Origin of the sequence: Zoogloea sp. (assembly GCF_023150065.1) — a bacterium.
GTDB lineage: Bacteria > Pseudomonadota > Gammaproteobacteria > Burkholderiales > Rhodocyclaceae > Zoogloea.
Window position 1 is genome coordinate 316,545 of record NZ_JAKLLN010000001.1, and the last position, 56,834, is coordinate 373,378.

The 56,834-nt window shown below is 65.7% G+C and carries 48 protein-coding genes and 1 tRNA gene; 24 read left to right on the forward strand and 25 right to left on the reverse strand.

Features of this window, described 5'->3' with window-relative positions; genetic code table 11:
- From L6Q67_RS01590 to queA, 12 genes are all read right to left on the reverse strand, one after another.
- On the reverse strand, positions 1-4,595 hold a 4,595-nt coding region (locus tag L6Q67_RS01590), incomplete at its 3' end, for a retention module-containing protein (RefSeq protein WP_296564185.1).
- Between the two features lie 114 nt (positions 4,596-4,709).
- Positions 4,710-5,339 carry a response regulator transcription factor gene (locus tag L6Q67_RS01595; protein ID WP_296564187.1) on the reverse strand — a complete coding sequence of 210 codons (630 nt, stop codon included), beginning with the start codon at positions 5,337-5,339 and terminating at the stop codon, positions 4,710-4,712.
- Between the two features lie 20 nt (positions 5,340-5,359).
- On the reverse strand, positions 5,360-6,778 hold the full coding sequence (locus L6Q67_RS01600) for an HlyD family type I secretion periplasmic adaptor subunit (protein WP_296564191.1): 1,419 nt from the start codon (positions 6,776-6,778) through the stop codon (positions 5,360-5,362).
- A 4-nt stretch (positions 6,779-6,782) separates the two neighbouring features.
- Entirely contained in the window at positions 6,783-8,981 is a 2,199-nt protein-coding gene (locus L6Q67_RS01605) for a type I secretion system permease/ATPase (protein WP_296564194.1), read from the reverse strand.
- Between the two features lie 169 nt (positions 8,982-9,150).
- Positions 9,151-9,462, reverse strand: a complete 312-nt coding sequence (locus L6Q67_RS01610; protein ID WP_296564197.1) for a hypothetical protein — start codon at positions 9,460-9,462, stop codon at positions 9,151-9,153.
- 51 nt (positions 9,463-9,513) lie between these two features.
- The gene (gene ispH / locus L6Q67_RS01615; protein WP_296564200.1) at positions 9,514-10,446 is read right to left on the reverse strand and encodes a 4-hydroxy-3-methylbut-2-enyl diphosphate reductase; all 933 of its coding nucleotides are present in this window, start codon (positions 10,444-10,446) and stop codon (positions 9,514-9,516) included.
- A gap of 14 nt (positions 10,447-10,460) precedes the next feature.
- On the reverse strand, positions 10,461-10,892 hold the full coding sequence (locus tag L6Q67_RS01620; protein WP_296564203.1) for an FKBP-type peptidyl-prolyl cis-trans isomerase: 432 nt from the start codon (positions 10,890-10,892) through the stop codon (positions 10,461-10,463).
- Positions 10,889-11,383, reverse strand: coding sequence for a signal peptidase II (gene lspA, locus L6Q67_RS01625; RefSeq protein WP_296564206.1), 495 nt, complete (start codon positions 11,381-11,383; stop codon positions 10,889-10,891). Before lspA ends, L6Q67_RS01620 begins: the two co-directional genes overlap by 4 nt.
- Before the next feature lie 26 nt (positions 11,384-11,409).
- A complete protein-coding gene (gene ileS, locus L6Q67_RS01630) occupies positions 11,410-14,214 on the reverse strand; it encodes an isoleucine--tRNA ligase (protein WP_296564209.1) in 2,805 nt (934 codons plus the stop codon).
- Positions 14,215-14,234: 20 nt separating this feature from the next.
- A complete protein-coding gene (locus L6Q67_RS01635; protein WP_296564212.1) occupies positions 14,235-15,167 on the reverse strand; it encodes a bifunctional riboflavin kinase/FAD synthetase in 933 nt (310 codons plus the stop codon).
- An 85-nt stretch (positions 15,168-15,252) separates the two neighbouring features.
- On the reverse strand, positions 15,253-16,365 hold the full coding sequence (tgt, locus tag L6Q67_RS01640) for a tRNA guanosine(34) transglycosylase Tgt (RefSeq protein WP_296564215.1): 1,113 nt from the start codon (positions 16,363-16,365) through the stop codon (positions 15,253-15,255).
- Positions 16,362-17,390, reverse strand: coding sequence for a tRNA preQ1(34) S-adenosylmethionine ribosyltransferase-isomerase QueA (gene queA / locus L6Q67_RS01645; RefSeq protein WP_296564219.1), 1,029 nt, complete (start codon positions 17,388-17,390; stop codon positions 16,362-16,364). The genes tgt and queA overlap by 4 nt, the downstream gene beginning before the upstream one ends.
- A gap of 46 nt (positions 17,391-17,436) precedes the next feature.
- On the opposite strand from queA, the gene L6Q67_RS01650 reads away from it, so the two are divergent.
- Both L6Q67_RS01650 and L6Q67_RS01655 read left to right on the forward strand, forming a co-directional pair.
- A tRNA-Leu gene (locus L6Q67_RS01650) sits at positions 17,437-17,521 on the forward strand.
- 157 nt (positions 17,522-17,678) lie between these two features.
- Positions 17,679-18,632, forward strand: coding sequence for an alpha/beta hydrolase (locus tag L6Q67_RS01655; RefSeq protein ID WP_296564222.1), 954 nt, complete (start codon positions 17,679-17,681; stop codon positions 18,630-18,632).
- Between the two features lie 27 nt (positions 18,633-18,659).
- On the opposite strand, the gene L6Q67_RS01660 is transcribed toward L6Q67_RS01655, so the two are convergent.
- Positions 18,660-19,553 carry an adenylate/guanylate cyclase domain-containing protein gene (locus L6Q67_RS01660; protein WP_296564224.1) on the reverse strand — a complete coding sequence of 298 codons (894 nt, stop codon included), beginning with the start codon at positions 19,551-19,553 and terminating at the stop codon, positions 18,660-18,662.
- A gap of 267 nt (positions 19,554-19,820) precedes the next feature.
- On the opposite strand from L6Q67_RS01660, the gene L6Q67_RS01665 reads away from it, so the two are divergent.
- Positions 19,821-21,065, forward strand: a complete 1,245-nt coding sequence (locus tag L6Q67_RS01665) for a nitronate monooxygenase (protein WP_296564227.1) — start codon at positions 19,821-19,823, stop codon at positions 21,063-21,065.
- A gap of 78 nt (positions 21,066-21,143) precedes the next feature.
- On the opposite strand, the gene L6Q67_RS01670 is transcribed toward L6Q67_RS01665, so the two are convergent.
- Complete coding sequence (locus tag L6Q67_RS01670) at positions 21,144-22,133, reverse strand: aldolase/citrate lyase family protein (RefSeq protein ID WP_296564229.1); 990 nt, start codon at positions 22,131-22,133, stop codon at positions 21,144-21,146.
- Between the two features lie 116 nt (positions 22,134-22,249).
- A complete protein-coding gene (locus L6Q67_RS01675; RefSeq protein WP_296564232.1) occupies positions 22,250-23,242 on the reverse strand; it encodes a malate dehydrogenase in 993 nt (330 codons plus the stop codon).
- A gap of 223 nt (positions 23,243-23,465) precedes the next feature.
- Between L6Q67_RS01675 and L6Q67_RS01680 the strand changes: the two genes are divergently transcribed.
- From L6Q67_RS01680 to L6Q67_RS01750, 15 genes are all read left to right on the forward strand, one after another.
- Positions 23,466-24,194, forward strand: coding sequence for a GntR family transcriptional regulator (locus L6Q67_RS01680; protein ID WP_296564234.1), 729 nt, complete (start codon positions 23,466-23,468; stop codon positions 24,192-24,194).
- A 118-nt stretch (positions 24,195-24,312) separates the two neighbouring features.
- A complete protein-coding gene (gene sdhC / locus L6Q67_RS01685; RefSeq protein ID WP_296564237.1) occupies positions 24,313-24,702 on the forward strand; it encodes a succinate dehydrogenase, cytochrome b556 subunit in 390 nt (129 codons plus the stop codon).
- On the forward strand, positions 24,696-25,043 hold the full coding sequence (sdhD, locus tag L6Q67_RS01690; protein ID WP_296564239.1) for a succinate dehydrogenase, hydrophobic membrane anchor protein: 348 nt from the start codon (positions 24,696-24,698) through the stop codon (positions 25,041-25,043). Before sdhC ends, sdhD begins: the two co-directional genes overlap by 7 nt.
- Positions 25,044-26,837 carry a succinate dehydrogenase flavoprotein subunit gene (gene sdhA / locus L6Q67_RS01695; RefSeq protein WP_296564242.1) on the forward strand — a complete coding sequence of 598 codons (1,794 nt, stop codon included), beginning with the start codon at positions 25,044-25,046 and terminating at the stop codon, positions 26,835-26,837.
- Positions 26,838-26,856: 19 nt separating this feature from the next.
- Positions 26,857-27,570 (forward strand): succinate dehydrogenase iron-sulfur subunit, encoded by a 714-nt coding sequence (locus tag L6Q67_RS01700; protein WP_296564246.1) that lies wholly within the window; start codon positions 26,857-26,859, stop codon positions 27,568-27,570.
- The gene (locus L6Q67_RS01705) at positions 27,567-27,803 is read left to right on the forward strand and encodes a succinate dehydrogenase assembly factor 2 (protein WP_296564249.1); all 237 of its coding nucleotides are present in this window, start codon (positions 27,567-27,569) and stop codon (positions 27,801-27,803) included. Before L6Q67_RS01700 ends, L6Q67_RS01705 begins: the two co-directional genes overlap by 4 nt.
- 56 nt (positions 27,804-27,859) lie before the next feature.
- A complete protein-coding gene (gltA, locus tag L6Q67_RS01710; protein ID WP_296564251.1) occupies positions 27,860-29,155 on the forward strand; it encodes a citrate synthase in 1,296 nt (431 codons plus the stop codon).
- 159 nt (positions 29,156-29,314) lie between these two features.
- Entirely contained in the window at positions 29,315-32,140 is a 2,826-nt protein-coding gene (locus L6Q67_RS01715; protein ID WP_296564253.1) for a 2-oxoglutarate dehydrogenase E1 component, read from the forward strand.
- Between the two features lie 39 nt (positions 32,141-32,179).
- On the forward strand, positions 32,180-33,364 hold the full coding sequence (gene odhB / locus L6Q67_RS01720) for a 2-oxoglutarate dehydrogenase complex dihydrolipoyllysine-residue succinyltransferase (protein ID WP_296564255.1): 1,185 nt from the start codon (positions 32,180-32,182) through the stop codon (positions 33,362-33,364).
- Positions 33,365-33,445: 81 nt separating this feature from the next.
- On the forward strand, positions 33,446-34,867 hold the full coding sequence (lpdA, locus tag L6Q67_RS01725) for a dihydrolipoyl dehydrogenase (RefSeq protein WP_296564259.1): 1,422 nt from the start codon (positions 33,446-33,448) through the stop codon (positions 34,865-34,867).
- Positions 34,868-34,977: 110 nt separating this feature from the next.
- A complete protein-coding gene (gene zapE / locus L6Q67_RS01730; RefSeq protein ID WP_296564265.1) occupies positions 34,978-36,090 on the forward strand; it encodes a cell division protein ZapE in 1,113 nt (370 codons plus the stop codon).
- Between the two features lie 7 nt (positions 36,091-36,097).
- The gene (locus tag L6Q67_RS01735) at positions 36,098-36,886 is read left to right on the forward strand and encodes a hypothetical protein (RefSeq protein ID WP_296564268.1); all 789 of its coding nucleotides are present in this window, start codon (positions 36,098-36,100) and stop codon (positions 36,884-36,886) included.
- Positions 36,887-36,908: 22 nt separating this feature from the next.
- A complete protein-coding gene (locus L6Q67_RS01740) occupies positions 36,909-38,867 on the forward strand; it encodes an ATP-dependent DNA helicase (protein WP_296564271.1) in 1,959 nt (652 codons plus the stop codon).
- Positions 38,868-39,019: 152 nt separating this feature from the next.
- Positions 39,020-40,378, forward strand: coding sequence for a hypothetical protein (locus L6Q67_RS01745; protein WP_296564275.1), 1,359 nt, complete (start codon positions 39,020-39,022; stop codon positions 40,376-40,378).
- Between the two features lie 39 nt (positions 40,379-40,417).
- Positions 40,418-40,705, forward strand: coding sequence for a putative quinol monooxygenase (locus tag L6Q67_RS01750; RefSeq protein ID WP_296564278.1), 288 nt, complete (start codon positions 40,418-40,420; stop codon positions 40,703-40,705).
- Positions 40,706-40,766: 61 nt separating this feature from the next.
- On the opposite strand, the gene sugE is transcribed toward L6Q67_RS01750, so the two are convergent.
- Positions 40,767-41,081: a quaternary ammonium compound efflux SMR transporter SugE gene (gene sugE, locus L6Q67_RS01755; protein WP_296564281.1), complete on the reverse strand. Its 315-nt coding sequence runs from the start codon at positions 41,079-41,081 to the stop codon at positions 40,767-40,769.
- A 238-nt stretch (positions 41,082-41,319) separates the two neighbouring features.
- Here sugE and mobB point away from each other — a divergent pair, with 238 nt between their 5' ends.
- The 4 genes from mobB to moaE are packed head-to-tail and all read left to right on the forward strand — an operon-like array spanning position 41,320 to position 43,749.
- Complete coding sequence (gene mobB, locus L6Q67_RS01760; protein WP_296564283.1) at positions 41,320-41,814, forward strand: molybdopterin-guanine dinucleotide biosynthesis protein B; 495 nt, start codon at positions 41,320-41,322, stop codon at positions 41,812-41,814.
- Entirely contained in the window at positions 41,811-43,034 is a 1,224-nt protein-coding gene (gene glp / locus L6Q67_RS01765) for a gephyrin-like molybdotransferase Glp (protein ID WP_296564286.1), read from the forward strand. Before mobB ends, glp begins: the two co-directional genes overlap by 4 nt.
- Positions 43,031-43,285 (forward strand): molybdopterin converting factor subunit 1, encoded by a 255-nt coding sequence (moaD, locus tag L6Q67_RS01770; protein ID WP_296564289.1) that lies wholly within the window; start codon positions 43,031-43,033, stop codon positions 43,283-43,285. The genes glp and moaD overlap by 4 nt, the downstream gene beginning before the upstream one ends.
- A 2-nt stretch (positions 43,286-43,287) precedes the next feature.
- The gene (moaE, locus tag L6Q67_RS01775) at positions 43,288-43,749 is read left to right on the forward strand and encodes a molybdopterin synthase catalytic subunit MoaE (RefSeq protein WP_296564293.1); all 462 of its coding nucleotides are present in this window, start codon (positions 43,288-43,290) and stop codon (positions 43,747-43,749) included.
- A 64-nt stretch (positions 43,750-43,813) separates the two neighbouring features.
- Here moaE and arsA read toward each other — a convergent pair whose 3' ends face one another.
- The 5 genes from arsA to L6Q67_RS01800 are packed head-to-tail and all read right to left on the reverse strand — an operon-like array spanning position 43,814 to position 47,820.
- The gene (gene arsA / locus L6Q67_RS01780) at positions 43,814-45,565 is read right to left on the reverse strand and encodes an arsenical pump-driving ATPase (RefSeq protein ID WP_296564295.1); all 1,752 of its coding nucleotides are present in this window, start codon (positions 45,563-45,565) and stop codon (positions 43,814-43,816) included.
- A gap of 11 nt (positions 45,566-45,576) precedes the next feature.
- A complete protein-coding gene (gene arsD / locus L6Q67_RS01785; protein ID WP_296564298.1) occupies positions 45,577-45,942 on the reverse strand; it encodes an arsenite efflux transporter metallochaperone ArsD in 366 nt (121 codons plus the stop codon).
- Positions 45,943-45,952: 10 nt separating this feature from the next.
- Positions 45,953-47,029: an ACR3 family arsenite efflux transporter gene (arsB, locus tag L6Q67_RS01790; protein WP_296564301.1), complete on the reverse strand. Its 1,077-nt coding sequence runs from the start codon at positions 47,027-47,029 to the stop codon at positions 45,953-45,955.
- Between the two features lie 9 nt (positions 47,030-47,038).
- Positions 47,039-47,455, reverse strand: a complete 417-nt coding sequence (locus L6Q67_RS01795; protein WP_296564311.1) for an arsenate reductase ArsC — start codon at positions 47,453-47,455, stop codon at positions 47,039-47,041.
- Positions 47,452-47,820, reverse strand: coding sequence for a helix-turn-helix transcriptional regulator (locus tag L6Q67_RS01800; RefSeq protein ID WP_296564314.1), 369 nt, complete (start codon positions 47,818-47,820; stop codon positions 47,452-47,454). Before L6Q67_RS01800 ends, L6Q67_RS01795 begins: the two co-directional genes overlap by 4 nt.
- A 261-nt stretch (positions 47,821-48,081) precedes the next feature.
- On the opposite strand from L6Q67_RS01800, the gene L6Q67_RS01805 reads away from it, so the two are divergent.
- Positions 48,082-50,436, forward strand: a complete 2,355-nt coding sequence (locus tag L6Q67_RS01805; RefSeq protein ID WP_296564317.1) for a PAS domain-containing hybrid sensor histidine kinase/response regulator — start codon at positions 48,082-48,084, stop codon at positions 50,434-50,436.
- A gap of 48 nt (positions 50,437-50,484) precedes the next feature.
- Here the strand turns inward: L6Q67_RS01805 and L6Q67_RS01810 are convergent, their stop codons facing one another.
- Genes L6Q67_RS01810 through L6Q67_RS01820 form a run of 3 tightly spaced genes read right to left on the reverse strand, consistent with a single transcriptional unit; the run spans position 50,485 to position 54,268 of the window.
- The gene (locus L6Q67_RS01810) at positions 50,485-52,293 is read right to left on the reverse strand and encodes a TRAP transporter large permease subunit (protein ID WP_296564320.1); all 1,809 of its coding nucleotides are present in this window, start codon (positions 52,291-52,293) and stop codon (positions 50,485-50,487) included.
- 8 nt (positions 52,294-52,301) lie between these two features.
- The gene (gene dctP / locus L6Q67_RS01815; protein ID WP_296564323.1) at positions 52,302-53,315 is read right to left on the reverse strand and encodes a TRAP transporter substrate-binding protein DctP; all 1,014 of its coding nucleotides are present in this window, start codon (positions 53,313-53,315) and stop codon (positions 52,302-52,304) included.
- A 29-nt stretch (positions 53,316-53,344) separates the two neighbouring features.
- Positions 53,345-54,268: a TRAP transporter TatT component family protein gene (locus L6Q67_RS01820; protein WP_296564325.1), complete on the reverse strand. Its 924-nt coding sequence runs from the start codon at positions 54,266-54,268 to the stop codon at positions 53,345-53,347.
- Positions 54,269-54,456: 188 nt separating this feature from the next.
- Here L6Q67_RS01820 and L6Q67_RS01825 point away from each other — a divergent pair, with 188 nt between their 5' ends.
- The gene (locus tag L6Q67_RS01825) at positions 54,457-55,146 is read left to right on the forward strand and encodes a DUF3334 family protein (protein ID WP_296564328.1); all 690 of its coding nucleotides are present in this window, start codon (positions 54,457-54,459) and stop codon (positions 55,144-55,146) included.
- 18 nt (positions 55,147-55,164) lie between these two features.
- Here the strand turns inward: L6Q67_RS01825 and L6Q67_RS01830 are convergent, their stop codons facing one another.
- Entirely contained in the window at positions 55,165-56,544 is a 1,380-nt protein-coding gene (locus tag L6Q67_RS01830) for a malonyl-CoA decarboxylase (protein ID WP_296564331.1), read from the reverse strand.
- Between the last annotated feature and the right edge of the window lie 290 nt (positions 56,545-56,834).

Below are 56,834 nucleotides of genomic sequence, written 5' to 3' on the forward strand. Positions count from 1 at the left end.
GTGCTGGATGCAGTGCCGCCGTGGCCATCGGCGATGGTGTAGGTGACGACCACCGGGCCGTTGGTGTTGGCGGCCGGGTTGAAGGTCAGGGTGCCGTCGGGATTGACCGTGACGGTGCCCTTGGCCGGATCGACGGTGGCACCGGTGACGCTGAGGGTGTCGCCGTCCGGGTCGGTGTCGTTGCCGAGCACGTTCACGGTGACCGGCTGATCCTCCGGTGTGGTGGCCGTGTTGGGGTTGGCGACCGGGGCGTCGTTCACCGGATTGACCGTGATGTTGACGGTGCTGGTGGCGGTGCCGCCCTTGCCATCGGAGATGCTGTAGGTGACGACTACCGGGCCGTTGAAGTTGGGGGCCGGATTGAAGGTGAGGGTGCCGTCGGCGTTGATGACGACGCTGCCCTTGGTGGGGTCGACCGTGGCGTTGGTGATGGTCAGGGCGTCGCCTTCGGGGTCGCTGTCATTGCCCAGCACCGCAATGCGGATCGGCTCGTCTTCGTTGGTGGTTGCGGCGTCGGGGGCGGCGATCGGGGGCGTGTTGAGGCCGGCGATCGTGATCCGGAGCTCTGCTGTCGCGGTGCCACCCTTTCCGTCGGACACGGTGTAGCTGAAGCTGTCGGTCAGGGTGGCGCCCGGCGCCAGGCCGGTCACCGTGCTGTTGGAGGTGTCCTGGATGTAGCTGTAGCTGCCGTCCGGGTGGATGGTCAGGGTGCCGAAGGCGCCGCCGACCACGGTCGCGCCGCTTACCGGGGCGCTGCCGATGAGGCTGACGCTGAGGGTGTCGCCGTCCAGGTCGGAGTCGAGGCCGGCCGGGTTGGTGATGACGTTGCCGGTGGCCGGGTTGGTGGCTGTCTTGCTCAGGCTGTTCGTGTCGTCCTGGGCGACCGGTGCGTCATTGACCGGGGTGACGTCGATGGTGACGGTGCTGCTGGCAGTTCCGCCGTGGCCGTCGGCGATGGTGTAGGTGACGACCACCGGGCCATTGATGTTGGCGGCGGGGTTGAAGGTCAGGGTGCCATCGGCGTTGACCACCACGGTGCCCTTGGCCGGGTCGACGCTGGCGCCGGTGACGGTGAGGGTATCGCCATCCGGATCGGTGTCGTTGCCCAGCACGTTGACGGTGACCGGCTGATCCTCCGGCGTGGTGGCGGTGTTGGGGTTGGCGACGGGGCCGTCGTTGGTGCCGTTGATGGTGACGACAACGCTGCTGGACGTGCCGTCCGTGCTGAGCACGGGGAAGGTCTCGAGGAGGGTGTCGCCGACGCCAAGGGCCTGGACGTCCGGGTGGGCGTTGTTGAGGGTGTAGGTCCAGTTGCCGGCGGCATCGAGGCTGAAACTGCCGTAGGTGCCGGCCACGCTGTTCTGCGGCTGGAAGCCGGCTTCACCGCCATCCACATCGGTGATGCTCAGGGTGCCGCCGGTGCTGGGAACGGTGTCTTCGGTGACGTTGCCGCTACCCGGGCCGATGAGGGCGGGATCGTTGGTGCCGACCACGGTGATGGTGACGGTGCTGGAGGTGCCGTCGGACAGGGTGACCGGGAAGGTTTCGGTGCGGGTCTGGCCTTCGCCCAGGCTCTGCACCACGCTGGCCGGGTTGTTGAGGACGTAGTTCCAGCTGCCGTCGGTGTTGAGCGTGAAGCTGCCATAGGTGCCGGGGGTGGCCGGCTGGGGCACGAAGCTGGCACCGCCGCTGGCAATCAGGCTGCCGCCGGTGCTCAGGGTGTTGTCTTCCTTGACGATGCCGACGCCGGGTGCGCCGATGGTCTCGTTGGTGCCGAGGATGGTGATGACCACGGTGCTCTCGGTGCCATCCACGCTGCGCACAGTGAAGGATTCGGTGCGCGATTCGCCGTCGGCCAGGTTCTGGACCAGGGGATTGCCGTTGTCCAGGGTGAAGGCCCAGTGGCCGGTTTCGTCGATGGAGAAGCTGCCGTAGGTGCCGGTGGTGTCTGTCTGGGGCTGGAAGGCGGCTTCGCCGGCGTCCGGGTCGGTGATGGTCAGTGTGCCGCTGGCAAGCAGGACCGCGTCTTCCCGGGTGGTGCCGGCGCCGGTGCTGATGCTGGCGTTGTCATTGACCGGGGTGACGTTGATGGTGACGGTGCTGCTGGCAGTGCCGCCATGGCCGTCGGCAACGGAGTAGGTGACGACCACCGGGCCATTGACGTTGGTGGCCGGGGTGAAGGTCAGGGTGCCGTCGGGATTGACCGTGACGCTGCCCTTGGTGGGGTCGACGGTGGCGCCGGTGACGTTGAGGGCGTCGCCGTCCGGATCGGTGTCATTGCCCAGCACGTTGATGGTGACGGGCTGCTCTTCGGGCGTGGTGGCGGTGTTGGGGTTGGCCACCGGGCCGTCGTTGGTGCCGATGATGGTCAGGCTCACGGTAGTGGCGGTGCCATCGGCGCTGCGCACGGTGAAGACCTCGGTGCGGGTCTCGCCTTCCTTGAGGGCCTGGACGACGGGCAGGGTGTTGTCGATGGTGTAGGTCCAGGCGCCGGCGGTGTTGACGCTGAAGCTGCCGTAGGTGCCGGCCACGTTGGTCTGGGGCTGGAAGACGGCTTCGCCGGCGTCCGGATCGACGATGGAGAGGGTGCCGGAGGCGGTGCTCTGGGCGGGGGTGTCTTCCTTGACGGCGCCGCTGCCGGTACCCAGCTGGGCGTCGTCGGCGTCGGGTATGACGTCGATGGTGACGGTGCTGGTGGCGATGCCGCCCTGGCCGTCGTCGATGGTGTAAGTGACCAGCACCGGGCCGTTGATGTTGGCGGCCGGGGTGAAGGTGAGGGTGCCATCGGGATTGACGACCACGCTGCCCTTGGCGGGATCGACGCTGGCGCCGGTGACGGTGAGGGTGTCGCCGTCGGGATCGCTGTCATTGCCCAGTACGTTGACCGTGACGGGCTGGTCTTCCGGTGTGGTGGTGCTGTCCGGCGTGGCCACGGGGGCGTCGTTCTGCGGGGTGACGTCGATGGTGATGGTGCTGGTGGCGGTGCCGCCATTGCCATCGGCGATGGTGTAGGTGACGACCACCGGGCCATTGACGTTGGCCGCGGGGTTGAAGGTCAGGGTGCCGTCGGGATTGACCACGACCGTGCCCTTGGCGGGGTCGACGGTGGCGCCGGTGACGCTGAGGGGGTCACCGTCCGGGTCGCTGTCGTTGCCCAGCACATTGACGGTGATCGGCTGATCTTCGGGTGTGGTGGCGCTGTCCGGGTTGGCCACGGGGGGGGCGTTGTCCGGCGTCACATTCACCGTGACGGTGCTGGTGGCGGTGCCGCCCTGGCCATCGCTGATGGTGTAGTTGATGACCACCGGGCCATTGAAATCGGGCGCCGGGGTGAAGGTGAGGGTGCCGTCGGGGTTGATCGCGACGCTGCCGAGGGCCGGGTCGACGGTGGCGCCGGTGACGGTGAGGGGGTTGCCCTCGGGGTCGCTGTCGTTGCCCAGCACCGGAACGGTGACCGGGGTGTTCTCGAGGGTGGTGGCAACATCCGGGTTGGCGACGGGGTTGTCATTCACCGGGGTGACATTGACGGTGACGGTGGAGGAGGCGGTGCCGCCCTTGTCGTCGCTCACCGTGTAGGTGATGACCACCGGGCCGTTGAAGTTCGGTGTCGGGGTGAAGGTGAGGGTGCCGTCCGGGTTGACGACGACGCTGCCGAGGGCGGGGTCGACGGTGGCGCCGGTGACGGTGAGTGGATCGCCATCCGGGTCGCTGTCGTTGGCCAGCACGTTGACCGTCACCGGCTGGTCTTCGGGGGTGGTGGCCACGTCGGGCAGGGCCACGGGGGCGTCATTGACCGCCACGACGTTGATGGTGACCGTCGCCGTCGAGGTGCCGCCCTTGCCGTCGCTGATGGTGTAGGTGACGGTGTCCGGGCCGTTGAAGTCCGGGTTGGGCACGTAGCGCAGGCTGCCGTCCGGGTTGATGGTGACCTGGCCGTTGCCTGCCGTGGCGCTGGTGACCACCAGGGGGTCGTTGTTAGCGTCGCTGTCGTTGGCCAGGACGTCCACGATCAGGGGCTGGTCTTCGGTGCCCGCAACGGTGTCGTCGGTGGCCTGGGGCGGGGTATTGACGGTCTGGGGGATGGCCGTGGCGGTGGGCAGGAATTCGACACCGTTGTCCGAGGTGGAATAGCTGTAGCTGACCGGGGTGACTTCCTCGAGCACGCGCACCAGACGCACGAAGTCGTGGGTCTGGTCGCCCAGGCCGCCCCCCGTGAGGCCAGCGGCCGGGTCTTCCAGGCCCTCGAAGGGGTCCTTGCCGGCGTTGAGGGCCTGGATCACCTTGTCGGCTTCGGCCCCCAGGCTGGAGATGACGTTCTCGCTGCGCTCCGGCGTGGCCGTGGTGAAGAACTCGTCATTGAGCAGCAGCTCGCGGTTCGGCCCGACGCTGACCTTGGCGCCGCCGGGCAACTGCAGTTCGACCACCGCACCGTTGTGGGTGACGATTTCCTGGCCTTCGATGACCACATCCCCCGGCTTGATGGCACTGAGCTTGCCGCTGCTGTCGCGCAGATAGGCTTCGCCCTGGACGAAGACGACGGTGCCCTTGGCGACGGCATTGGTGGCGGCGGTGGCGGGGGAGGACGAGGTGGCCATGACGGTCTCCGGAAATCGGTTTTTTAGATGAGACGGAATCTACGACGTGGCGGAAGGGGACGCCATTGTCCACAAGGACAGGTCGCGTGACGGATGCCACGCGGGGAGGCTGCTTCAGCGGACGCCGTGCACCCGGAGGGCGAGCTGCAGCCGGTCGGCGACTTCCAGCTTTTCGAAGACGGCCTTGAGGTGGGCCTTGACGGTACGCTCGGTGATGCCGAGGGCATCGGCGATGGCGACATTGCTTTCACCGACGGCGGCGTGATGCGCGACTTCCCGTTCCCTTTCGGTCAGCGGGCGGGCCCAGTCGGCCAGCCCGGCGCGGGGCAGGCGGCTGTCCACCAGGCGCAGCAGCCGTGACAGCAGGGCACGCCCCACCCACAGCTCACCGCTGTCGATGACGTCCAGGGCCTGGCGCAGGCTGTCGACCGGAGCATGGCTGTGGCAGTAGCCGCTGGCTCCGGCATTGAGTACGGCGAGGCCTTCTTCGTCGTCCGGGCGGGATGAGGTGGCCAGGATGGCGAGGCCGGCGGCGTTCTCCTGCCAGGCCCGATGGGTCCATACCGGGGAGGCGCCCGCCGGGCGGTTGCCCAGGTCGATGACCACCAGGCGGTGGCCGGCCTTGCGCCAGGTGTCGAGGCCTTCGATGTCGAGGGCGCGGATAGGGCTGGAGGACAGGGCTTGCCAGCGTGTGGCGAGGAGGTCGTCCGGGGTGAGGATCAGCAGCGGTTGCGGAGTGCTCATGGGCGGGGGGCGAGCTTCGATCAGCGTTCGGTCAGGGCGTTGGCCTTGGCGCGGAGGACGGGTTTCATCAGATAGCTGAGGAGAGATTTCTTGCCGGTGAGGATGTCCACCTCGGCGACCATGCCTGGAATGATGGGCATGTGGGCATCGCCGATGGTGCTGTGGGTGGTGCGCACCCGCACGATGTAGAAGGCGTTGCCCTTTTCGTCGGTGATGGTGTCGGCGCCGATGTGATCGAGGGTGGCCTCGAGCCCGCCATAAATGGAGAAATCGTAGGCGGTGAATTTGACCAGCGCGGCCTGCCCGGGGCGCAGGAAGGCGATGTCCTTGGGCTGGACGCGGGCCTCGAGGAGCAGGGCGTCGTCGCTGGGGACGATCTCGATGATCTCCTTGCCGGGCTGCACAACCCCGCCCACGGTGTTGGCGAAGAGCTGCTTGACGGTGCCGTTCATGGGGGCCCGGATTTCGGCCTGCTTGACCCGGTCGGCCAGGCCCTCGCTGCCGGCCGACAGGGCGGCCAGCTTGGCGTTGGTGTCGGAGAGCTCGCTGCGAGCCTGGTTGCGCAGGTTCAGCCCGACTTCCTCGATCTTGTTCTGGGCCTCGGAGATGGCGGCCTGGATGCGCGGGATCTGGGCGCCGGCGGCGTCCCGTTCGCCCCGGTAACGGGCCACGTCACGCTCCAGGCGGAGCAGCTCGACCTCGGACACGGCGCCCGTCTTGGCCAGGGGGCGGGTGACTTCGAGCTCCTTGGCGGTGAGGGTGTAGCTCTGGGTGGCCTGTTCGCGCTTGGCGGTGAGTTCGTTGAGCTCCTGGCGGCGCTGGGACAGCTGCTGGCGGGCGATGCCTACGGCGGCTTCGAGCTCCATACGCTTGTTCTCGTAGGCGCTGCGTTCCTGCTCGATCAGTTCGGGCGCTTCCTTGATCAGCTCGGGCGGAGGCACGAAGGGCTTGCCATTGGCCACCGCAGTGAGGCGGGCGGCCTTGGCGAGCAGGGCGATGTACTGGGCGCGGTTTTCCCGCAGGGATGACACGAAGCGCGTGGGGTCGACCTTGAGCAGCAGCTGACCGGTCTTCACCTGCTGGCCTTCCTTGACCAGGATCTCGGAGACGATGCCGCCGTCGAGGCTCTGCATGACCTGGACCTGGCGGGAGGGGATGACCTTGCCCTCGCCACGGGTCACTTCGTCGAGCTGGGCAAAGGCGGCCCACACGATCAGCACCAGCACGGCAAGGCAGGTGGTCCAGACGGCGATGCGGCTGCCGCGCAGTTTCTGCTCGGACATGGCCCATTCGGCGTCGGCCATGTAGTCGGTGTCGTCGTGGATCTCGCGACGCTCGGCACCGTCGAGAACCCGGTCGAAGAGGCGCGAGCAGCGCTGGTAGATGGCGTTGTAGAGGGGCTGGAAGAAGGTGGCGAGTGGGGCGATGAGTGTTTTCATGATGTCACCCCGCGCGGCCGATGCGGCCTTGCTGGAGGGCCTCCACCACCTGGGCCTTGGGCCCGTCGGCGACGATCTGGCCCTGGTCGAGGACGATGAGGCGATCCACCAGATCCAGCAGTGAGGTGCGGTGGGTGACCAGGATCATGGTCTTGCTGGCGGCAAAGCGGCGCAGGCGCTGCTTGAGGCCTTCCTCGCTCTGGTGGTCCATGCTGCTGGAGGGCTCGTCGAGGAGCAGGATGGGCGGGTCGTTGAGCAGGGCACGGGCAATCGCCACGGCCTGGCGCTGGCCGCCGGAGAGGGATTCGCCGCGTTCGCCGATGGGCATCTCGAAGCCCTGGGGATGGGTGTCGGCAAACTCCTTGACGCCCGAGAGCTCGGCGGCGGCGAGGATGGCGCTGTCGTCGGCAAAGGGAGCGCCCATGGCGATGTTGTGCTTGAGGGTGCCGTAGAAGAGGGTCACGTCCTGGGGGACGAAGCCGATGGCACGGCGCAGCTCGGCGGGGTCGATCTGGCGGGAGTCGATGCCGTCGATGAAGATGGCGCCTTCGGTGGGCTGGTAGAGCCCGAGGACCAGCTTCTCGATGGTGGTCTTGCCGGAGCCGATGCGCCCGATGATGGCCACCTTCTCGCCGGCCTTCAGGCGGAAGCTGACCTTCTTGAGCACGGCCTGATCACGGCCCGGGTAGCTGAAGCCCACATCCTTGAATTCGATGTCGCCGTTGAAGCTGGGGCGATGCACGAAGCTGGCGCCGTCTGGGCGTTCGATGGGCAGCTCCATATGGGAATTGACCGAGGCCAGCGAGGTGCGGGCGTTCTGGTACTGCATCATCAGGCCCGCCACCTGCCCGAGGGGCGCCATGGCCCGGCCCGACAGCATGGACGCGGCGATGATGCCGCCCATGGACATGTTGCCCTCGGACAGCTCGTAAACGCCGACGATGATCACCGCGATGTTGACGAACTGCTGCATGAACTGGGCGAAGTTCACCGTGCTGGAGGACAGCAGCTTGAGACGGCCGCCGATCTGGGCGATGAACAGGGTGGCGCGTTCCCACTGGCGCTGGATCAGGCTCTCGGCACTGAGCGTCTTGACCGTCTCGAGCCCGACCAGGCTTTCGACCAGGGTGGCGTTGCGCTGGGCGCTGGCGCGGTAAGTGGTTTCGGTGAGTTCGTGCATCTTGTCCTGGGCCACCAGGGTGACGAAGAGCACGGCGAGCATGCCGACCAGCGGGGGCAGCAGCAGCCAGGGGGAGATCCACACCATGACCAGCAGGAAGAGCAGCACGAAGGGCAGGTCAATGAGGGTGGTGACGGTGGCCGAGGCGATGAAATCGCGCACGCCCTCGAAGGCTCGCAGGTTGGAGGCGAAGGAGCCCACCGAGGCGGGCCGGGCGTCCATGCGCAGGCCGAGGACGCGTTCCATGATGCGGGCCGAGAGTTGCACGTCGATGCGCTTGCCGGCGGTGTCCACGATGTAGGCCCGCAGGGTGCGCAGGATGAAATCGAAGAGCAGCACCAGCATGGCACCGACGGCCAGCACCCACAGGGTCTCGACGGCGTGGTTGGGTACCACCCGGTCATAGACCGTCATCGAGAACATGGGGATGGCCAGGGCGAACAGGTTGACCACCAGCGCGGCCAGCAGGGTGTCCCGGTAGAGGCGCCAGTTTTCCATGACGGTGCCCCAGAACCAGTGGCTGGCCCGCACCGCCTTGACCTGGGGCGAGCGGGCCTCGAAGCGGAAGCGTGGCCGGACGAAACACACCAGTCCGGTGTAGAGGGCTGCCAGCTCGTCGGCAGAGAGGTCGTCGGCAGACTCTCCGGCTTCGGGAAAGCGCACCCGGGCGCCGCCATCAGGCCGGCGCTCAAGCAGAACACAGGCGCGGCGGTCGTGCAGGAGGAGGATCGCCGGGAGCAGGTTGGGGGTGATGTCCTCAATGGACTTGCGGACGATCCTTGCGGTCAGTCCGGCCCGGGCCGCAGCCCGGGGCAGTAGCGAGGGGGTCAGCCGGTTGTCCACCAGCGGCAGGCCGGCGGAAAGGGCTTCGGGGGTGAAGGGGTTGCCATGGAGGCGGGTAAGCACGACCAATGCATCAAGGAGCGGGTCTTCGTGGGTGGCAGCCTCGCCCGGTTGCCAGTGGTTGTCGGCAGCGCGGTCGGGAGCGCGGGCTGGTGCGGCAGGGGATGCAGCGTCGGTCATCGGCACAATCGTTTCGTGGTCGTTTCACGGCCCGGCAGGCTCGGGTGCTGACGGGAGGTCGCCAAGGGGCGGGGCCGATGGCGTCCGGATTGTAGGGATAACGGGTCCCGTAGGGGGAACTTGAGCCTTTCAGGCAGGCCGGCAGCGGGAAGGGCGTGGTGCCGCGGGTTCAGATGACGTCGTTGGGGCCGATCAGGTTCAGGCCCTGGCGCAGGCGGGCGCGGGCACCCTTGCGGGCGAGCAGCTTGCGCTGGGCGTCGAGGGGCAGGTCGGTGAGCCGTAGCAGGCCCCGGTCGATGAGCACGTCGACCACGTCCTCGATCACGCGGATCAGGTCGGCGTCGAGGCGGGCGAACTCGGAGGGGCCGGTGACGGGGGTGAGGTCGGGATGGCCCGCCGGGACTTCTTCTTCATGGCCCGGGCCGGGCTGGGAAAACAGGGCAATGACGGCGCCGGAGGCGTCGCGCTCGACGAAGGGCATGGGCAGGCTCGCGCAGGATTGAAAAAGGCGCTCCGGGGAGCGCCTTTCCGATCATGCCGCCGGAGCTTGCAGCTCCTTGGGCAGGGGGAAGGTCACCTTTTCCGGGACACCATCGAGAGACTTTACGGAAGCCGCACCCATTTCCTTGAGGCGGGCGATGACCGCATCCACCAGCACTTCGGGTGCCGACGCACCCGCGGTGACGCCGATGCGCTTCTTGCCGACAATCCAGGCCGGGTCGATGGCCTCGGCATTGTCAATGAGGTAGGCCGGCACCTTCAGCAGCTCGGCCACCTCGCGCAGGCGGTTGGAGTTGGAGCTGTTCACCGAGCCCACCACCAGCACCAGGTCGGACCGGGGGGCCATGAATTTCACGGCATCCTGGCGGTTCTGGGTGGCGTAGCAGATGTCGTCCTTCTTGGGGCCGACGATGCTCGGGAAGCGGGCCCGGAGGGCTTCGACGACGGTGGCGGCGTCGTCCACCGACAGGGTTGTCTGGGTGACGTAGGCCAGCATGTCGGGGTTGTTCACCTGCAGCCCGGCGACGTCGGCGGCGCTCTCGACCAGGTAGATGCCGTCCTTGACCTGGCCCATGGTGCCCTCGACCTCCGGGTGCCCCTTGTGGCCGATCATGATGAGCTCGCGACCCTGCTCGCGCATGCGGGCCACTTCGATATGCACCTTGGTGACCAGCGGGCAGGTGGCGTCAAAGACGCGCAGACCGCGGGCCTCGGCCTCGCTGCGGACCGACTGGGGTACGCCGTGGGCGCTGAAGATCACGGTGTTGCCGGCGGGCACGTCGTCGAGGGACTCGATGAAGATGGCGCCCTTGGCGCGCAGGCCTTCCACCACGAAGCGGTTGTGGACGACCTCGTGGCGTACGTAGATGGGCGCGCCATAGCGGGCCAGGGCCCGTTCGACGATCTCGATGGCGCGTTCCACGCCCGCGCAGAAGCCGCGGGGGTTGGCAAGCAGGACTTCCATGGGGGCTCCGGGGCTCAGTTGATGCCGATCACTTCGACTTCGAAGCGGATGGACTTGCCGGCCAGGGGGTGGTTGAAGTCGATCACCGCGTGGGTGTCGAGCACTTCGCGGATCAGGCCGGGGTAGCGGGTGCCGTCGGGCGCGGTGAATTCCATGATGACCATGGGCTCCACCTCGGCGCCGTCGGGGAAGTCTTCGAGGCGGACCTTCTCGACCAGATCTTCACGGTGCACGCCGAAGGCGTTTTCCGGCTCGAGCAGGAAGGTGTGATGCTCGCCCACGGTGATGCCGGCCAGGCAGCGTTCGAGGGTGGGGGCGATGTCGCCCTTGCCCAGCTGCATGGTGGCGGGCTGGGATTCGAAGGTGCTGATCAGCGGCTGGCCGTTGTCCAGGGAGATGCGGTAATGGAGGGTCAGCAGGCTGTCGGGCTGGACGATCTGGGTCATGAAAGTTTCTCTTGGGCGGTGGCGTGGCGGCTCTCGCGTACCTGGGCGATGAACATCAGGACGACGCCCACGCAGATGGCGGAGTCGGCCACGTTGAAGGCGGGCCAGCCGTAGCGGCCGATGTGGAAATACAGGAAGTCGACCACCGCGCCAAAGACGAAGCGGTCGATGACGTTGCCGATGGCGCCGCCGATGATCAGGGAGAAGGCCAGGGGCTGCAGGAGCTCATGCTGGTGTTTGGCCAGCAGGCGCAGCAGCCAGCCGCAGATGAGGGCGGCCAGCGCCACGAAGAACCAGCGCTGCCAGCCCCCCTGGTCCGCCAGAAAACTGAAGGCGGCACCCGGGTTGAAGGCCAGCACGAGGTCGAAGTAGTCGGTGACATGGATCACCTCGCCGTTGCGCAGGGCGCCGCGGACGAGGTGTTTGGTCCATTGATCGACAAGGACGACGATGGCGGAGAGGCCGATCCAGTTGCCGAGGCGTAGTTTCAAGGGCTGGGCTCCTGTGGGGCGTGGGCTCAGGCGGCCGAGCGGGCTTCGCCGGCGCCGTGCAGATTGGACGTGCAGCGGCCGCAAAGTTCCGGATGGGCGGCGTCGTGGCCCACATCGGCCCGGTAATGCCAGCAGCGCTCGCACTTCTTGTGGGTGGACGGGGTGACCAGGATGGCTTCGTCCGCTTCGGCGGCGACCTGGACGAGGCTGCTCTTCGAGCAGATCAGCACAAAGCGCAGGTCATCGGCCAGGCTGGCGAGGAGGGCGTACTTGCCTTCGGTGGCGCGGATCTCCACTTCGGCCTGCAGGGAGGAGCCCACCTGACCGGCGGCACGCACGGCTTCGATCTCCTTCTGCACGTCGGCGCGGATGGCGCGGATGGCGGTCCAGCGCTCCAGCAGGGCGTCCTCGCCGTCCTGGGCGGGCAGGCTGTGGAAGGCATGCAGCATCACGCTGTCGTCGGCATCCTGGGTGAGGAGTTGCCAGATCTCCTCGGCGGTGAAGGACAGGATGGGGGCCATCAGCTTCACCACGGTCTGCAGGATGTGCCACAGGGCGCTCTGGGCCGAGCGGCGGGCCACCGACTTGGCCTGGGTGGTGTAGAGGCGATCCTTGAGTACGTCGAGGTACACAGCGCCCAGATCTTCGGCGGCGAAGTTCTGCAGGGCCTGGACGATGCGGTGGAACTCGTAGCCGGCGTAGTCGGCCTCGGCCTGGGTCTGCAGCTTGCGGGTCAGGGCCAGGGCGTAGCGGTCGATCTCCAGCCACTCGGACACGGGCAGCATGTCGGTGGCGGCGTTGAAGTCGGCGGTGTTGGCCAGCAGGAAGCGCAGGGTGTTGCGCAGGCGGCGATACACCTCGACGACGCGGTCGAGGATCTCCTTGGAGATGGACAGCTCGCCGGAGTAGTCGGTGGAGGCGACCCACAGGCGCAGGATGTCGGCGCCGAGCTTGCCGGTGACCTCCTGGGGAACCACCACGTTGCCCAGGGACTTGCTCATCTTGCGGCCGGCGCCGTCCACGGCGAAGCCGTGGGTCAGCAGGGCCTTGTAGGGCGGGTGGCCGTCGATGGCGCAGCCGGTGAGGAGCGAGGAGTGGAACCAGCCGCGGTGCTGGTCGGAGCCTTCGAGGTAGAGGTCGGCGCGGGGGCCGCTGGCGTGGCCGTCATTGTGGGAGCCGCGCAGCACGTGCCAGTGGGTGGTGCCGGAGTCGAACCACACGTCGAGGGTGTCGCTGATCTTGTCGTACTGGTCGGCCTCGGCCCCCAGCAGCTCGGCGGGCTGGAGCTTGAACCAGGCCTCGATGCCTTCCTGCTCGATGCGTGCGGCGACTTGCTCCATCAGTTCCACGGTGCGGGGGTGCAGCTCGCCGGTGGCCTTGTGGAGGAAGAAGGGGATGGGCACGCCCCAGTTGCGCTGGCGCGAGATGCACCAGTCGGGCCGGTTGGCGATCATGGCGTGCAGGCGCGCCTGGCCCCAGGCCGGGAAGAACTGGGTGGCATCGACGCCGCCGAGGGCGAGTTCGCGCAGGCTCGGGCCGCCATTGGGCTTGAGGTCCATGCCCACGAACCACTGGGCGGTGGCCCGGTAGATCAGCGGAGTCTTGTGGCGCCAGCAGTGCATGTAGCTGTGGCTGATCTTCTCGTGGGAGAAGAGGGCGCCCACTTCCTGGAGCTTCTCGACGACGGCCGGGTTGGCCTTCCAGATGTGCTGGCCGCCAAAGAAGGGCAGGGATTCGGCATACACGCCGTTGCTCTGCACCGGGGTCAGGATGTCGTCGTTGGTGAAGCCGTTGGCCTTGCAGGAGTTGAAGTCTTCCAGGCCATAGGCCGGGGCCGAGTGGACGATGCCGGTGCCGGCGTCGAGGCCCACGTAGTCGGCCACGAAGACCGGTGACAGGCGGTCGTAGAAGGGATGGCGGAAGTTGATCTTTTCGAGCCTGGCACCCGGGGTGCGGGCGACGATGCTGCCTTCGAGGCCGAAGCGCTTGAGGCTGCCTTCAACCAGTTCGGTGGCCAGCAGCAGCAGGCCGCGGGGGGTGTCCACCAGGGCGTATTCGTGCTCGGGGTGGGCGTTGAGGGCTTGGTTGGCGGGGATGGTCCACGGGGTGGTGGTCCAGATCACGGCCCAGGCGTTCTTGCCGGCGGGCAGGGCGGCCAGGCCAAAGGCGGCGGCGAGCTTTTCGGGCTCGGCACAGGGGAAGCCCACGTCCACCGCCGGGCTCTGCTTGTCCTGGTATTCCACTTCCGCTTCGGCCAGGGCCGAGCCACAGTCGAAGCACCAGTTGACCGGCTTGAGGCCCTTGAAGACCCAGCCGCGCTTGACCATCTCGGCCAGGGCACGCACTTCACCGGCTTCGTTGCCGAAGTCCATGGTGCGGTAGGGCTTGTCCCAGTCGCCGAGCACGCCCAGGCGGATGAAGTCCTTTTTCTGCTCCTCGATCTGCTCGGCGGCGTAGGCACGGCACAGCTCGCGCACCTTGTCGGCGGGCAGGCCCTTGCCATGGGTGACCTCGATCTTGTGCTCGATGGGCAGGCCGTGGCAGTCCCAGCCCGGCACGTAGGGTGCGTCGAAGCCGGCCAGGGTCTTGGAGCGGACGATGATGTCCTTGAGGATCTTGTTCAGCGCATGGCCGATGTGGATGCTGCCGTTGGCGTAGGGAGGGCCGTCGTGGAGCACGAACTTGGGCCGGCCGGCCGACGCCTTGCGGATCTTCTGGTAGAGCTTGCGCTGCTGCCATTCGGCCACCCACTTGGGCTCGCGCTTGGCGAGGTCGCCGCGCATGGGGAAGGGGGTGTCGGGCAGATTGAGGGTCTTGCTGGTGTCGGACATGATGGGTGCGAACTGTGAATTCAGAGGGGATTCCGGGCGAAGTAGGCGCGGGCCTGGTCGGCGTCGCGGGCGATCTGGGCGGTCAGGGCTTCAAGGGTGTCGTAGCGTTCTTCGTCCCGCTGCTTGGCCAGGAAGTTGACCTTGAGATGCGCGCCATAACATTCGGTGTTCCAGTCGAAGAGGTGCACTTCGAGGGTCGGCCGGCCGGCGTCGTTGATGGTGGGGCGGACGCCTACACTGGCGACGCCGGGCCACGGCCGGTCAGCCAGGCCTTCGACGCTGACGGTGTAGATACCCATCAGCGGCGGGCTGCGGTGCTTGAGCTGGATGTTGGCGGTGGGAAAGCCGATGGTGCGGCCGATCTTGTCACCGTGCATGACGCGCCCGCTGATGCTGTAGGGGCGGCCCAGGAGACGTGCTGCATGGGGCATGTCGCCTTCGGCGAGGGCGCTACGCACGGCGGAGCTGGAGACGCGCTCCCCCTCATGGACCAGGGTATGCATGGCCTCCACGGTGAAGCCGGCCTGGCTGCCTGCGGCCTGGAGCATGGCAAAGTCGCCCTTGCGCCCCCTGCCGAAGCGGAAGTCGTCACCGATCATCACCTGCCGCGCGCACAGGCCGCGGATCAGGATGTCCTCAATGAACTGTTCGGCGGTGAGGGCGGCAAAGCGGGTGTTGAAGCGGCCGATGTAGAGGCGGTCGACCCCTTGGTCGGCGATGCGCTGGATCTTCTCGCGCAGGGAGGTGAGGCGGATCGGCCGGTTCTCGTGGGTGAAGTATTCCCGCGGGTGCGGCTCGAAGGTGAGCACGGCGGAGGGCAGGCCGGTGGCCTGTGCCTTGGCCGTCAGCTTCGCGAGCAAGGTCTGATGGCCGCGATGCACGCCATCGAAGTTGCCGATGGTGAGCACGCAGCCGTGGTCGGAGCGCTCGGGAATTCCGCGGAAGACCTGCATGGGAGGAAGCGGGGCAAAGGCGCGATTATAGCGGCAAGGCCCGGGCGGGCGAAGCCGCAGCTTCAGCCCGCACTTTGGGCGGGTCTCAGAGCCCCTGGCCGGCACGCTCCCGATGGAAGCGGGCGACGTAGTCGCTGAGGCTGCCGGCGGCGATGGCGTCGCGCAGATCGCGCATCAGTTGCTGGTAATAGTGCAGGTTGTGGATGGTGGCCAGGCGTGCGCCGAGAATCTCGTTGAGGCGGTTGAGGTGGTGCAGGTAGCCCCGGGAGAAGTTGCGGCAGGTGTAGCAGTCGCAGGAGTCGTCGAGGGGGCGGGTGTCCTTCTTGTAGCGGGCGTTGCGGATCTTGATGTCGCCGTGGCGGGTGAACAGCCAGCCGTTGCGGGCGTTGCGGGTGGGCATCACGCAGTCGAACATGTCGATGCCGGCCTGCACGGAAAACACGATGTCTTCGGGGGTGCCGACGCCCATCAGGTAGCGTGGCTTGTCCTTGGGCAGCCGCGGTGCGGTGTGGTGCAGGATGCGCTGCATGTCGTCCTTGGGCTCGCCCACCGACAGGCCGCCAATGGCGTAGCCGTGGAAGCCGACGTCTTCCAGGCCGGCGAGGGATTCGTCGCGCAGGTTTTCATACATGCCGCCCTGGACGATGCCAAAGAGGGCGTTGTCGTTTTCCAGGCGGGTGAATTCGTCCTTGGAGCGCTGCGCCCAGCGCAGGGACAGGCGCATGGAGTCGGCAGCTTCGGTGACGGTGGCGGGGTAGGGCGTGCACTCGTCGAAGATCATCACCACGTCGGAGTTGAGCACCTTCTGGATGCGCATGGACTCTTCGGGGGTGAGGAAGAGCTTGTCGCCATTCACCGGCGAGCTGAAGCGCACGCCTTCCTCGGTGATCTTGCGCAGGGCGCCGAGGGAAAACACCTGGAAACCGCCGGAGTCGGTGAGGATGGGGCCGTCCCAGGCCATGAACTGATGCAGGCCGCCGAAAGCCTCGATGACTTCCAGCCCCGGACGCAGCCAAAGGTGGAAGGTGTTGCCCAGGCAGATGTGGGCGCCGATGTCGCGCAGATCCTGGGGCGAGATGCCCTTGACGGTGCCATAGGTGCCGACCGGCATGAAGGCCGGGGTTTCCACGGTGCCGTGGTTGAGCGTGAGACGGCCGCGGCGGGCGCCGCCGTCGGTGGCGAGGAGTTCGTATTTCATGGGGCGGTCCGGGTCAGGAACATGGCGTCGCCGTAGCTGAAGAAGCGGTAACGCTGTTCGATGGCGTGGGCGTAGGCGCGGCGGATGGTGTCCATGCCGGCGAAGGCGGAGACGAGCATCAGCAAGGTGGATTTCGGGAGATGGAAGTTGGTGATGAGGCCGTCTGCCACCTGGAATTCGTAGCCGGGAAGGATGAAAAGGTCGCTTTCCGCCTCGCCTGCCCGCAGGGGGCCGGAGCGGGCGGCCGATTCCAGTGCGCGCATGCTGGTGGTGCCCACGCAGATCACCCGGTGGCCGGCCGCCCGGGTGGCGGTGATGGCAGCGACGGTGGCTTCGGGCACAAAGTAGGCCTCGGTGTGCATGCGGTGTTCGGACAGGTCGTGGACGCGGACCGGCTGGAAGGTGCCGGCGCCCACGTTCAGGGTCACGAAGGCGCTGTTGATACCTTGCCCGGCCAGGCGGGCCAGCAGGGCTTCGTCGAAATGCAGGCCGGCCGTGGGCGCGGCAACCGAGCCCGGGCTGCGGGCGTAGACGGTCTGGTAGCGGGATTCGTCCGTGTTGCCGGCGGCGCGCTCAATGTATGGCGGCAGTGGCAGGCGGCCATGGCGTTCAAGCAGGGCGACCAGGTCGTCGCTGTCGGGAAAGCGCAGGTGGAAGAACTCACCGGCGCGGCCGAGTACCTCGACGTCGAGCGCTCCTTCGAGATGGAGCCGGGTGCCCGGCTTGGGCGATTTGCTGGCGCGGATCTGGGCCAGGGCTTCGTGCTGGCCCAGGGGGCGCTCGATCATCACCTCCACCTGACCGCCGGTGTCCTTGGTGCCGAACAGGCGTGCATGCAGAACCCGGGTGTCATTGAAGACCAGCAGGTCGCCGGGGTTGAGGAGGGTGGGCAGGTCGGCAAAGTGCAGGTCGGCCAGCTCGGGCTGCACCCGCAACAGGCGGCTGTCGGTGCGGCGATCCAGCGGTGCCTGGGCGATCAGCTCGTCGGGGAGCACATAGTCAAAGTCGTCGAGGTTCCAGGCCATGTGTTGATGCAGTCGGATGTTTCGTAGATAATGCGCGGCTTCCCATGCCGGGATGGCGGAATCGGTAGACGCAGCGGATTCAAAATCCGCCGCCGCAAGGTGTGTGGGTTCGAGTCCCACTCTCGGCACCAGTTTTCCTCAGGCTCTCGCCGCGCGACGCTGTTCTTCGGAAAGTCGCGCATGGTAGCGGGCCGGGCGCCTCGCCGCAAATGCGGCGTGTTCTGTGTCCGGTCACCTTGCGGCCGAGGGCAATATTTCCGATTGTCGTTTCATCCCGGACTGCTCCCCATGGCCCTCGATCCTCAAGCCAAGGCTCTGCTCGACATGGTTTACCGCGTCGGCGCTCCCCGTTTCCATGAGCTGGATGTGCACCAGGCGCGTCATTCCTTCGAGAAACTTCAGTTCACCCTTCGCCCTGAAGCACCTGCGGTGGCCTCGGTAACCGATGTGCCCATCCCGCGGCCCCACGCCCGCGACGGCGTGATCATGGCCCGGCTGTACCGGCCGCTTCATTCCCGGCCCGACGAGGCTCTGCCTGTCACCTTCTACTTTCATGGCGGTGGCTGGTGCGTCGGAAATATCCCCAGCTATGACGTGTTGTGTCGCGAACTGGCCAATCACAGCGGATGTGCGGTCTTGTCCGTCGATTATTGCCTGGCTCCCGAGCATCCCTTCCCGGCGCCGGTGGATGACGCGCAACGGGCAGTGGATTGGTCGTTGGCCAACGCTGCGTTGCTGGGGATCGATCCGGCACGCTTTGCCCTGGCCGGTGATAGCGCAGGAGGAACCCTGAGTGCCGTGACGGCCCTGCAGATGCGCAATCGGGGCGGGCCCCAGGCCGCCCTGCAGCTGCTGATCTATCCGTGCACCGACATCCTCAGTCAGCGCCCTTCACGGCGAACCTACGCGAACGGCTTCTTTCTGGATACGGAGAGCCTGGCCTGGTTCTTCGAGAAGTATCTTCCCAATCAGGATGACTGGCAGGACTGGCGCGCGTCGCCGCTGCTGGCCGGGCGTTTCGACGCGCTGCCTCCGGCCGCCTTCATCGTTGCGGGTTGCGATCCGCTGACCGATGACTGCAAGGCCTATGCGGACGCGCTGCGCGAGGCGGGGGTGGCGGTAAAGGTGCACGAATTCGAGGGCATGGTGCATGGCTTTTTCACCCTCGGAAAATTCTTCCCCCAGTCGAACGAGGCGGTTGCCCTGGGCGGCAGGGCGCTGGGCGAAGCGCTTAGGGGGTGATGGGCGCGTTCCGCGGTGGCGGGGCGCTCAGATGCAGACGAAGCTGACGACCTGCGGGCTGTTGGCGCAACTGCGACCGAGGGCGAAGTGCCCGCGGCCGCGCAGCACGACTTCCTCGCGGGACAGCAGGAACTCCCGTTCGCCATCGATCTGCACAAAGGTGCCGTTGCTGCTGCGGTCGATCAGCACGAACTTGTCGCCGCGCAATTCGATCTCGGCGTGACGCCGGGATGACTGGGTGTCGGCGATCACCAGGTCGGCCGCCGGGTCCCGGCCGATGCGCGCGCTGGGCTTGGTGGCGTTGAGCGTCAGGGCCATGGCATCGAGGTAGAGCCGCAGTTCCGGTTCTGTCTCGAGCAGGAAGTGGTCGCTTTGGACGATAGTCAGCTCGCCCACGGCTTCGCACATCAATTCACACAGCTCGACTGGCCGGGTCACGCCTCGGATGACCCGTGGCGGCAGCGTGTGCAGTACCGAACGCCACTCGGGGCCCAGGCGACGGGCTGTTTCAGCAGCGGTGATGGCCTTGCCCGGTGAAGCCAGCTCGGCCAGTCGGGCGGCGAAATTGACGGTATCACCGAAGACGTCCGTGCCGCTGGCGACGACGGCGCCGAAGTGGAAGCCGATCCTCACGGCCAGGCGCTGTTCGGGCGCGGCCGGGAGTTCCTTGATGGTCTGGTGAATAGCGAGGGTGGCGTCGGCGGCACTGTCCGAATCCCGGAACACGGCCATCAGGCCATCGCCGGTGTGTTTGACGACGCGCCCACCCTTGGTTTCGACCGCGATGCGCATGGCGCGGATGCTCTTGTCCACGACCTCGAAGGCCGACTTGTCGCCCACGCGCTGATATAGCTGGGTGCTGCCGACCAGATCGGCAAACAGTACAGCGCATTCATGAGGGGGAGGCGTGGGTTGGGACATCAGGCAGCAGGCAACTTCGGAAGCGTGATTTTAGCGGACTTCGTGACTTTATCCGCGCTCGCGAAAGTAACAAATTTACGTCGCCCCGTGGGGACATCCTGTTCGGCTGGCAGATGAGAGTCGGAATTCGATGATTTTGCGCAACTTCCGGTGCTTTTCCTTGATCCAAGACGCAGCGAATGGACGGGGGCGATGAGATAATACTGCGTTAGGTCGCAGCCGGCCTGTCGCCAATGTGGCACTTCACGTCTGTCTGGAAGGGGTTTCATGAAACGAGTTGATGATTTCCGTTTGCGCTTCGGCAAGCAGGAGTTGGTGCCAATCGTGATCGGCGGCATGGGGGTGGATATCTCCACTGCAGATCTGGCACTGGAGGCTGCTCGCCTGGGCGGGATCGGTCACATCTCGGATGCAATGGTCAAGACGGTCGCGGACCGTCGCTTCAATACCAAGTACGTCAAGGACAAGCTGAAGCAGTACAAGTATAACGTCGCCAACTCGGACAAGTCTGTTGTCCAGTTCGATCTCGGTCAGCTTGCCGAGGCCACCCGTCTGCATGTGGGGCGCACCATGGAGGCCAAGCGTGGGTCGGGCATGGTCTTCGTGAACTGCATGGAAAAGCTGACCATGAACGCACCGAAGGAGACTCTTCGCGTGCGCCTCGCTTCCGCGCTCGATGCGGGGGCCGACGGCATTACCCTGGCCGCGGGTCTTCATCTCGGCTCCTTCGCGCTGATCGAAGACCATCCGCGTTTCCGCGACGCGAAGCTCGGCATCATCGTGTCCTCCCTTCGCGCATTGCAGTTGTTCCTGCGCAAGAGTGCCCGCACCAACCGCATGCCTGACTACGTGGTGGTTGAAGGCCCGCTGGCGGGGGGGCACCTGGGTTTCGGCATGGACTGGGCCAAATATGACCTGGCCACCATCGTCGCCGAGATCCAGGCCTGGCTGATTGCCGAGAAGCTCGATATTCCCCTGATTCCGGCGGGCGGCATCTTCACCGGTAGCGACGCGGTGTCCTTCCTTGAGAATGGCGCGGGTGCCGTCCAGGTTGCCACGCGTTTCACCGTGACCCACGAATGCGGTCTGCCCGAGGATGTCCAGCAGCACTATTTCAAGGCCAGCGAGGACGAGATCGTGGTGAACCAGATTTCACCGACGGGCTATCCGATGCGCATGCTGACCGGGAGTCCGGCAATCGGCTCCGGCATCCGCCCCAACTGTGAGGCGTATGGCTACCTTCTCGACAGTACCGGCAACTGTTCCTACATCGATGCCTATAACCGGCAGGTGGAGCTGCACCCGGGCGTAAAGAAGATCTCGGTGATGGAGAAGACCTGCATGTGTACGCACATGCGCAATTTCGACCTGTGGACCTGCGGGCACTACACGTATCGCCTGAAAGACACTTCCCGCAAAGGTGAGGACGGTAATTACCAGATCCTTACTGCCGAGCATGTGTTCAAGGACTACCAGTTCAGCACGGACAACGCGCTCGCACTGCCGGATTGATTTCCGGCAGCCCTGAATAACAAAAAAGCCCGGTATTCAGCCGGGCTTTTTTGTTGCCTGCCTGCGCGCTGCACTGGCTCAGAAGAAGCGTGTGGCCGCTTCTGGGGGCAGGTCCATGCCGGTTGCACGGGCACGTTTCAGGAGTTCCCAGTAATAGCGGTAGGAAGCCCGGTCATGGAGTTTTCCGGCGTGCTGTATCGGCCCCCAGCCTGCATCCTGGGCTGCGATCAGGATGGCGGCGGCGTCCTCGACCTCGGAGAAGTCCGGGCGCATGGCTTCGACGATGGGGACGATCTGATTCGGGTGGATGCTCCACATGCGCAGGTAGCCGAATTCCCGGCGCGCTCTTTCGGCGTCGCGGCGGATGTAATCCAGGTCTTTCAGCTCGGTGGTCACGTTGTGGGAAGGCACCACACCGTTGGCCAGCGAGGCTGCGGCAATGTCGCACTTGGCGCGGGCTACCAGGGGGTGATCGAACTGTCCGGGGCTACGCATGGCGCTGCCGGGGATGGCGCCGTGGTGTCCGCTGACGAAATCCATCAGGCCGAAATCGAGAGACTCGACCCTGTCGAGTGCGGCGATATCCCACGCGTCCCGAAGTGCGCCGTGAGTTTCGATCAGGACGTGGACAGGGATTTCCCTGTCGATCCCGTGCCGTTCTTCGGCGTTGCGGATGCTCTCGATCTGGCGCGCGGCATCGGCGACGCTGCGCGGCTTGGGAATGGTCAGAAAGGCCAGGCGACGCCCGGCGCGACTGACCAGAATCTCCACGTCCTGCTCCCAGTGCGGGTGGGTGATGTCATGAATGCGTGCGCCGACCCGGCCGAAGCGATTTTCGTCGGACATCACCAGCGCCGCGGCCATCTCCGCATGTGCCGCTTCGGCTCCGGCATGGGCACCATCCTCACAGTCGCAGGTGATGTCGAAGACGGGGCCGAGCTCCTGCTGCAGCGTCAGCGCCTTGCGCATCAGCTTTTCGCTGCCGGCGTAGTGGTCGACGGCGGGGAGGACGGGGAAGGGCTTTTCACCCTGGAAGAGCACGTGCTCGGGATGGGGCAGGGAGGACATATGTGAAGTGGGCAGGGTGCAGATGGGCGGAGATTAGCAAAAACCGGTCAACAAAAAAACGCGGGGGCGTTTCCGCCCCCGCGTCTGATCCTGCGGCAGGATGCTGTCGGGCGTGATCAGCCCAGCAGATCCTTGACGCCGTCACGCTCTTCGAGGAGTTCGTTGAGGGTGTGGGTCATGCGCTCGCGGGAGAACTGATCGATCTCCAGGCCCTGAACGATCTTGTATTCGCCGTTTTCGGTGGTGACCGGGAAACCGTAGATGATGCCTTCGGGGATGCCGTAGGAGCCGTCGGACGGGATGCCCATGGTGACCCATTCGCCGTTGGAGCCGAGCACCCAGTCACGGATGTGGTCGATGGCGGCATTGGCGGCGGAGGCGGCGGAGGAGAGGCCGCGGGCTTCGATGATCGCAGCGCCACGCTTGCCGACGGTCGGCAGGAACACGTCGCGGTTCCATGCTTCGTCATTCACCAGCGCCGGCACCTTGTCGCCGTTGGAGGTGGTGAAGCGGTAGTCGGCGTACATCGTGGGGGAGTGGTTGCCCCAGACGACCAGGTTCTTCAGGCTGGACACTTCACGGCCGGTCTTGCCAGCGAGCTGGGACAGGGCGCGGTTGTGGTCCAGGCGCAGCATGCCGGTGAAGTTCTTGGCATTGACGCGGCCGTACTTGACGGCGATTTCCTTGGCAATGTAGGCGTTGGTGTTGCAGGGGTTGCCGACAACCAGGACCTTGACGTCGGGGCTGGCGTGCTGGCCGATGGCTGCGCCCTGGACGGTGAAGATCTTGGCGTTTTCGGTCAGCAGGTCCTTGCGCTCCATGCCGGGGCCGCGGGGGCGGGCGCCGACGAGCAGGCACACCTGAGCGTCCTTGAAGGCGACGTTGGGGTCGTCAGTGGCGACCATGCCGGCCAGCAGCGGGAAGGCACAGTCTTCCAGTTCCATCATCACGCCCTTGACAGCCTTCTGGGCTTGGGGGAGGTCGAGGAGCTGAAGGATGACGGGCTGATCCTTGCCCAGCATTTCACCGCTGGCGATGCGGAACAGGAGGCTGTAACCGATCTGGCCGGCGGCGCCGGTGACTGCGACACGAACGGGGGCTTTTGCCATTGTTGATACTCCCTCAAGGAAAGAAGTGTTATCGATTCGATACTGCTGCTTCGCGCCGCCTTCCAGCTGTCGCGATGGTGGTTGAACACTCGATCAGTGCCTGACCGGTCAACAGATGAATCGTATGGACATTTTTCAAGGCTGTCAATTCCATGTCTGATGTCTTATATAAGATAAAAGACATCCCATGGACTGCTCTGAAAAAGTGTGATTCAATACATGAATGCGACCCGAATCGCCCACCTTCAGCCCCCTGTACCGTCAGATCAAGAATCTGATGTTGAACGCTTTGGAGTCCGCCGAGTGGCGGCCGGGGCAGGCCATTCCCAGCGAGCAGGAACTCGCCCTGCGCTTCAATGTGAGTCAAGGCACCGTCCGCAAGGCCATTGACGAAATGGCGGCGGAAAATCTGCTTGTCCGCAAGCAGGGCAAGGGAACCTATGTGGCTTCCCATAATGACCCCCGCGCGCTTTTCCGCTTTCTTCGCCTCGTGCCGGTGGATGGCGATCTTGCTCACCCCCAGAGTGTGCCCCTTGATTGCTGGAAAGCCAAGGCGGGAAATGAAGCTGCACGCATGCTGGGGATTGAGTTGGGTGCTCCGGTGACGATTCTGCGGCGATTGCTGAAGTTCTCGGGGCGGCCTGTTGTCATCGACGAAATCTATCTCCCGGGCGAGATCTTCCACGGATTGACGATGGAGGTTCTCCAGGGGGCGCATGGTTCCCTGTACAGCCTCTTCGAGACTCGCTTCGGGGTGCGCATGATTCGCGCCGAAGAGCGTATCCGTGCCGTGGCGGCCGACCGCATGACCAGTGAAACGCTGGGGGTTGTGGAGGGGACTCCGCTGCTGTCGGTGGAGCGTGTCACTTATACCTACGGTGACAGGCCGGTCGAGTGGCGGCGTGGTCTTTATTCAACAGCCGATCACTATTATCTGAACGAGCTTAATTGATTGATTTGAATTGGCAGGGGTGCCCGGCCTGTCAGTGGTTGGTAAGGGTATATACTTATAATTTTGTCGTGTGGGAAGAGTGCGGCCTTTCGGTCGTAATTTGCTAGAGGGAATATTTATGGCAGAGGTGATTTTGAAGAAACAGCGCCCGAAGCATCTGGCGCTGAACGAGATCAGGCTTCCGTTACCCGGAAAAGTCTCGATCCTGCATCGGGTCAGTGGTGTGGGCCTTTTTCTGATGCTTCCGGTGCTGCTTGCGCTTTTCGGTAACAGCGTGGGCTCTCCCGAGTCTTTCGTCTCCTTCAAGGAAGTCGTCAATAACGTCTTCGTCAAGCTGATCCTGTCGGGTCTGGTGTGGGCGTATCTGCATCATTTCTGCGCGGGCATCCGCTTCCTGCTGCTGGACCTTCATGTTGGCGTCGACAAGCAGTCCGCCGTGTCCAGCGCTCGTCTCGTGCTGATCGTCAGCCTCATCCTCACTGTCATTCTGGTGGCCAAAGTATGGTAAAGCCTGTCATTGTCGGCGCCCATTACGGTTTCCGTGATTGGCTCGCCCAGCGCGTCACCGCCGTTGTCATGGCGATCTACACCGTCCTCTTCGCAATTTGCGTGCTGACCATGCCAGATGCCTCCTACGAGAGCTGGCGTGCGATCTTCAGCGGCGGTTTCATGAAGTTTGCAACCTTCCTGTTCTTCATGTCGCTGTTCTTCCATGCCTGGATCGGCGTGCGGGACATTTTCATGGATTACATCAAGCCGACCGGCATTCGTCTGACCCTGCATTCGGTCGTTGCTCTTCTGCTCGTCGGCTATGCCGGCTGGGCTGCTCAGATTCTGTGGAGGCTGTAAGTGAAAGTCGCAAAGCATACTTTTGATGCAGTGATCGTCGGCGCTGGTGGCGCTGGCTTGCGTGCGGCTCTCCAGCTTTCCGAAGCGGGGATGAGAACCGCCGTCCTGACCAAGGTCTTCCCGACCCGCTCCCACACCGTTGCCGCGCAGGGTGGCGTTGCTGCGTCCCTCGGCAATTCCACCGAGGACAACTGGCACTGGCACATGTACGACACCGTCAAGGGGTCGGACTGGCTGGGCGATCAGGATGCCATCGAGTTCATGGTCAAGAAGGCCAACGAGGTCGTCGTAGAGCTTGAGCACTTCGGCATGCCCTTCGACCGCACCGATAACGGCAAGATCTACCAGCGCCCCTTCGGTGGCCACTCCCAGAACTACGGCCAGACCCCGGTGTCCCGCTCCTGTGCGGCAGCCGACCGGACCGGCCATGCCATGCTGCATGCCCTGTACCAGCGCAACGTCCGTGCCAACACCCAGTTCTTTGTCGAGTGGATGGCGATGGACCTGATCCGCAACGCGGACGGTGATGTGCTCGGCGTGACGGCCATGGAAATGGAAACCGGCGAAGTGTCGATCTTCCATGCCAAGGCCACCATCTTCGCCACCGGCGGTGCCGGTCGCATCTACTACAGCTCCACCAACGCCTTCATCAACACCGGTGACGGTGTCGGTATGGCCGCACGTGCCGGCATTCCGCTGGAAGACATGGAGTTCTGGCAGTTCCACCCCACCGGCGTGGCCGGCGCGGGCGTGCTGATCACCGAGGGTGTGCGCGGCGAAGGCGGCATCCTGCGTAACGCCTCCGGCGAGCGCTTCATGGAGCGCTATGCGCCCAACCTGAAGGATCTGGCCTCCCGCGACGTGGTATCCCGTTCCATGGTGACCGAGATCAATGAGGGCCGCGGCTGTGGTTCCGACAAGGATCACGTGCTCCTCGACATTACCCACCTTTCGCCCGAGACCATCAACAAGCGCCTGCCCGGCATCCGCGAGATCTCCATCCAGTTCGCTGGCGTTGATCCCATCAAGGCGCCGATCCCCGTGGTTCCGACCTGTCACTACCAGATGGGCGGTATTCCGACCAACTACAAGGGTCAGGTCGTGGTGCCGAAGGATGGCAACCCGAACGTGCCCGTGGCGGGCTTCTACGCCGCTGGCGAATGTGCCTGCGCTTCCGTGCATGGTGCCAACCGTCTCGGCACCAACTCGCTGCTCGATCTGCTGGTGTTCGGCAAGGCCGCCGGTGAGACCGTGGTGAGTGACTTCAAGTCCGGTCAGCTCACCCTCAAGCCGCTGCCCGAGAACGCTGCCGACGTGTCGTTGGCCCGTATCGCCCGTCTGGAGTCCCAGACCAACGGCGAGGACGTGCATGAGGTCCGCCTCGAGATGCAGCGCACCATGCAGAAGCATGCTGGTGTGTTCCGTTTTGCGGACATCCTCAAGGAAGGCGTCACCAAGATTCTGGAAGTCGCCGAGCGCGCCAAGAAGACCCAGATCAAGGACAAGTCCAAGGTCTGGAACACCGCCCGCACCGAGGCTCTCGAACTCGACAACCTGATCGAAGTGGCCAAGGCCACCATGATCTCCGCCGAGGCCCGCAAGGAATCCCGTGGTGCCCACGTGCGTGACGATGCGATCGACTGCGCCGAAACCCCGAACGGCCGTGACGACAAGAACTGGCTCAAGCACACGCTGTGGTTCAGCGAAGGCAACCGTCTTGATTACAAGCCGGTCAACCTGCAGCCGCTGTCCCCCGAAGTCGAGCCGATCGCGCTCGCCAAGCGTACCTACTGAGCGTTCCGGAGAATAGAACATGAGCAGCAAGCGAACCGTACAGTTCAAGATTTACCGCTACGATCCGGACAAGGACGACAAGCCGTACATGCAGGACATCTCCGTCGAGCTCGAGGAGTCCGACAAGAAGCTGCTGGACGCGCTGGTCCGCCTGAAGGCCAAAGACGACACCCTGTCCTTCCGTCGCTCCTGCCGTGAAGGTGTGTGTGGTTCTGACGCCATGAACATCAACGGCAAGAACGGTCTGGCCTGCCTGACCGCCATCGACGAGCTGGCCCAGCCGATCACCATCCGTCCGCTGCCCGGCCTGCCGGTTGTGCGTGATGTGATCGTCGACATGACCCAGTTCTTCAAGCAGTACCACTCGATCAAGCCGTACCTGATCAACAACGATCCGGCACCCGAGCGCGAGCGCCTGCAGACCCCGGAAGACCGTGAAGAGCTGAATGGCCTTTACGAGTGCATCCTGTGCGCCTGCTGTTCCACCAGCTGCCCGTCCTTCTGGTGGAACCCCGACAAGTTCGTCGGCCCCGCCGGCCTGCTGGCTGCGTACCGCTTCCTCGCGGATACCCGCGACCAGGCTACCGGCGAGCGCCTCGACAACCTCGAGGATCCGTATCGTCTGTTCCGTTGTCACTCGATCATGAACTGCGTCGATGTGTGCCCGAAGGGTCTCAACCCCACCAAGGCCATCGGCAAGATCAAGGACATGATGCTGCGTCGCGCCGTATGACGCTGAACAGGGGGCGCGTGCGCTGGCAGTGCCGTCGGGCTCTTCTCGAGCTCGATCTGGTGTTCACGCGTTTCCTCGATCGGCACTTTGATCGTCTGACCGACGATCAACTGGCGGATCTCGACGACCTGCTGCTGGTCGAGGACCATGACCTCTGGGCCATGGTCAACGGCAGCAGGCCGGTCGAAAAAGATCGCTGGAAGGAAATGGTCGAGCTGCTCCGGGAACGTTGACGGAGCAGCCCGGCCGCTAGGGAGCTGGAGTTTCAACAGGGAAAAGGGACCAAAACATGACCACGCAACGCACTGCTGCACTGACCGTAGATGGCAAGTCCGTAGAGTTTCCGATCATGTCGGGGACGCACGGCAACGATGTGATCGACATTCGCACCCTTGGCGGAAAGACCGGGTATTTCACTTACGACTCCGGCTTCCTGTCGACTGCCAGCTGCCAGTCCAAGGTCACCTATATCGACGGTGACAAGGGCGAGCTGCTGTATCGCGGCTACCCCATCGAGCAACTGGCTGACAACTGCAACTTCCTCGAAGTCACCTATCTTCTGAAGAACGGCGAGCTGCCCAATGCCGCCCAGAAGTTCGACTTCGAAAGCACCATCAAGAAGCACACGATGGTTCACGAGCAGCTGTCCAAGTTCTACTCCGGCTTCCGTCGTGACGCTCACCCGATGGCCGTCATGACCGGTGTTGTGGGCGCCCTGTCCGCGTTCTACCACGACGCCATGGACTTCTCGGACGTCGAACACCGCAACATCAGCTTCAACCGCCTCGTGGCCAAGATGCCGACCATCGTCGCCATGGCCTACAAGTACAACACCGGCATGCCGTTCATGTACCCGGACAACGATCTGGACTACACCGCGAACTTCATGCGCATGATGTTCGGCAATCCGTGCGAGAAGTACGTGCCGAATCCGGTGCTGGTGCGTGCCCTGGACGTGATCTTCACGCTGCATGCCGACCACGAGCAGAACGCCTCCACCTCCACGGTCCGTCTGGCCGGCTCCTCCGGTGCCAACCCCTTCGCCTGTATCGCTGCCGGTATCGCCTGCCTGTGGGGCCCGGCTCACGGTGGTGCGAACGAAGCCTGCCTGCAGATGCTGGAAGAGATCGGTGACGTGTCCCGTGTGAGCGAGTACATCGCCCGTGCCAAGGACAAGAACGACAGCTTCAAGCTGATGGGCTTTGGCCACCGCGTCTACAAGAACTTCGATCCCCGCGCCAAGCTGATGCGCAAGGTCTGCCACGAAGTCCTCGGCGAACTCGGCCTCGAGAACGACCGCCTCTTCAAGCTGGCCATGGAACTCGAGAAGATCGCCCTCGAAGATCCGTACTTTGTCGAGAAGAAGCTCTACCCGAACGTGGACTTCTACTCCGGCATCGTCCAGAAGGCGCTTGGCATCCCGACGGAAATGTTCACCTGCATCTTCGCGCTGGCCCGCACGGTCGGCTGGATGACGCAGTGGGAAGAAATGATCACCGATCCGGAATACAAGATCGGTCGTCCGCGTCAGCTGTACATCGGCGCCGCTCGCCGCGACGTCAAGCCGCTGGACCAGCGCGCTTAAGTATTGCCCGGAGGGGGAGGGGGAAATAGGAGAAACGATGCGGGGTGCCATGAAACGGGCATCCCGCTTCGTTTATCCACAGGTATCTGACGATCAGGGATTTCTCCCCACCGTAGCAAGTCAATTCAAAAAGACACGATAAAAACCAGGTGGTCGCCCATGATGAAACAGCTTTTTGAGAGCTCCCAACTGTTCGGCTCCAACGCGCCGTTCGTCGAAGAGCTCTACGAGAACTATCTCGACAATCCGGACTCCGTCTCCGAAGAATGGCGGAAGTACTTTGATTCCCTCCAGAACGTCCCGGGCAAGGGCCCTGACGTTGCTCACTACCCGATCATCAACGCCTTTGCCGAAATGGCGAAGCGCGGCCCGGTGCGCACCGTGGTCGCTGCCGGTACCGATCAGAAGCAGGTCGGTGTGCTCCAGCTCATCAATGCCCACCGCTTCCTGGGTACCCGCTGGGCCCAGCTTGATCCGCTGAAGCGTACCGAGCGCCCGGAGATCCACGAACTCGAGCTGTCCCACTACGGCTTCACCGAGGCGGATCTCAACCAGACCTTCAACACCGGCTCCTTCCACGGCCTGCCGGGCGATCATGCCACCCTGCGCGAGATCCTTGATGCAGTCCGTCAGACCTACTGCGGCTCCATCGGCGCCGAGTACATGTACATGACGGACATCGCCGAGAAGCGCTGGATCCAGGCCCGCCTCGAGCCGACCCGCGGTCGTCCCGCCTTCCCGGCCGAGCATCAGCGTCGCATCCTCGAGCGCCTGACTGCCGCCGAGACCATGGAGCGCTACCTGCACACCAAGTATGTGGGCCAGAAGCGCTTCTCCCTGGAAGGTGGCGAGAGCACCATCGTTGCCATGGACGAGCTGATCCGCGTGGCGGGCAGCAAGGGCGTCCAGGAGATCGTCATCGGCATGGCTCACCGTGGCCGTCTGAACGTGCTGGTGAACACCCTCGGCAAGTCGCCGAGCATGCTGTTCTCCGAGTTCGAAGGCAAGGCTGCGTCCGATCTGTCGGCCGGTGACGTGAAGTACCACATGGGCTTCTCCAGCGACGTGATGACCACGGGTGGTCCGGTGCACCTGACCCTGGCCTTCAACCCGTCCCACCTGGAAATCGTGAACCCCGTGGTCGAAGGCTCGGTGTATGCCCGTCAGACCCGTCGCGGTGCCAACGGCAAGGCCGAGGTCGTGCCCGTCCTGATCCACGGCGATGCCGCCGTTGCCGGTCAGGGCGTCAACCAGGAAATGCTCAACTTCGCCCAGACCCGCGGCTATGGCACGGGCGGCACGATCCATATCGTGGTGAACAACCAGATCGGCTTCACCACCTCCGATCCCCGCGACTACCGTTCGTCCCTGTACTGCACCGACATCTTCAAGATGGGTGAGTCCCCGATCTTCCACGTCAATGGCGACGATCCGGAAGCCGTGGCCTTCGTCATGGGCCTGGCCGTGGAATACCGCCAGCAGTTCAAGAAAGACGTGGTTGTCGACATCGTCTGCTACCGCAAGCTCGGCCACAACGAGGCCGACGAGCCGATGGTGACCCAGCCGCTGATGTACAAGAAGATCGCCAAGCACCCCGGCACCCGCAAGATCTACGCTGACAAGCTGGTCCAGCTGGGCGTCTGCAAGGCCGACGAGCCGGACGTCTTCATCAAGGACTACCGCGCAGCCCTGGATCGTGGCGAGCTGCTGACCAACCCCGTGCTGTCCGACTTCAAGCGTCAGTTCTCCCAGGACTGGGGTCCGTACGTTGGCAAGAAGTACACCGACAAGTGCGACACCAAGGTTCCGATGGCAGAGCTGAAGCGTCTGTCGAAGTCGCTGACCACCACCCCCGATGGTTTCACCCTGCACCCCCGCGTGCAGAAGATCATCGACGACCGCAAGGCCATGGGCGATGGCAAGCTGCCCTTCGACTGGGGCATGGCCGAGAACCTGGCCTATGCCAGTCTGGTGGTGCAGGGCTTCGGCATCCGTCTGTCCGGTGAGGACGTGGGCCGTGGCACCTTCTTCCACCGCCACGCCGCGCTGCACGACCAGAACCGCGACCAGTGGCACGATGGCACCTTCTACCCGCTGCAGAACATCCGCGAGGGTCAGGGTCCGTTCTACTGCTACGATTCCGTGCTGTCCGAAGAAGCCGTGCTGGCCTTCGAATACGGCTACGCGTCCGCCGAGCCCAACCAGCTCGTGATCTGGGAAGCCCAGTTCGGCGACTTCGCCAACGGCGCCCAGGTGGTGATGGACCAGTTCATCAGCTCCGGCGAAGCCAAGTGGGGTCGTCAGTGCGGTCTGGTCATGATGCTGCCCCACGGCTACGAAGGCCAGGGCCCGGAGCACTCATCTGCCCGTATCGAACGCTACATGCAGCTGTGCGCCGAGATGAACATGGAAGTGTGCATCCCCTCCGGCCCGTCGCAGATCTTCCACCTGCTGCGTCGCCAGGCCCTGCGCAAGATCCGCAAGCCCCTGGTGATCATCACGCCGAAGTCGCTGCTGCGCCACAAGGATGCCATCTCTTCCCTGGATGACCTGTCGAAGGGTACGTTCCAGACCGTCATCGGTGAAGTGGACGAGCTCGAGGCCAAGAAGGTCAAGCGCGTGGTTGCCTGCTCCGGCAAGATCTACTACGAGCTGCTGGCCCACCGCCGTGCCAACGACATCAAGGACATCGCCATCATTCGCCTTGAGCAGCTCTATCCGTTCCCGGCCGAAGCTTTCGCTGCCGAGGTGAACAAGTACCCCAACGCCAAGGAAGTGGTGTGGTGCCAGGAAGAGCCCCGTAACCAGGGCGTGTGGTACTGGCTGGCCTCCCGCCACCATCTGGACAGTGCGCTGGGCGACAAGCACAAGTTCCTGCTGGTGTCCCGTCCGGCTGCGGCCTCGCCGGCCGTCGGCTACTACGCCAAGCACAATGCGCAACAAAAGGCAGTTATCGAAAATGCGTTTGGCGAAATCAAAGCCTGATGCCCATGTCCGTGCCGAATTGAACAAGAGGGAGAAAACATGCTGATCGAAGTCAAAGTGCCGCAACTGTCCGAGTCCGTTTCCGAAGCCACGCTGGTGAGCTGGCACAAGAAGGAAGGCGACGCCGTTTCCCGCGATGAGAACCTGATCGACATCGAGACCGACAAGGTCGTGCTCGAGACCCCGGCTCCGGCCGACGGCGTGCTGGTCAAGATCGTCAAGAACGGCGGCGACTCCGTGACCTCCGGCGAAGTCATCGCCACCATCGACACCGAAGCCAAGGCCGCCGCCGGCGCACCGGCTGCTGCTGCCGCTCCGGCTGCTGCCCCTGCCGCCGCTGCTCCGGCTGCTGCCGTCAGCGCTGCCAGCCCGTCTGCCCGCAAGATCCTCGACGAGAAGGGCATCGCTGCTGGCGACGTCGCCGGTTCGGGCCGTGGTGGTCGTGTGACCAAGGAAGACGCCGTGGCTGCCCAGCCCAAGGCTGCCGCCGCTGCAGCGCCTGCCGTGGCCGTTGCCACCGGCGACCGTGCCGAACAGCGCGTTCCCATGACCCGTCTGCGTGCCCGCATCGCCGAGCGCCTGATCCAGTCCAAGAACGAAAACGCCATCCTGACCACCTTCAACGAGGTCAACATGGCGCCGGTCATGGCCCTGCGCAAGCAGTACGCCGACAAGTTCGAGAAGGCTCACGGCGTGCGTCTGGGCTTCATGGGCTTCTTCGTGAAGGCTGCCGTCGCCGCCCTCAAGAAGTTCCCCATCCTGAACGCCTCGGTCGATGGCAACGACATCGTCTACCACGGCTACATCGACATCGGCATCGCTGTCGGTTCCCCCCGTGGCCTGGTGGTGCCCATCCTGCGTGATGCCGACCAGATGTCTGTGGCCGACATCGAGAAGAAGATCGCCGAATACGGCCAGAAGGCCAAGGACGGCAAGATCTCCATCGAAGAGCTCACCGGTGGCACCTTCTCCATCTCCAACGGTGGTGTGTTCGGTTCCATGATGTCCACTCCGATCATCAACCCGCCCCAGTCCGCGATCCTCGGCATCCATGCCACCAAGGACCGCGCCGTGGTGGAAAATGGTCAGGTCGTCGTGCGTCCGATCAACTACCTCGCCATGTCCTACGACCACCGCATCATCGACGGCCGCGAAGCCGTCCTTGGCCTGGTGACCATGAAGGAAGCCCTGGAAGATCCGGCCCGTCTGCTGCTGGACGTCTGATCTCACTGACCTGAGGCACGGCCGCGGCAGCTCGTCTGCCGCCGCCGTGCCTTGTTTCAATCCGAACAAGGAAGAACACACATGGCGAAGCAATTCGACGTTCTGGTCATCGGCGGTGGTCCCGGTGGCTACGTGGCTGCAATCCGCGCCGCACAACTCGGTTTCAACACGGCCTGCGCCGAATCCAATCCGTATGCCGACCCGAAGGGCGAGCCCCGTCTGGGTGGCACCTGCCTCAACGTGGGCTGCATCCCGTCCAAGGCACTGCTGCACACCTCGCACCTGTTCGAGGAAGCCGGTCATGCCTTTGAAGAGCAGGGCATCTCCGTCGGCACTCCGAAGATCGACGTGGCCAAGATGATCGGCCGCAAGTCCAAGATCGTCGAGCAGCTCACCGCCGGCATCAAGGGCCTGTTCAAGAAAAACAAGGTCACCTTCCTGGCGGGGCACGGTTCCTTCGTCGCCAAGACCGATGCCGGTTGGCAGGTCAAGGTGGGCGACGAGGTCGTCGAGGCCAAGAACGTGATCGTGGCCACCGGCTCCACCGCCCGTCACCTGCCCGGCATCCCCGTGGACAACAAGCTGGTGTGCGACAACATCGGCGCTCTGGATATCGACACCGTTCCCAAGCGCCTCGGCCTCATCGGTTCCGGCGTGATCGGTCTCGAAATGGGTTCGGTCTGGAAGCGCCTCGGTTCCGAAGTGACCATCCTCGAAGCCATGGACAGCTTCCTCGGCGCCGCCGACCAGGATCTGGCCAAGGAAGCCCTCAAGCTGTTCACCAAGCAGGGCCTGGACATCAAGCTGTCCGTCAAGGTCGGCAAGGTCTCCGTGGGCAAGAAGTCGGTTACCGTTGAGTACGAAACCAAGGATGGCGCCCAGAAGGCCGAGTTCGACCGCCTGATCGTCTCCGTCGGCCGCGTGCCCAACACCGCCGGTCTCAACGCCGAAGCCGTCGGCCTCAAGCTCGACGAGCGTGGTTTCATCGACGTGAACGGCCACAACCAGACCAACCTGTCCGGCGTATGGGCGGTGGGCGACGTGGTGCGCGGCCCGATGCTGGCCCACAAGGCCATGGAAGAAGGCGTTGCCGTGGCCGAGACCCTTGCCGGTCAGAAGGGCCACACCAACTTCGACACCATCCCCTGGGTCATCTACACCTCCCCGGAAATCGCCTGGGTGGGCAAGACCGAGCAGCAGCTCAAGGCCGAAGGCGCCGCCTACAAGGTTGGCAAGATCCCGTTCATGGCCAACGGCCGTGCCCTGGGCGCCGGTACCCCGGCGGGCTTCGTCAAGATGATTGCCGATGCCAACACCGACCGCATCCTCGGCGTGCACATCATCGGCTCCAACGCCTCCGAGCTGATCGGCGAGGCCGTGGTGACCATGGAGTTTGCCGGTGCGTCCGAGGATCTGGCGCGCATCTGCCACGCTCACCCGACCCTGTCGGAAGTCGTCCACGAAGCCGCCCTGGCGGTGGACAAGCGTCCTCTGCACTTCTGATCGCCGGGGGCCGGTTTGCCGGCCCCTGCGTCAGCCGGGGGTGGTCAGGCGTAAAATGCCTCACCACCCCCGTTTCCATCCGCAGCACCCCATAAGAACACGTCACGACGATGCCCCATCGAATTCTCAAGGTTGCCGAGCACGGCATGCTCGAGGCCTACGACGCCACCCTCAAGGCCCGCGGTTTCAAATCCGATCCGGCCCAGCGTGCTGCTGCCCAGCGCCTGCAGGGCCTGTATTCCGAGCTGGTTGCCTTCAAGGCCGCCCGCAAGGGCACCCTGCGCAAGTTGCTGTCCCGGCCCAAGCAGCCCCGCAGTGTCTATTTCTGGGGGGGCGTGGGGCGTGGCAAGAGCTTTCTGATGGACTGCTTCTATGACTCGGTGCCCTACCAGCGCAAGCGCCGGGTGCACTTCCATGCCTTCATGCAGGAAGTGCAGAACGACCTGAAGAACCTCAACAACGAAGCCGACCCCCTGCAGAAGGTGGCGGACCGTATCGCCCGCCAGACCCGCCTGCTGTGCTTCGACGAGTTCCACGTGTCCGACATCGCCGACGCGATGATCCTCGGCCGCCTGCTCGACGCCCTGTTCGCCCGGGGGACCATCTTCGTGATGACCTCCAACTATCCGCCGGATGGCCTGTATCCCAACGGTCTGCAGCGCATCAACTTCCTGCCGACCATCGACATGATCAAGCGTCGCTTCGACGTGGTCGAGGTGGATCATGGCACCGACTATCGCCTGCGCACCCTGGAGCAGATGGACGCCTTCCTGGTGCCCGGCGATGACACGGCCGACAAGCACCTGGCCAGCGACTTCGAGAAGATCGCCGGCACCAAGGGCGAGGCCGGCGAGATCGAGGTGCTGGAGCGCAAGCTCAAGGTGCAGCGCAAGGCGCCGGGCGTCATCTGGTTCGACTTCGACACCCTGTGCGGCGGCAACCGTTCCCAGAACGACTACCTGGAGATCGCCCGGGAGCACCACACCCTGATCCTCTCCCGTGTGCCCAGGATGAGCGCCGCCATGGCTTCGGAGGCGCGGCGCTTCACCTGGCTGATCGACGTGCTCTACGACCATAGGGTCAAGCTGCTGGTCAGTGCCGAGTGCCAGGCCTACGACCTCTACGTGGAAGGCCGTCAGGCCAGCGAGTTCCATCGCACCGTCAGCCGCCTGATCGAGATGCGCTCCCGCGATTATCTGGCCGAAGCCCATCGGGTTGATTGAGTCACCGATGCGCTGGCTGTCCGCCTGCTTTTTCGCCGTCTTGACGTTGGCAGCTCCGGCCACCTTCGCCGAGGGGCGTCTCGAGATCATCACCCTGCGGCATCGCCCGGCAGCGCAGATCGTCCCGACCCTGCGCCCGCTGGTGGAGCCCGGCGGGGCCCTGAGCACCTTGGACGACAAGATCCTGCTGCGGGTGTCTCCCGCCAACCTGGCGGAGCTCCGTGCGGCCATCGATGCCCTGGATACGCCCCTGCGGCGGCTGGTGGTGTCGGTGCGCCAGGATCGCAGCAGCGAAGGGCAGGGGGCCGCTGTGGGCCTGTCGGGCCGGCTTGAGCCGGGCCAGAGCCGTATCCGCATTGATGGCGGGGCAGGGCAGTACCGTCAGGCCGAAGGCGTCAGCCAGCAGGTGCAGGTGGTCGAAGGCGGGCGGGCGCTGATCCGCGTTGGCCAGTCGCTGCCGGTGGCCATGCGTGAGTGGCGCCCCGGCCCGGGCGGCTGGCAGCCCGTCGACAGCGTGCGCTACACCGACGTGGGCAGCGGCTTTCTGGCGTCGCCGCAGCTCATCGGCGAGCGCGTGAACATCGAGATCGCCCCCGACATGGAGCGTGTCGGCGCCAGCGGCGTCATCGAGACCAGTCGCCTTGCGACGTCGATCAGCGGCCGCCTGGGCGAGTGGATCCCCCTGGGCGGTACTCAAACCGACGCCAGCCGCGGCAGCCAGGGCACCGCCGGCATCGGCCGGGACAGCCGCAGCAGCCAGGCCGCCGTGTGGCTGCGGGTGGACGTGGTCGAGTAAGCGCCCCATTGCCGGAACATCCATGAACGTAGAAAAAGCCTTTGCCGCCGACGGCCCCCTGGCCGCCTCAATCCCCGGCTTCAACCCGCGCCCCCAGCAGATCGAGATGGCCGAGCACATTGCCGCCACCCTCAAGGATAACGGCGTGCTGGTGGCCGAGGCCGGCACCGGCACGGGCAAGACCTACGCCTACCTGGTCCCGGCGCTCCTCAATGGCGGCAAGGTGATCATCTCCACCGGCACCAAGACGCTCCAGGACCAGCTCTACAACCGGGATCTGCCCACCATCCGCGGGGCCCTCAAGGTGCCGGTGGGGGTGGCGCTCCTCAAGGGGCGGGCCAACTACGTCTGCCACTACCACCTGGCCCGCAACCTGGTGGACGGGCGCTTCACGACACCGGAAGACGCGGCTCACCTGCGTGCCATCGGGCGCTTCATGGAGATCTCCCAGAGCGGAGACAAGGCCGAATGCCCCGAGGTGCCCGAGGACGCCGCGGCCTGGATGTTCGCCACCTCGTCCCGGGACAACTGCCTGGGCCAGGAATGCCCCAACATCAAGGAGTGCTTTGTGGCCGCCGCCCGGCGGGCCGCCATGGATGCCGACGTGGTGGTGGTCAATCACCACCTGTTCTTTGCCGACGTGATGCTGCGGGACGAAGGCATGGGCGAGCTGCTGCCCTCCTGCAACGCGGTGATCTTCGACGAGGCCCACCAGCTGCCCGAAACCGCCAGCCTGTTCTTTGGCGAGAGCGTGTCCACGTCCCAGCTGCTGGAGCTGGCTCGCGACACCCGCTCCGAGACCGTGGCCGCCGCGCGGGACTGCCTCGACCTGATCGAGGCCACCCGCAAGCTCGAAAAGGCCGCCCGCGATCTGCGCCTCAGCGTGAATGCCGAGAACGCCCGCTTCGGCTTCGCCCAGCTCGACGACAACAAGCCTTTCCATGACGCGGTGGAGGCCCTGGACGCCGAGCTGGCGGCCTTCTGCACTATCGTCGAGACCCAGGCCGAGCGCTCCGAAGGCCTCGCCAACTGCCTGCGCCGCACCCAGGAGCTGCAGCAGATCCTGGCTCGCTGGCAGAACCCGGAGGGCACCGACTGGGTGCGCTGGATCGAGGTCTTCAGCCAGTCCCTGGCCCTGCACGCCACGCCTCTGTCCATCGCCAGCATCTTCAAGCGGCAGATGGACGGCCACCCCCGGGCCTGGATCTTCACCTCTGCCACCCTCGCGGTAGGGCGCGACTTCGGCCACTACTGCCGCGAGCTGGGCCTGCACTGGGTCGAGCCGCCCATCGACACCGCTGTGTGGGGCAGCCCCTTCAATTACCCCGAGCAGGCGGTGCTGTACGCACCCCAGAACATGCCGGAGCCCAACAGCCCCGAGTACCCGGACGCCGTGGCCGAGGTTGCGTTTCCGCTGATCCGCGCCGCCCAGGGGCGTGCCTTCGTGCTGTGCACCTCACTCCGGGCCATGCGTCGTATCCACGAGGTCATCGCCGACAAGCTCGAACGGGAGAAGCTCAAGCTCCCGCTGCTCATCCAGGGCGAAGGCTCCCGCACCGAGCTGCTCGACCGCTTCCGCCGTCTCGGCAACGCCATCCTGGTGGCCAGCCAGAGCTTCTGGGAAGGGGTGGATGTGCCCGGCGATGCGCTGTCGGTGGTGGTCATCGACAAGCTGCCCTTCGCTCCACCCGATGATCCGGTGCTGGCCGCACGCATCGAACACATGCAGAAGTCCGGCCGCAGCCCCTTCATGGAATACCAGCTGCCCCGCGCCGTCATCAACGTTAAACAGGGGGCTGGCCGCCTGATCCGCACCGAGCGGGACAAGGGCGTGCTCGCCATCTGCGATCCCCGCATGCTCACCAAACCCTATGGCAAGCGCGTCTGGCAGAGCCTGCCGCCCATGCGCCGGAGCAAGGTGGAGGCCGAAGTGGTGGCCTTCCTTGAGCAGCTCCCCCCACCGGCCGGGAAGGGCGACTGAAGTCCGCCCTCCGCGAGCCGGAGCGCGCGCCTTTCGTGGGGGCGAACTCGTTCGACCTCGCACCCCCGATCACCGGCAGGCCTTGACCCACGTTCAGGTCCGCGGGGCGCCGGCTTGCTAGAATTCATCGCATCTGGTCCAGAGATCCTCCCGTGCCCGCCAAGACTCCCGCCCTGTCCCTTGATGCCCTTGCCCGGCTCGCCAGCGCCCTCACTTCCGGCTCTTGCGCGGATACGGCCGAGGCGCTCAACGCGGGCTGCCAGTGCGTGTCCCTCGATCGCCAGGTGCTGCTCGACGCCCTGGCCCGTGACCCCCGGGACGGCGCCCTTCAGGCCCTGCTGGCCGAGTCCCGCCCCCATCTGTTTGCCGACTCCATGGCCTTTGTATCGGCGGCACACGTGGACGCCATGGCCCGCATCGTCGCAGCCATCGAACGCGTCGTGGCGCTGCCGGCCTGGCAGGACGCGGTGCTGGCCTGGGCACCTTCTGCAGCCCGCCGGCCGGCCCGCGCAGCGGGTGTCTTCCTGGGCTACGACTTTCACCTGGGGGATGACGGCCCGCGCCTCATCGAGATCAATACCAACGCGGGTGGCGGTTTGCTCAACGCCATTCTCGGGCGGGCCCAGCGGGCGTGTTGCCCCGAAGTGGCAGGGGTGATGGCCGCGGCGCCGGAGCCCTATGCCGACCTGGAAAGCGCCTTTGTCGAGATGTTCCGCAGCGAATGGCGGCTGGAGCGGGGCGAGCAGGCCCTGCGCAGTATCGCCATCGTCGATGAAGCCCCCCAGGGCCAGTACCTGCTGCCCGAGTTCCTGCTCTTCCAGCGCCTCTTCGAGCGCCACGGCATCGCTGCCCGCATCTGTGATCCGGCTGAGCTTGTCCATGGGGATGCCGGCCTGACCCTGCATGGCGAGCCTGTGGACCTGGTGTACAACCGCCTCACCGATTTCTCGTTCGATGCGCCGGCCAGCGCCGCCCTGCGCGCGGCCTGGATGGCCGGCACTGCGGTGATCACTCCCCACCCCCGGGCCCATGCTCTTTATGCCGACAAGCGCAACCTCATCCTGCTCTCCGACGCCGATGCCCTGCGTCGCCTCGGGGCCGATGAGGCCACCATCGCCACCCTGCTGCAGGGGGTGCCCCGCACGGAGGCGGTCGATGCCGGCCGTGCCGACGAGTTTTGGTCCCGCCGCCGGCAGCTCTTCTTCAAGCCGACTGCGGGCTTCGGCAGCCGGGGTACCTACCGGGGTGACAAGCTGACCCGCCGGGTGTTCGCCGAGATCCTCGCCGGCGATTACATTGCCCAGACCCTGGTGCCGCCCTCGGAGCGCCGCCTGGAGGTGGAGGGCGCCCCGGTGGATCTCAAGATGGACCTGCGCAACTATGTCTACCAAGGCCAGGTCCAACTGGTCACCGCGCGCCTCTACCAGGGCCAGACCACCAACTTCCGCACTCCCGGTGGCGGTTTTGCGCCAGTCCTGGCCGTACCCTGCGGTGCGGCGGGTAGTGACTGAACCGCCTGTCTCTTCCATCCCCCATTTCGGAGTCCCTTCATGCCCCTCAGCGTAGTCGCCACCATCACCGCCAAGCCCGAGTTCCGCACCGACGTCCGCCAGGCCCTCGACCAGATCATCCCGCCCAGCCGCGCCGAGGCCGCCTGCCTGCACTACGAGCTGCATATCACCCGGGACAAGCCCGACAGTTTCGTGATGATCGAACGCTGGGAGGACGACGCTGCCCTGGAGCGTCACATGGCCACGCCGCACTTCGCGGCACTGGTAGCCGCCATCGACGGCAAGGTGACGGGCGTGGACATCGTGCGTCTGGACCCTGTGGCCTGAGGGTTGGTGCTCAGCGCGGATCTTCCCGTGGGGTCGATAATGCGCTGAGCCGGTCCTCCGTTCAGGACAGCAGCTTGAGCCCGGCGATGCCGGCCACAATCAGGCCCACGCAGATCAGCCGGCCGAGGGTGGCGGGCTCGCCGAACAGGATGATTCCCAGGATCACGGTGCCTGCCGCGCCGATGCCGGTCCAGATGGCGTAAGCCGTGCCGACGGGTAATGTGCGGAGCGCACTGGCGAGCAGGAGCAGACTGACGAGCATCGACGACAAAGTCGCCACCGAGGGCCAGAGCCTCGTGAATCCGTCCGTGTATTTGAGCCCGATGGCCCAGCCGATTTCCAGCAGGCCAGCAAGAAGAAGAGTAAACCAAGCCATGACGCACCTCTGCATTGGGGGGTAGGGTCGTCCCAACCAGATTGAGTCTGGCGTGGGGTCGTCCCCACGCAATGGCTGCGCCGATTCTATCGATGCCCGCCGTGAGCGGCAAGGTCTGCTTTGCCCATGTCGCATTGCCTCCCGGGTTGTTTGCGCAGGCTTGCTACCTGAGCTTCCCCGTCTTGCTACAATCCCGCGCCTGTCTGCCCGACCTCTTAGCGCCCGGAGGCGCACGCCAATGAAAGTCTTCGGCTTCGCCGGCTGGTCCGGCTCCGGCAAGACCACGCTGATCGAGCGAGTCATTCCCGAGATCACTGCCCGCGGTCTGCGGGTATCGGTGATCAAGCATGCCCACCATGGTTTCGACGTGGACAAGCCGGGCAAGGATTCCTGGCGGCACCGTGAGGCGGGGGCGGGGGAGATCCTGCTGGTGTCCGACGAGCGCTGGGTGCTGATGCATGAAATGCGCGGGGCGCCCGAGCCCGATCTGGCGGCGCAGCTGGCCATCCTGTCGCCCTGCGATCTGGTGCTGGTGGAGGGTTTCAAGGACGTGCCCATCCCCAAGATCGAGATCCACCGCCCGGCCCATGGCAAGGCGCTGCTCTACCCCGACAACCCGGCCATTGTGGCGATTGCCACGGACGCGGATCTATCCGCTCCCTTGCCCTGTCTCAACCTCAATGATCCGGCCGCCGTGGCGGCTTTCATCCTCACTCATCAAGGGCTTTCATGAATTCTTCCCTGCGTCCTTTCGACGAGGTGCGTGCGGCGCTGCTGGCGGCCGCCGAGCCGCTTACCGACATCGAGCAGGTGCCCACCGCCGAGGCCCTGGGTCGGGTGCTGGCCCGGGCCCAGGTGTCCGGCCTGCAGGTGCCGCCCCTGGATAACTCCTCGATGGATGGCTACGCCGTATGCACGGCCGATGTGGCGGCCCCGGGCACGCGTTTGCGGGTGGGGCAGCGCATTCCTGCTGGCAGTGTCGGCCATACCCTTGAGCGGGGTACGGCGGCGCGCATCTTCACCGGTGCGCCGGTTCCCCATGGGGCGGATGCGGTGGTGATGCAGGAGTCGTGCGCGGTGGATGGCGGGGATGTGCTCATCAATCACGTACCTCGGGTGGGGGAGTGGATCCGCCGGGCAGGCGAGGACATCGCCCTCGGTTCCACCGTGCTGGCCGCCGGGGTGCGCCTCAAGCCGCAGATGCTGGGCCTCGCCGCGTCGGTGGGCTGCGCCGCGCTGCCGGTGTTCCGGCGCCTGCGGGTGGCCCTGTTTTCCACCGGCGACGAGCTGGTGATGCCCGGCGAGCCCCTGCCGCCGGGGGCCATCTACAACTCCAACCGCTACGTGTTGCGGGGCCTGCTGGAGGCCCTGGGCTGCCAGGTGTGCGACCTGGGCATCGTGCCCGACAGCCTGGAGGCCACCCGGGCGGCCCTGCGCATTGCGGCGGCCGGCAACGATCTGATCGTCACCAGCGGTGGCGTGTCCATGGGTGAGGAGGACCACATCAAGCCGGCGGTCAGCGCCGAAGGGCGCCTCGATTCCTGGCTGGTGGCCATGAAGCCCGGCAAGCCGGTGGCCTTCGGGCGGGTCAATGATCCGGCCGGCGGGCCCGGAGCCGCCTTCATCGGTCTGCCCGGCAACCCGGTGTCCAGCTTCGTCACCTTCATTCTGCTGGTGCGGCCTTTCGTACTGCGTGCCCAGGGCGTCGTGAGTTGCCTGCCGAAGGCCATTCCCCTGACCGCCGCCTTCGACTGGCCCCGGCCCGACCGGCGCCGGGAGTTCCTGCGGGCGCGGATTGCCGACGATGGCCGGGTGGTGCTGTTTCCCAATCAGGGGCCTGGGGTGCTCACCTCCACGGTGTGGGCCGACGGGGTCATCGATAATCCACCCGGGCAGGCCATCGTGGCCGGCGACCGGGTGTCCTTCATTCCTTATTCCGAGCTGTTGTCATGAGCGTCAAAGTCCTTTATTTCGCCAGCCTGCGGGAAACCCTGGGCTATTCCCACGAAACCCTGACCCTGCCCGAGTCTGTCTCCACCATTGGCGCCCTGCGGGGCCACCTGGCCCGGCGCGGTGGTGCCTGGGAGGCCCTGGGCGAGGGGCGCAACGTGCGTGCGGCGATCAACCAGGAGATGGTCGGGCCCGAGTCGGCGCTGGCCGACCGGGACGAGATCGCGTTTTTCCCCCCCGTGACCGGAGGTTGAAGATGAGTGTCAGTGTCCAGGAAGCCGATTTCGATGTGGGGGCCGAGACGGCGGCCCTGTCCGCCGGGCGCCTGGACGTGGGGGCCGTGGCCACCTTCGTCGGCCTGGTGCGCGCCGACAAGCTGAGCGGGGAGGGGAGCGAGGTGTCGGCGATGACCCTCGAGCACTACCCCGGCATGACCGAGAAATCCCTCGAGGCCATCGTTGCCGAGGCCGGCGGACGCTGGCAGCTCCAGGGCGTCCGTGTGATCCACCGTTTCGGCCGTCTGCTGCCGGGGGATCGGATCGTCTTTGTCGGCGTGGCCAGCGCCCATCGGGGCGACGCCTTTGCCGCCTGCGAGTTCATCATGGACTACCTCAAGACCCGCGCGCCCTTCTGGAAGAAGGAAGACACCCCGGAAGGCGGGCGCTGGGTGGATGCCCGCGAGGCCGATGATTCGGCCGCTGCCCGCTGGTCGGATTAAGCTTTGGTCAGGCGGGCCTGCCCGGGTGTCCCGGCAGGCCCGTTCAATACCTCTCCCCCGAGCTTCACCGACGAGTGAGCTGTGCCAGACCGGCCTCTCCGGCCGGGGTTTCAGCCAGCCAGGGAATCAGGGCGCACTGCCGTGACAGCGCATCCGCCACGCGACGGATGAAGGGTATTTCGTACTCACCCCGCTGGGCCAGCAACGGGTCCTGGGTGCCGCTGGCAAGCAGAGACTGGTTGATGACCCAGGCGCAGGGCGTGATGCCGGCCCGGCCCAGATCGCCCTGCAGGCGCTCGGCTTCATGCACCGGCGTGGCCTCCGGCAGGGTCACGATCACCACCCGGGTGTAGTCCGGGTCGCGCAGGCGCGGCAGCAACTGGCGGACAAACTCGGGCATGTCGCCCTGGGCCCGGGTGACTTCCCGGTGATACGCCTCGGCGGCATCCAGGAGCAGGATGGTGTGGCCGGTGGGCGCCGTATCCAGCACCACGAAGCCCTCCTTGCCCTCATCGACGGTGCGGGCGAAGGCCCGGAACACGGCGATCTCCTCGGTGCACGGGGAACGCAGGTCTTCCTCCAGCATGGCACGGCCGCTGACGTCCAGCTGCTTGCCGGCCTTTTCCAGCACGTCGCGGGTGTATTGGGCCACTTCCCGGGCGGGGTCGATGCGGGTGACCGTCAGGCCGGGGATGTTGCCGTCGATGGTGCTGGCCACATGGGAGGCCGGATCGGTGGTCGATAGCACGACCTTGTAGCCCTGCCGCGCCAGGGCGACGGCAATGGCTGCGGCGACGGTCGTCTTGCCGACACCGCCCTTACCCATGGTCATGATGACGCCGTGCCCGCTGCGGGCAAAGGCATCGACCAGCCCGGCCAGGCCTGGTGGCAGGGGGGTACCGGCCGTGCCGGGTGTCGTCGGCAGTGCCGCTGTCTCGGGGTGCGCCATCAGGCGCAGGGCGTCGAGACCGACGGTTCCGCGAGGCAGGAAGGGGATCGTGGTGCCAGGCAGTTCGGCGAGACTCGCCGGCATTTCAGCCAGTGCGGTGCTCGCCCGCCGCGACATCGCCACCGCCACGGCGTCGTCCTGGCGGTCGGTGCTGAAGAGACCGTTGATGGCCAGCAGCTGGTTGGAGATACCGAGCTCGGCCAGTTCGCCCCGGGTCCGGTTGGCTTCTCGCAGCGCGGCAGCCTCCGGCCGGCTGACCAGGATGACCGTCGTTTCGGCGGCATTCGCGAGGCGAGCCACCGTCGCCGCATAGAGCGCCTTCTGCTTTTCCAGGCCCGCCAGGGGGCCCAGGCACGAGGCGCCGCCAGTTGACGAAGTGATGAACTCCGTCCATGCCGAGGGCAGGGTGAGCAGGCGCAGGGTATGGCCGGTGGGGGCGGTATCGAAGATGACGTGGTCGAAGTCGGCCGTTGCCGTCGGGTCGCCGAGCAGCTTGGAGAACTCGTCGAAGGCGGCGATCTCCACCGTGCAGGCCCCGGAGAACTGCTCTTCCATGCTCTGGATGGCCGCCGCCGGCAAGACGCCGCGATACGGCGCCACCATGCGCTCCCGGTAGGCGTGCGCCGCGGCTTCAGGGTCGATGTTCAGCGCGAACAGGCCCGGTGCGCCAGGAATGGCAGTCGGCGTCTGGCTCAGGCCGACACCCAGCACTTCGTCCAGGTTCGACGCCGGGTCGGTGCTGACGATGAGTACCTTCCTGCCGGCATCGGCCATGGCCAGGCCGGTGGCGCAGGACAGTGATGTCTTGCCGACGCCGCCCTTGCCGGTGAAGAACAGGTAGCGGGTCTGCGTATCGGGGAGTGCCATCGTCGTCGCCCTCAGCAGGTGCCGGGCTTGCAGCCGCAGCCGCCGGCCTTGATGTGCGGCTTTTCGGCGGTGGTGAGGGCGATGCCCAGCTTCTGGGCCAGTTGCGCGCGGGACGGGTACATGCCGGTGGAGACGATGTGGCCGTCCACGGCGAGGATGGGCAGCCGGTCCATGCCGGCTTCCATTTCCTTGAGCACCGCCGGATTGGCGGCGAAGGCCTGTGGCTCCTGGCCCAGGTTGTGACGCTCAACGGCAATGCCGTGGGCCTCGGCCCACTTCAGGTCGGCGGCGAACTGGGCCAGCACCGGGTCCACATCAACACCGCAGACACCCGTGGAGCAGCACATGGCCGGGTCGAACACTTCGAGTTTTTTCATGATTCCCTCCTTACGCGTTCTGGGCTTCGTACCAGCCCTTGGATGCATTGACCACCTTCACTACCAACAGCATGACCGGCACCTCGATGAGGACGCCCACCACCGTCGCCAGGGCCGCGCCCGACTCGAAGCCGAACAGGCTGATGGCGGCGGCCACGGCCAGCTCGAAGAAGTTCGAGGCGCCGATGAGCGCTGACGGGCAGGCGACACTGTGCTTCTCGCCGACCACCTTGTTCAGCCAGTAAGCCAGGGCCGAGTTGAAGAACACCTGGATGAGGATGGGCACGGCGAGCAGGGCGATGACCAGCGGTTGCCTGATGATGGCTTCGCCCTGAAAGGCGAACAGCAGCACCAGGGTGGCCAGCAGCGCCGCGATGGACCATGGGCCGATCTTTGCCATCGCCGCATCGAAGGCCGCCGGCCCCCGGGCCAGCAGCGCCTTGCGCCATAGCTGGGCCAGGATCACCGGAATCAGGATGTAGAGCACCACCGAGGTCAGCAGCGTATCCCAGGGTACGCTGATGGACGAGATGCCGAGCAGCAAGCCGACCAGCGGTGCGAAGGCGAACACCATGATGCTGTCGTTCATGGCCACCTGCGACAGGGTGAACAGGGGGTCGCCATTGGAGAGCCGGCTCCACACGAACACCATCGCCGTGCATGGCGCCGCGGCCAGCAGGATGAGGCCGGCGATGTAGCTGTCGAGCTGGTCGGCGGGCAGCATCGGTGCAAACAGGTTGCGCACGAACAGCCAGCCCAGAAAGGCCATCGAGAACGGCTTCACCAGCCAGTTCACAAACAGGGTCACGCCAATGCCGCGGACGTGCTGCCTGACCTCATGCAGGGCACCAAAATCCACCTTCACCAGCATCGGGATGATCATCACCCAGATGAGCAGGCCCACCGGCAGATTCACCTGGGCCAGCTCCATTTGGCCGATGGACTGGAACAGACCCGGAGCCAGCTGGCCGGCGGCGATGCCGATGACGATGCACAGGAAGACCCACACACTCAGGTAGCGCTCGAAGACGCTCATCGGTGCGCCGGGGGCGGCCCTGGCAGTCACTTCACATTGAACAGCAGACATGGCAGCTCCTTACAGGCCCAGGGCGGCACGGACGGCGGGCACCAGGCGGGCGCGAATGTCGTCGCGGACCGCCACAAAGCGCTCCAGCGGCTCGCCGTGGGGGTCGTGAAAACCGACGTGGATGCGCTTTACCGGGCGGGGGAAGACGGGGCAGGTTTCCCGGGCGTTGTCGCAGACACTGACCACCAGATCGATGTGCTGGTCCGCCACATCTTCAACCGTCTTGGGGTGAAGGCCCGCGGTTGGCAGCCCAGCAAGTTGCAGGGCCTCGATGGCGCCATCGGCGACCTTGGGCTGGGGCTCGGTGCCGGCGGAGATGCCATGCACAAGCCCGGCCAGGTCGTGATTGAGAATGGCCTCGCCCATCTGGGAGCGGCAGGAGTTGCCGGTGCAGAGGACGAGGACGGTGAAGATACGGTCGCTCATGATGCGTTTCCTTCTGGGGTGGAGGTTTTGGCACGCCGTTTGGCGCTGGTGTCGCAGAGGGCTGTCTTGGGCAGGCAGGCTTTTCCCTGGCAGCAGTTGTGGGTCAGGAAGGCGATCAGCTCGTCCATGGTTCCGTACTCGGCGGAGTAGCGGATGAAGCGGCTCTCGCGTTCGCCCTTGATGAGGCCGACACGGCTCAGATGGGACAGGTGAAACGACAGCGTCGCCCCGGGAAGGCCCAGCGCTTCACCGATGGCGGTGACGTTCATGCCTTCGGGGCCTGCTTCGACCAGCAGACGGAAGATGGTGAGGCGGGATTCATGCCCGAGGGCGGCGAGGAGTTCAGCGGCGTTTAAGGTTTCCATATTTCCAATATTATCGAAATATTGAAGGTGGAGTGTGAAGATTTTGTAACACGCCCGCGTGGAGGCGTTGGCAACCCTGCAGCCCCATCAAGCCCGCGTCATTCCCGGGATTGCGGCGGTGTTGTGCAATGGCGCACGGGCGCTGTGTGTGTTGCGTCAAATCCGCATTGTTACAAGGGGGATATAGTGGAATCTCTTATGCACTGACGCGGAGGGCGTGACCCGGGGTGAGCGGTATCGGAGGCCCCGAGAGCGAGAGTCATGACTGACCAAACTCCCCATTCGTCGCCGGGTGTCGCGTTCCGCTTTGTGCTGGCCGATTCGCTGCGCCTCCTGATTGTCGACGCCGGTGTGATGGCTTTGCTGGGCTTTCGGCCCGAAGACATGCTCAGCGGCGCCGTGGCCCTTCCGGATCGGATTCACCCCGACGATGCCGATCTGGCCGCGCTGCTGTTCGCATCCTCGTCGCTGCCCCGGACGGGTAGCTGCAATCTGCGGGTGCGCGGTGCGGACGGGCGGATCCTCTGTGTCAGGGCTGACCATCACGCCTATCAGGCAGGGGGCGACGCGCTTCTCGACCTGAGCCTCCATGACGCCCGGGCGCTGCCCCGAACCCTGGCGTGTGCTTCCGGCAACGGATCTCTGGCGGCAATGCTGGAGAACTCCGACGATTTCATCTATTTCAAGAACCGCAATCACGTCTTCACGGGGGTGAGCCAGTCCCTGCTGACCCTGTGCAGCCCACCGGCGCCGCGGACGGAACTACTGGGGCTGACCGATTACGACGTGTTTCCCGAGGCCTATGCCGACATCTATTACCGCCTCGAGAAAGAGGTGTTTGCCGGCGCCGCGTCGGTCCGGGAGGTGCAGGCCTACCAGGCGCTGGATGGTCGCAAAGGTTGGGTCGATAACCGCAAGTACCCGATCCACAACGATCGGGGGGAGATCATCGGCCTGTACGGCATCGCCCGGGACATTACCGTGCAGCTTCATGCCGAAGCCGCGCTGCACGAGGAAAGACAGCGTTTCCGCTCTCTGCTCGAAAACACCGTCAACATCGCCGTGCAGGGCTATGACCGCCATCGCCGTGTGATCTTCTGGAACCACGCCAGTGAGCTGCTCTACGGCTACTCCGCGCAAGAGGCCATGGGGCAGCTACTGGAGGATCTGATCATCCCCGCGGCCCTGCGCAGTGCCGTGATTGCCGAGATAGAGGCCTGGGTTGCGGGCGGCCCCTCCATTCCGCCCGGTGAGTCGACCCTGCGGCGCAAGGACGACGTGCCGGTCACTGTGTATTCCAGCCACGTGATGCAGGCTGGTGCGGACGGCCCCGAGATGTACTGCCTGGATATCGACCTCTCGGAGCGCAAGCGTACGGAGCTGGAGCTGGCCCGGCACCGCGACCATCTGGAGCAGCTGGTCCACGCCCGCACGGTTGACCTTTCTGTGGCCAAGGAGGCAGCGGAGGCGGCCAGCCGTGCCAAGAGCACCTTTCTCGCCAACATGAGCCACGAGCTGCGTACCCCCATGAGCGGCATCATCGGCATGCTGGCCCTGGCCAGACGTTGCATGGCCGATGCTGCCGGCCTGGATCACCTAGACAAGGCGAGGCAGGCCGCCGATCACCTGCTCGCCGTGCTCAACGACATCCTCGACATCTCCAGGATCGAAGCCGAGCGCATGCGTCTTGAAGATCTGCCCTTGGACCTGGGCAGCCTGTTTGACCAACTGCTCAGCGTGCTCGCCCAGAAGGCCACCGAGAAAGGCCTGCGACTGGAGATGGACCTGCCCGGGCGGCTGGCCCGTCTGCCCCTGCGGGGCGACCCGCTGCGCCTCTCCCAGATCCTGATCAACCTGGCGGGCAATGCCGTCAAGTTTACCGAGCGTGGCGGCGTCATCGTGCGGGCCTGGCTCGTTGAAGAAACGCCCGACCAGGCCCAGGTGCGCATTGAGGTGAGCGACTCGGGCATCGGCATTGATCCGGAAGCCCAGGCCCGCCTGTTCAACGCCTTCGAGCAGGCCGACAACTCGATGACCCGCCGCTATGGGGGCAGCGGGCTCGGGCTGGCCATCAGCAAACGCCTGGTGGGCCTGATGGGCGGCGAGATCGGTGTCGAAAGCCGTTCCGGGTCGGGTAGCACTTTCTGGTTTACGGTGCGCCTGCTGAAGGGCAGGCCAGCCCCTTCCGTTGTCACCGCCATGGAGTTCGCGTCAGCCGAGAGGCAGATTCAGCGGGATCATGCCGGCGCCCGTATCCTGCTGGCTGAAGACGAACCCATCAACCGGGAGGTCACCCTGTCCCTGTTGGAAGACCTGGGGATCCAGGCCGATGTGGCAGAGGACGGCCTGCAGGCCCTCAACATGGCCCGGCAGACCGCCTATGCGCTGATCCTGATGGACATGCAGATGCCGAACATGAACGGAGTGGAATCGGCACGGTGCATCCGCGCCGATTCCCTGTGCCGGAACACGCCCATCCTGGCCATGACCGCCAATGCTTTCGACGACGACCGCAAGGCCTGCCTGGCGGCGGGAATGAACGATTTCCTCAGCAAACCCGTGGAGCCGGAGCGGCTGTTCGAGACACTGTTGCGGTGGCTGTCCGCCGCCGGCTGAGCGTACCCTCACGCCACGGCGGCGTCCTCCGCCCGGGGCGATGCGCTGTTACTTCCCGAACAGCTCCGGCAGCCCGGTGGCCAGCCAGGGCAGCCACGAGATGGTGAGCGCCCCCAGAAAGATCGCCAGCAGGGCCGGGAGCACCGAGATGGCGATTTCCTTCACCGGCCGGGCGAACATGGCCGAGGCGAAGAAGATGTTCATGCCCGCCGGTGGGCACAGGAAGCCCATCTCCATCACCGCCAGGAAGATCACCCCGAAGTGCACCGGGTCGATGCCGTAGCTCAGGGCCACCGGCAGCAGCAGGGGCACCAGCACGACGATGGCGGCGTAGATCTCCATCAGCGCGCCGGCCAGGAACAGGAAGGCGTTGAGGGCCACCAGGAAGGCGAACTTGTTGGGCAGGGCGGCCTGCACCCACTCCACCGCCGCGTCGGGGATGCCGGCATCCACCAGGTAATTGGTGAGGCCCAGGGCCATGCCCAGGATCACCATCACGCCGCCGATCACCTGGGCGCAGTCGGCCAGACAGCGGCGCAGCAGGGCCCAGTCCAGCTCCCGGTGGGCCACCGCCTGGGTGAGGATGGCATAGGCCGCGGTGAGGGCCGCGCTCTCGGTAGGCGTTGCCAGGCCGCTGATCAATGAACCGATGGCCAGCACCGGGGCCAGGATCTCCCAACGTGCCGCCCAGGCAGCGGCCCGGGCCTGGCGCAGGTTGGCGCGGGGCTGATCGGGGGCGCCCGCCAGCTTTGCCGCAGGGCGCAGATAGCCACCCACCACCAGCAGGAAGGCCACCATTACCAGCGCCGGCAGGATGCCCGCCAGGAACATGCTGTGGATGGGCACCCGGGCGATGATGGCGTACATGATCAGCGGCACGGAGGGCGCCAGCAGCACGCCCAGGGCACTGGCGCTGGTGACCAGGCTGATGCCCTTGCGCTCGGGAAAGCCGGCGTCCTTGAGCAGGGGCAGCAGCAGCCCGCCGAGGGCCAGGATGGTCACGCCGCTGCCGCCGGTGAAGGCGGTGAAGAAGGAGCACAGCAGCGCGGCGGCGATCACCGTGCCGGTGGGGCCGCCGCCGAAGCTGGCGGTGAACAGCGTGCCCAGGCGCCCGGCGGCGCCGCTGCGGGCAAACACCAGCCCGGCCAGGGTGAACAGGGGCAGGGCGGGCAGGGAGGGATTGACGGTGATCTGGTAGTGGCTGAGGGGCACCGAGGCCAGGGGCTGGCCTTCCGCCCAGAAGAGGGCCAGGGCCAGGCCGCCGAGGATGGCGAAGATCGGCGCCCCGGCCAGCAGCACCAGCACCAGACCGAAGGCGAAGGGGGCCAGGGGCAGGGGGCTGCCGTCGAAGCGCAGGGCCAGGGCGAAGCCCGTACCGGCCAGGGCCAGCCCCAGCAGCAGGCGGGCGACGTGGCGCGGTGCACAGCGGCTGCCCAGGCGGATGCCGAGGATCACGAAGCCGGCTGGCATCAACGCCTGCACGGCCCACACCGGGATGCCGTAGGCCAGCTCGCGCCCGCCTTCCATCTCGCTGGCCACAAAGCTCCAGCTGGCGGCGCCGAGCATGCCGGTAAGCACGGCCGCGCCACCGTTGGCGATCAGCCTGGCGGCGCGCTTCAGCCAGGGGCTGTGACTGCCGGCGAGGCCGCTGCCGAGGGTGCTCAGGTGGCCGCCCCTTTCAGCCAGCACGGCGCCGAACATGGCCACGGCCAGGCCCAGGTGCTGGACCAGAAGGGCGGCGTTGGCGATGCCCTTGCCATGCAGGGGGCGCAGGGCGATCTCGACCAGGGGGATGAGGGTCATCAGCGCCAGCGCCGTGGAGGCGATGGCTTCGTCGACAGCCGGAAAGCGGCGCATGGCGGGGCTCAGCGTTTGCCGGCCCGGTAGGCCTTCAGCAGGGCGAAGACCTCGTCAAAGGTCTCGGCCGGCACCATGTGGCCGCGGATGCGCGGATAGAGCTTGTCGGCGAGGGCGTTCCATTCCTGCATCTGTTCGGCCGTCGGCGTGTGCACCTGCAGGCCGCGCTTCTTCATGGCGGTCACGGCTTCGTCCACCTCCTGGCGGGCCCGGGTGCGCATCTGCAGGCCGGCCTTGGCGCCGGCCTCGCGCAGGGTGCTCTGGGCGGCTGGCGTCATCTCGTCCCAGCTCTTCTTCGTCACCACCAGGGCGCCGACGATGGGCGCCCAGTTGATGTCGAGCATGTGCGGGGCGGTGTTGTACACCTGGCTGGCCAGGGCGAAATAGGGGGTGGCCGGCACGGCGTTGATCATGCCGGTCTGGATGGAGGGCAGGATGTCGCTGGTCTCCAGGGGCACGGGGGTGTAGCCCATGCTCTTCATGATCTCCTGCTGTTCGTTCTCGCCGGCCCAGGCGAAGAATTTCATCTTCTTGTAGTCATCCGGGCGCACCGCCGCCTCCTTCGAGAAGAAGCGCACCCAGCCTGCGTCGCCCCAGGCCAGCACCACGAAACCCTTGTCCAGGAACTTCTTCTCCATGGCCGGGCGCATCTTCTCGCGCACGTAGTCCACCTCTTCCCAGCTGCGGAAGAGCAGGGGCATGGCCTGCAGGGCGGCGATGGTCGGTTCGATCTCGCGCAGGCCCACCACCGACAGCAGGGCACCCTGCAGCTGGCCGATGCGCATGCGCCGGGCCATGTCGGTTTCACCGCCCTGGCTGCCGTCCGGGTAGATCACGTACTTCGCGCCTTCGCCCTGGCTGGCACGCCAGGCTTCGCCCACCTCCATCAGCTGGCGGTGGTAGAGGGAGTTTTTGGGGGCCAGGGTGCCGATGCGCAACTGCGGCGCGGCGAGGGCGGGCGTGGCAGGAAGGGCAAGGAGCAGACCGAGGGTGAGGGCGGCGAGGCGGCCGGGTTTGAACATGGAGTAAGTCCGGAAAGGATGGGGGGCGATCAGAAGAGGTCGTCGGCGGTGCTGATGAGCCATTCGGCCCGGCGGCGCATCACGGCGTTGGAGAGGGTCAGGGGGCTGCCGGGGGTGTCACGTACGGCCAGAGCCTGGTGAAGCAGCGCCAGGAAGGCGGCCTTGTCGCCGGCAGGCTGGGCGTGGCCTTCGGCCTTGGCCACGAAGGCGCCGGCGTTGTGCCCGGCGCCCAGGCGCAGGGCCTCGTCGAAGTAGGCTTCGGCTTGCGCACGGCTGCCGCCCGGGCGTGCCGCTTCGAAGCTGCCCATCAGGCTGGCCAGGGCGCCGTCGCCGTATGTGGGGTCGCTGTCCCAGGCGAGCCGGGCCAGACGTATCGCGGCGGGCAGGTCGGCGACGGTGTCGGGGTCGTCCTTGGAGAGGGAGATCAGCCCGCCCCAGGCCGCTGCGGCCCAGTAGGCGAGGGGGCGTTGCTGCGGGGGCAGGGGCGGGAGCGGGGTTTGCCCGTCAAGCTGGCGGCGCAGGCCCGGCCGGCTGGTTTCGAGGGCAGAAAGGGCATGGTCCCGGCCCCGGCGATAGAGGTTTGCCGCCCGGCTGCGCAGGCGGGCAGCGGCCCGGGCATCGGTGGTCTCCAGACGATCGGCCTCGAAGGCGACGAAGGCGTAGGCGTACTGGGTGAAACCACCCGCCACGGCGCCAGCCAGGGGCAGGTGCCCGGGCTGTTCGCGCAGCACGGACTCGGACAGCTTGAGGTAGAAGGCTGCGGCGTCCCGGGCCAGCTCCGGGTCATCCTCGGCGGACTGGCCCTGGCCCGCCAGGCTGTCGGCCATCTCGTTCAGCACCAGCTGGCGTGGCGCGCAGGCACACAGGCTGAGGGCCAGCAGCGGAAGGAGCAGGGCGCGGGCGAGGCTGGCGGGCCTGAGGCGGGCGGAGCGGGGGGCAAGACAGGGTGCCATGGCAGGGGCGTGCCCCGCGGCCGGAGCGGGGGAGGGGTCGGGATGGCGCGGAAGATAGCCGCCGAATGTTTCGGCCCGGTGACGGTGCCCCGTGTCCCCGTGTGCGATCGGCGCTCAAGCCGGCCGGCGCGGGGCCGTCAACCGGTATCGATACGCCAATCGACTTCTCAACGGACCCGTACCGCACCATGAGCACACCAGAAAACCCCGTCGTATTCGGTACCGAAGACCTGCTGATCAGCCTGTGCAACTCGGTGAGCAAGGTGCTGACCGCTGCTTCCGGCAGCCAGATCCATTACTCCGCCATGGTCCAGCGCATCACCAAGACCTGCCTCAAGCCCGACATCGGCTGCTTCGTGCTGTTCGACGGGGGTTTCTCCGGGCTGGTGATCATCAACTTCTCATCCCTGGCGGCGATGGAGCTGTACGAGCGCTACATGCGCAGCATGGGCATGGCGCAGGAGGATCTGGCGAGCAGCCACACCTCGGACGAGGTGGGCAACGTGATGGGTGAGCTGATGAACCAGATCGTCGGCGACTTCACCGGCAAGGTGCGCCACGAGCTGCAGACCCACATCACCCAGAACCAGCCCAAGATGCTGGTGCTCAACAAGCAGGTGATGCTGAGTGTGGATACCCACCTGGATCAGCCCGAAGCCCGCCGGGTGACCTTCTATACGGGCGGCGGCAACATCTTCTATCTGGAGCTGGCGGTGGACCGCACCGAGTTCATCAAGCTCTATGACTTCGACGCCCAGGAGGCGCCCGATCCGGACGAGCTCTTCGACCAGGCCGGGAAGGGGCACGCCCAGGTGGCTCCGCCGGTGCCCGCGGCGAGCGACGACACCGACGATCTCCTCAAGTCCCTCGGCATGTGAGGGCGCGGGCCCGTCCGTTCAGGGGCGGGCCATGCGGCGTACCGCGGCGGCGGAATCCACCTGGCCTTCGGCGCTGAAGGCTTCCACGTTGTTCTCGATCCGGTCCGGGTCGTAGAGGTAGTTCACCATGATCCCCAGGGACTGGCTGAAACCCTTGGTCGAGGTGTCTGCCAGCCAGTTGAGGCGCTCGACCCGGGCTCCGTTGCCCAGGTGAAAGCGCGCCACCGGGTCCACGGGCTTGCCGTCGCGCCGGGCGTTGAGCAGGTAGTGGGCGGCCAAGCGCAGTAGCGGGTCTCGCAGGGCCCGGGCCAGGCTCTTCTCCTCGGCCCAGCTGCCATCGCCGGACAGGCGCGTCCACACGCTTTCCACATCGCCCTCGAGGCCCGCGGCCATCAGCCGCTTGCGGTCCGCATCGCTGAAAACACCTGCCGCCTCGGCCGGGTTGCGCCGCACCCATGACATCAGGCCGGGGATCGGCGACAGGGTGGAGAAGGTCTTGAGCTTGGGGAAATCCCGCTGCAGGTCTTCCACCACCCGCTTGAGCAGGAAGTTGCCGAAGGACACCCCGCGCAAGCCCTCCTGGGTGGCGCTGATGGAATAGAAGATGGCCGTGGTGGCGCGGTTGGCGTCGGCCAGCGGGGCGTTGATGTCGAGCAGCTTCTGCACGTCGTCGGCGAGGGCGTCCACCAGGGCCACCTGCACGAAGATCAAGGGCTCGAGCGGCATGCGCGGGTGGAAGAAGGCGTAGCAGCGGCGGTCGGAGTCGAGGCGGTTCTTGAGGTCGTCCCAGGAGCGGATCTCGTGCACTGCCTCGTACTGGACCAGTTTTTCGAGGAGCGCAGCCGGCGACTGCCAGGTGATGCGCTGGAGCTCCAGGAAGCCCACGTCGAACCAGGCTGTCAGGCGGTTCTCCAGCTCCCGGTCGAGGGGCTTGAGCAGGGGCTCGTCGGGAAGGTAACGGAGCAGGTCGGCGCGCAGGTCCACCAGGAACTTGACCCCCTGGGGGATGGCGTTGAACTGGGTCAGGATGCGCAGCCGGCGCGAACGCATGGCACCGCGAAGGCGGGCTTCGGCGTCCCACTGGCCGGCGCTGCCCACAGCCGCCTGGTAGGCCTCGTGGGCCTTGGCCACCCGCGCCGGGTCGGGCCCGAACTCAAGGGCAATCATCAGCAGGAAACGCCGCCGGCCGGCATCGTTGAGGCGCAGATAGGCCTCGGCCAGGCGCGCGGCCCGCTGCCGCGTGGACACCTCGCCGCCGCGGCTCTCGGCACATTCCTGGAGCTGCTGGCGCAGGCGCTCGATGTCCCGCTCGGAGGCTTCCCGCGGGCGGGAGTTGCCGGAGGCAACAAGGGCACGCATTTTAGACAGACTGCGGGCGAGCAGATCGGTGGCGGACATGGGGCAGGCTCCTCTACTGGGTTCAAGCCGAGATCATAAAGACACCGGCGCCGGAAGGAGATGTCGGGGATCACGTTCGGTGTGACGAGGTGTGACACCGGGTGCATGGAGTAGGAGAATTTTGTTGTTTCTGTACAACATGGCCGCACTTGCAGTGGCCGCTCCGGATTTGTCCATTTACGGCGAATCCCTTTGTTGACGGGGGATTGGCGAGGTTTTGGCGGTGTTTCGGGGAGTTGCGCTGTCACAACAGTGCAACGCGGCTGAAACCTGCTCTCTGTAGGTTCCGG

Bases quoted from the DNA above. Each gene is read 5' to 3' on its own strand.
- L6Q67_RS01595 (WP_296564187.1), bottom strand. From the start codon at position 5,339: ATGAGCACTCCGCAACCGCTGCTGATCCTCACCCCGGACGACCTCCTC.
- L6Q67_RS01600 (WP_296564191.1), bottom strand. From the start codon at position 6,778: ATGAAAACACTCATCGCCCCACTCGCCACCTTCTTCCAGCCCCTCTAC.
- L6Q67_RS01605 (WP_296564194.1), bottom strand. From the start codon at position 8,981: ATGACCGACGCTGCATCCCCTGCCGCACCAGCCCGCGCTCCCGACCGC.
- L6Q67_RS01610 (WP_296564197.1), bottom strand. From the start codon at position 9,462: ATGCCCTTCGTCGAGCGCGACGCCTCCGGCGCCGTCATTGCCCTGTTT.
- ispH (WP_296564200.1), bottom strand. From the start codon at position 10,446: ATGGAAGTCCTGCTTGCCAACCCCCGCGGCTTCTGCGCGGGCGTGGAA.
- L6Q67_RS01620 (WP_296564203.1), bottom strand. From the start codon at position 10,892: ATGACCCAGATCGTCCAGCCCGACAGCCTGCTGACCCTCCATTACCGC.
- ileS (WP_296564209.1), bottom strand. From the start codon at position 14,214: ATGTCCGACACCAGCAAGACCCTCAATCTGCCCGACACCCCCTTCCCC.
- L6Q67_RS01635 (WP_296564212.1), bottom strand. From the start codon at position 15,167: ATGCAGGTCTTCCGCGGAATTCCCGAGCGCTCCGACCACGGCTGCGTG.
- tgt (WP_296564215.1), bottom strand. From the start codon at position 16,365: ATGAAATACGAACTCCTCGCCACCGACGGCGGCGCCCGCCGCGGCCGT.
- queA (WP_296564219.1), bottom strand. From the start codon at position 17,390: ATGGCCTGGAACCTCGACGACTTTGACTATGTGCTCCCCGACGAGCTG.
- L6Q67_RS01655 (WP_296564222.1), top strand. From the start codon at position 17,679: ATGGCCCTCGATCCTCAAGCCAAGGCTCTGCTCGACATGGTTTACCGC.
- L6Q67_RS01660 (WP_296564224.1), bottom strand. From the start codon at position 19,553: ATGTCCCAACCCACGCCTCCCCCTCATGAATGCGCTGTACTGTTTGCC.
- L6Q67_RS01665 (WP_296564227.1), top strand. From the start codon at position 19,821: ATGAAACGAGTTGATGATTTCCGTTTGCGCTTCGGCAAGCAGGAGTTG.
- L6Q67_RS01670 (WP_296564229.1), bottom strand. From the start codon at position 22,133: ATGTCCTCCCTGCCCCATCCCGAGCACGTGCTCTTCCAGGGTGAAAAG.
- L6Q67_RS01675 (WP_296564232.1), bottom strand. From the start codon at position 23,242: ATGGCAAAAGCCCCCGTTCGTGTCGCAGTCACCGGCGCCGCCGGCCAG.
- L6Q67_RS01680 (WP_296564234.1), top strand. From the start codon at position 23,466: ATGCGACCCGAATCGCCCACCTTCAGCCCCCTGTACCGTCAGATCAAG.
- sdhC (WP_296564237.1), top strand. From the start codon at position 24,313: ATGGCAGAGGTGATTTTGAAGAAACAGCGCCCGAAGCATCTGGCGCTG.
- sdhD (WP_296564239.1), top strand. From the start codon at position 24,696: ATGGTAAAGCCTGTCATTGTCGGCGCCCATTACGGTTTCCGTGATTGG.
- L6Q67_RS01700 (WP_296564246.1), top strand. From the start codon at position 26,857: ATGAGCAGCAAGCGAACCGTACAGTTCAAGATTTACCGCTACGATCCG.
- L6Q67_RS01705 (WP_296564249.1), top strand. From the start codon at position 27,567: ATGACGCTGAACAGGGGGCGCGTGCGCTGGCAGTGCCGTCGGGCTCTT.
- gltA (WP_296564251.1), top strand. From the start codon at position 27,860: ATGACCACGCAACGCACTGCTGCACTGACCGTAGATGGCAAGTCCGTA.
- L6Q67_RS01715 (WP_296564253.1), top strand. From the start codon at position 29,315: ATGATGAAACAGCTTTTTGAGAGCTCCCAACTGTTCGGCTCCAACGCG.
- odhB (WP_296564255.1), top strand. From the start codon at position 32,180: ATGCTGATCGAAGTCAAAGTGCCGCAACTGTCCGAGTCCGTTTCCGAA.
- lpdA (WP_296564259.1), top strand. From the start codon at position 33,446: ATGGCGAAGCAATTCGACGTTCTGGTCATCGGCGGTGGTCCCGGTGGC.
- zapE (WP_296564265.1), top strand. From the start codon at position 34,978: ATGCCCCATCGAATTCTCAAGGTTGCCGAGCACGGCATGCTCGAGGCC.
- L6Q67_RS01735 (WP_296564268.1), top strand. From the start codon at position 36,098: ATGCGCTGGCTGTCCGCCTGCTTTTTCGCCGTCTTGACGTTGGCAGCT.
- L6Q67_RS01740 (WP_296564271.1), top strand. From the start codon at position 36,909: ATGAACGTAGAAAAAGCCTTTGCCGCCGACGGCCCCCTGGCCGCCTCA.
- L6Q67_RS01750 (WP_296564278.1), top strand. From the start codon at position 40,418: ATGCCCCTCAGCGTAGTCGCCACCATCACCGCCAAGCCCGAGTTCCGC.
- sugE (WP_296564281.1), bottom strand. From the start codon at position 41,081: ATGGCTTGGTTTACTCTTCTTCTTGCTGGCCTGCTGGAAATCGGCTGG.
- mobB (WP_296564283.1), top strand. From the start codon at position 41,320: ATGAAAGTCTTCGGCTTCGCCGGCTGGTCCGGCTCCGGCAAGACCACG.
- glp (WP_296564286.1), top strand. From the start codon at position 41,811: ATGAATTCTTCCCTGCGTCCTTTCGACGAGGTGCGTGCGGCGCTGCTG.
- moaD (WP_296564289.1), top strand. From the start codon at position 43,031: ATGAGCGTCAAAGTCCTTTATTTCGCCAGCCTGCGGGAAACCCTGGGC.
- moaE (WP_296564293.1), top strand. From the start codon at position 43,288: ATGAGTGTCAGTGTCCAGGAAGCCGATTTCGATGTGGGGGCCGAGACG.
- arsA (WP_296564295.1), bottom strand. From the start codon at position 45,565: ATGGCACTCCCCGATACGCAGACCCGCTACCTGTTCTTCACCGGCAAG.
- arsD (WP_296564298.1), bottom strand. From the start codon at position 45,942: ATGAAAAAACTCGAAGTGTTCGACCCGGCCATGTGCTGCTCCACGGGT.
- arsB (WP_296564301.1), bottom strand. From the start codon at position 47,029: ATGTCTGCTGTTCAATGTGAAGTGACTGCCAGGGCCGCCCCCGGCGCA.
- L6Q67_RS01795 (WP_296564311.1), bottom strand. From the start codon at position 47,455: ATGAGCGACCGTATCTTCACCGTCCTCGTCCTCTGCACCGGCAACTCC.
- L6Q67_RS01800 (WP_296564314.1), bottom strand. From the start codon at position 47,820: ATGGAAACCTTAAACGCCGCTGAACTCCTCGCCGCCCTCGGGCATGAA.
- L6Q67_RS01805 (WP_296564317.1), top strand. From the start codon at position 48,082: ATGACTGACCAAACTCCCCATTCGTCGCCGGGTGTCGCGTTCCGCTTT.
- L6Q67_RS01810 (WP_296564320.1), bottom strand. From the start codon at position 52,293: ATGCGCCGCTTTCCGGCTGTCGACGAAGCCATCGCCTCCACGGCGCTG.
- dctP (WP_296564323.1), bottom strand. From the start codon at position 53,315: ATGTTCAAACCCGGCCGCCTCGCCGCCCTCACCCTCGGTCTGCTCCTT.
- L6Q67_RS01820 (WP_296564325.1), bottom strand. From the start codon at position 54,268: ATGGCACCCTGTCTTGCCCCCCGCTCCGCCCGCCTCAGGCCCGCCAGC.
- L6Q67_RS01825 (WP_296564328.1), top strand. From the start codon at position 54,457: ATGAGCACACCAGAAAACCCCGTCGTATTCGGTACCGAAGACCTGCTG.
- L6Q67_RS01830 (WP_296564331.1), bottom strand. From the start codon at position 56,544: ATGTCCGCCACCGATCTGCTCGCCCGCAGTCTGTCTAAAATGCGTGCC.